Origin of the sequence: Cryobacterium shii (genome assembly GCF_004402595.1) — a bacterium.
In the GTDB taxonomy this organism is placed as follows: Bacteria; Actinomycetota; Actinomycetes; order Actinomycetales; family Microbacteriaceae; genus Cryobacterium; species Cryobacterium shii.
The window spans coordinates 1-55,623 of sequence record NZ_SOFY01000089.1 but is presented as its reverse complement, the minus strand read 5'-3'; the positions used below and the strand labels follow the sequence as shown (position 1 = coordinate 55,623).

General features: G+C 69.6%; 44 protein-coding genes, 1 tRNA gene and 1 pseudogene. 14 read left to right on the top strand and 32 right to left on the bottom strand.

Annotated features, from left to right (window positions below; genetic code table 11):
- The 5 genes from E3O49_RS16310 to E3O49_RS16290 form a co-directional block, all read right to left on the bottom strand.
- On the bottom strand, nt 1-2,202 hold a 2,202-nt coding region (locus E3O49_RS16310; RefSeq protein WP_134451903.1), incomplete at its 3' end, for a transglutaminase TgpA family protein.
- Nucleotides 2,189-3,667 (bottom strand): DUF58 domain-containing protein, encoded by a 1,479-nt coding sequence (locus E3O49_RS16305; RefSeq protein WP_134451902.1) that lies wholly within the window; start codon nt 3,665-3,667, stop codon nt 2,189-2,191. The genes E3O49_RS16310 and E3O49_RS16305, both read right to left, overlap by 14 nt.
- Before the next feature lie 5 nt (nt 3,668-3,672).
- Nucleotides 3,673-4,644, bottom strand: coding sequence for an AAA family ATPase (locus E3O49_RS16300; protein WP_134410819.1), 972 nt, complete (start codon nt 4,642-4,644; stop codon nt 3,673-3,675).
- A gap of 86 nt (nt 4,645-4,730) precedes the next feature.
- Nucleotides 4,731-5,219 (bottom strand): pantetheine-phosphate adenylyltransferase, encoded by a 489-nt coding sequence (coaD, locus tag E3O49_RS16295; protein WP_134368228.1) that lies wholly within the window; start codon nt 5,217-5,219, stop codon nt 4,731-4,733.
- 150 nt (nt 5,220-5,369) lie between these two features.
- On the bottom strand, nt 5,370-7,586 hold the full coding sequence (locus tag E3O49_RS16290) for an ATP-dependent DNA helicase RecG (protein ID WP_134451901.1): 2,217 nt from the start codon (nt 7,584-7,586) through the stop codon (nt 5,370-5,372).
- Nucleotides 7,587-7,670: 84 nt separating this feature from the next.
- Between E3O49_RS16290 and rsmD the strand changes: the two genes are divergently transcribed.
- Nucleotides 7,671-8,252, top strand: a complete 582-nt coding sequence (gene rsmD / locus E3O49_RS16285) for a 16S rRNA (guanine(966)-N(2))-methyltransferase RsmD (protein WP_134368226.1) — start codon at nt 7,671-7,673, stop codon at nt 8,250-8,252.
- Nucleotides 8,253-8,382: 130 nt separating this feature from the next.
- On the opposite strand, the gene thiL is transcribed toward rsmD, so the two are convergent.
- Nucleotides 8,383-9,405 (bottom strand): thiamine-phosphate kinase, encoded by a 1,023-nt coding sequence (thiL, locus tag E3O49_RS16280; RefSeq protein ID WP_244285317.1) that lies wholly within the window; start codon nt 9,403-9,405, stop codon nt 8,383-8,385.
- Between the two features lie 24 nt (nt 9,406-9,429).
- Here thiL and E3O49_RS16275 point away from each other — a divergent pair, with 24 nt between their 5' ends.
- From E3O49_RS16275 to E3O49_RS16265, 3 genes are all read left to right on the top strand, one after another.
- Nucleotides 9,430-9,945, top strand: coding sequence for a DUF3515 domain-containing protein (locus E3O49_RS16275; protein WP_134402447.1), 516 nt, complete (start codon nt 9,430-9,432; stop codon nt 9,943-9,945).
- 325 nt (nt 9,946-10,270) lie between these two features.
- Complete coding sequence (locus tag E3O49_RS16270; protein ID WP_134368224.1) at nt 10,271-11,329, top strand: YeeE/YedE family protein; 1,059 nt, start codon at nt 10,271-10,273, stop codon at nt 11,327-11,329.
- Nucleotides 11,330-11,382: 53 nt separating this feature from the next.
- The gene (locus E3O49_RS16265; protein WP_134368223.1) at nt 11,383-11,610 is read left to right on the top strand and encodes a sulfurtransferase TusA family protein; all 228 of its coding nucleotides are present in this window, start codon (nt 11,383-11,385) and stop codon (nt 11,608-11,610) included.
- A gap of 179 nt (nt 11,611-11,789) precedes the next feature.
- On the opposite strand, the gene E3O49_RS16260 is transcribed toward E3O49_RS16265, so the two are convergent.
- The 13 genes from E3O49_RS16260 to E3O49_RS19105 all read right to left on the bottom strand — a co-directional run bounded on the left by E3O49_RS16260 (nt 11,790) and on the right by E3O49_RS19105 (nt 31,244).
- Entirely contained in the window at nt 11,790-12,908 is a 1,119-nt protein-coding gene (locus E3O49_RS16260) for a D-alanine--D-alanine ligase family protein (RefSeq protein WP_134368222.1), read from the bottom strand.
- Nucleotides 12,811-13,935, bottom strand: a complete 1,125-nt coding sequence (locus tag E3O49_RS16255) for an NAD(P)H-dependent glycerol-3-phosphate dehydrogenase (protein WP_241975801.1) — start codon at nt 13,933-13,935, stop codon at nt 12,811-12,813. The genes E3O49_RS16260 and E3O49_RS16255 overlap by 98 nt, the downstream gene beginning before the upstream one ends.
- Nucleotides 13,925-14,722, bottom strand: coding sequence for a lysophospholipid acyltransferase family protein (locus tag E3O49_RS16250; protein WP_370263882.1), 798 nt, complete (start codon nt 14,720-14,722; stop codon nt 13,925-13,927). Before E3O49_RS16250 ends, E3O49_RS16255 begins: the two co-directional genes overlap by 11 nt.
- Before the next feature lie 49 nt (nt 14,723-14,771).
- Nucleotides 14,772-16,094 (bottom strand): UDP-N-acetylglucosamine 1-carboxyvinyltransferase, encoded by a 1,323-nt coding sequence (murA, locus tag E3O49_RS16245; RefSeq protein WP_241975804.1) that lies wholly within the window; start codon nt 16,092-16,094, stop codon nt 14,772-14,774.
- Nucleotides 16,095-16,192: 98 nt separating this feature from the next.
- Nucleotides 16,193-16,801 (bottom strand): 3-isopropylmalate dehydratase small subunit, encoded by a 609-nt coding sequence (gene leuD, locus E3O49_RS16240; protein WP_134368221.1) that lies wholly within the window; start codon nt 16,799-16,801, stop codon nt 16,193-16,195.
- Nucleotides 16,801-18,294 carry a 3-isopropylmalate dehydratase large subunit gene (leuC, locus tag E3O49_RS16235; RefSeq protein WP_134368220.1) on the bottom strand — a complete coding sequence of 498 codons (1,494 nt, stop codon included), beginning with the start codon at nt 18,292-18,294 and terminating at the stop codon, nt 16,801-16,803. The genes leuD and leuC overlap by 1 nt, the downstream gene beginning before the upstream one ends.
- A gap of 159 nt (nt 18,295-18,453) precedes the next feature.
- Nucleotides 18,454-18,939, bottom strand: coding sequence for an FHA domain-containing protein (locus tag E3O49_RS16230; RefSeq protein ID WP_134368219.1), 486 nt, complete (start codon nt 18,937-18,939; stop codon nt 18,454-18,456).
- 40 nt (nt 18,940-18,979) lie between these two features.
- On the bottom strand, nt 18,980-21,331 hold the full coding sequence (locus E3O49_RS16225) for a transglutaminase TgpA family protein (protein WP_134368218.1): 2,352 nt from the start codon (nt 21,329-21,331) through the stop codon (nt 18,980-18,982).
- Complete coding sequence (locus tag E3O49_RS16220) at nt 21,328-22,629, bottom strand: DUF58 domain-containing protein (RefSeq protein WP_134451900.1); 1,302 nt, start codon at nt 22,627-22,629, stop codon at nt 21,328-21,330. Before E3O49_RS16220 ends, E3O49_RS16225 begins: the two co-directional genes overlap by 4 nt.
- The gene (locus E3O49_RS16215) at nt 22,626-23,594 is read right to left on the bottom strand and encodes an AAA family ATPase (RefSeq protein WP_134410813.1); all 969 of its coding nucleotides are present in this window, start codon (nt 23,592-23,594) and stop codon (nt 22,626-22,628) included. Before E3O49_RS16215 ends, E3O49_RS16220 begins: the two co-directional genes overlap by 4 nt.
- Before the next feature lie 46 nt (nt 23,595-23,640).
- On the bottom strand, nt 23,641-28,968 hold the full coding sequence (locus tag E3O49_RS16210; RefSeq protein WP_134451899.1) for an Ig-like domain-containing protein: 5,328 nt from the start codon (nt 28,966-28,968) through the stop codon (nt 23,641-23,643).
- 105 nt (nt 28,969-29,073) lie between these two features.
- Nucleotides 29,074-30,798, bottom strand: a complete 1,725-nt coding sequence (locus E3O49_RS16205) for a serine/threonine protein kinase (protein ID WP_244285316.1) — start codon at nt 30,796-30,798, stop codon at nt 29,074-29,076.
- Nucleotides 30,795-31,244 carry an FHA domain-containing protein gene (locus E3O49_RS19105; protein WP_420898210.1) on the bottom strand — a complete coding sequence of 150 codons (450 nt, stop codon included), beginning with the start codon at nt 31,242-31,244 and terminating at the stop codon, nt 30,795-30,797. Before E3O49_RS19105 ends, E3O49_RS16205 begins: the two co-directional genes overlap by 4 nt.
- A gap of 15 nt (nt 31,245-31,259) precedes the next feature.
- Between E3O49_RS19105 and E3O49_RS19100 the strand changes: the two are divergent.
- Nucleotides 31,260-31,451 (top strand): annotated as a pseudogene (locus E3O49_RS19100) (hypothetical protein); the annotation flags it as partial.
- 661 nt (nt 31,452-32,112) lie between these two features.
- Here the strand turns inward: E3O49_RS19100 and E3O49_RS16195 are convergent.
- From E3O49_RS16195 to E3O49_RS16180, 4 genes are all read right to left on the bottom strand, one after another.
- Complete coding sequence (locus E3O49_RS16195; RefSeq protein WP_134368231.1) at nt 32,113-32,991, bottom strand: PP2C family protein-serine/threonine phosphatase; 879 nt, start codon at nt 32,989-32,991, stop codon at nt 32,113-32,115.
- 49 nt (nt 32,992-33,040) lie between these two features.
- Entirely contained in the window at nt 33,041-34,066 is a 1,026-nt protein-coding gene (locus E3O49_RS16190) for a TerC/Alx family metal homeostasis membrane protein (RefSeq protein WP_134368211.1), read from the bottom strand.
- A gap of 329 nt (nt 34,067-34,395) precedes the next feature.
- Nucleotides 34,396-34,468: transfer RNA gene (locus E3O49_RS16185), tRNA-Glu, on the bottom strand.
- A 55-nt stretch (nt 34,469-34,523) separates the two neighbouring features.
- A complete protein-coding gene (locus E3O49_RS16180; protein ID WP_134451896.1) occupies nt 34,524-35,459 on the bottom strand; it encodes a diacylglycerol kinase family protein in 936 nt (311 codons plus the stop codon).
- 60 nt (nt 35,460-35,519) lie between these two features.
- Between E3O49_RS16180 and E3O49_RS16175 the strand changes: the two genes are divergently transcribed.
- The 5 genes from E3O49_RS16175 (at nt 35,520) to E3O49_RS16155 (ending at nt 40,926) form a co-directional block, all read left to right on the top strand.
- Entirely contained in the window at nt 35,520-36,158 is a 639-nt protein-coding gene (locus E3O49_RS16175) for an MBL fold metallo-hydrolase (RefSeq protein WP_134368209.1), read from the top strand.
- Between the two features lie 268 nt (nt 36,159-36,426).
- Nucleotides 36,427-38,112 carry a YhgE/Pip domain-containing protein gene (locus E3O49_RS16170; RefSeq protein ID WP_134368208.1) on the top strand — a complete coding sequence of 562 codons (1,686 nt, stop codon included), beginning with the start codon at nt 36,427-36,429 and terminating at the stop codon, nt 38,110-38,112.
- A 144-nt stretch (nt 38,113-38,256) separates the two neighbouring features.
- Nucleotides 38,257-38,976, top strand: coding sequence for an ABC transporter ATP-binding protein (locus E3O49_RS16165; RefSeq protein WP_134368207.1), 720 nt, complete (start codon nt 38,257-38,259; stop codon nt 38,974-38,976).
- The gene (locus tag E3O49_RS16160; protein ID WP_134451895.1) at nt 38,973-40,271 is read left to right on the top strand and encodes an ABC transporter permease; all 1,299 of its coding nucleotides are present in this window, start codon (nt 38,973-38,975) and stop codon (nt 40,269-40,271) included. Before E3O49_RS16165 ends, E3O49_RS16160 begins: the two co-directional genes overlap by 4 nt.
- Entirely contained in the window at nt 40,264-40,926 is a 663-nt protein-coding gene (locus E3O49_RS16155; RefSeq protein ID WP_134368205.1) for a TetR/AcrR family transcriptional regulator, read from the top strand. The genes E3O49_RS16160 and E3O49_RS16155 overlap by 8 nt, the downstream gene beginning before the upstream one ends.
- Nucleotides 40,927-41,068: 142 nt before the next feature.
- Here the strand turns inward: E3O49_RS16155 and ald are convergent, their stop codons facing one another.
- Nucleotides 41,069-42,187 (bottom strand): alanine dehydrogenase, encoded by a 1,119-nt coding sequence (gene ald / locus E3O49_RS16150; RefSeq protein ID WP_134368204.1) that lies wholly within the window; start codon nt 42,185-42,187, stop codon nt 41,069-41,071.
- Between the two features lie 348 nt (nt 42,188-42,535).
- On the opposite strand from ald, the gene E3O49_RS16145 reads away from it, so the two are divergent.
- Nucleotides 42,536-43,765 (top strand): PucR family transcriptional regulator, encoded by a 1,230-nt coding sequence (locus E3O49_RS16145; RefSeq protein ID WP_134368203.1) that lies wholly within the window; start codon nt 42,536-42,538, stop codon nt 43,763-43,765.
- Here the strand turns inward: E3O49_RS16145 and E3O49_RS16140 are convergent.
- From E3O49_RS16140 to E3O49_RS16110, 7 genes are all read right to left on the bottom strand, one after another.
- Nucleotides 43,762-45,246 (bottom strand): amino acid permease, encoded by a 1,485-nt coding sequence (locus E3O49_RS16140; protein ID WP_134368202.1) that lies wholly within the window; start codon nt 45,244-45,246, stop codon nt 43,762-43,764. The genes E3O49_RS16145 and E3O49_RS16140 overlap by 4 nt on opposite strands.
- 61 nt (nt 45,247-45,307) lie before the next feature.
- Entirely contained in the window at nt 45,308-46,150 is an 843-nt protein-coding gene (locus tag E3O49_RS16135; RefSeq protein ID WP_134368201.1) for an ABC transporter permease, read from the bottom strand.
- Nucleotides 46,137-47,120, bottom strand: a complete 984-nt coding sequence (locus tag E3O49_RS16130; protein ID WP_134368200.1) for an ABC transporter ATP-binding protein — start codon at nt 47,118-47,120, stop codon at nt 46,137-46,139. Before E3O49_RS16130 ends, E3O49_RS16135 begins: the two co-directional genes overlap by 14 nt.
- 24 nt (nt 47,121-47,144) lie before the next feature.
- Nucleotides 47,145-48,347, bottom strand: coding sequence for a LolA family protein (locus tag E3O49_RS16125; RefSeq protein WP_134451894.1), 1,203 nt, complete (start codon nt 48,345-48,347; stop codon nt 47,145-47,147).
- Nucleotides 48,348-48,468: 121 nt separating this feature from the next.
- Nucleotides 48,469-48,912 (bottom strand): SRPBCC family protein, encoded by a 444-nt coding sequence (locus E3O49_RS16120; RefSeq protein WP_134368198.1) that lies wholly within the window; start codon nt 48,910-48,912, stop codon nt 48,469-48,471.
- A 4-nt stretch (nt 48,913-48,916) separates the two neighbouring features.
- A complete protein-coding gene (locus E3O49_RS16115) occupies nt 48,917-50,380 on the bottom strand; it encodes a phytoene desaturase family protein (RefSeq protein WP_134368230.1) in 1,464 nt (487 codons plus the stop codon).
- Nucleotides 50,381-50,553: 173 nt separating this feature from the next.
- Nucleotides 50,554-51,744, bottom strand: coding sequence for an acetyl-CoA C-acyltransferase (locus E3O49_RS16110; RefSeq protein ID WP_134368197.1), 1,191 nt, complete (start codon nt 51,742-51,744; stop codon nt 50,554-50,556).
- A 400-nt stretch (nt 51,745-52,144) separates the two neighbouring features.
- Between E3O49_RS16110 and E3O49_RS16105 the strand changes: the two genes are divergently transcribed.
- The 3 genes from E3O49_RS16105 to E3O49_RS16095 all read left to right on the top strand — a co-directional run bounded on the left by E3O49_RS16105 (nt 52,145) and on the right by E3O49_RS16095 (nt 55,114).
- Nucleotides 52,145-53,719: a long-chain-fatty-acid--CoA ligase gene (locus tag E3O49_RS16105; protein ID WP_134368196.1), complete on the top strand. Its 1,575-nt coding sequence runs from the start codon at nt 52,145-52,147 to the stop codon at nt 53,717-53,719.
- 28 nt (nt 53,720-53,747) lie between these two features.
- Nucleotides 53,748-54,434 carry a TetR/AcrR family transcriptional regulator gene (locus tag E3O49_RS16100; protein WP_160141139.1) on the top strand — a complete coding sequence of 229 codons (687 nt, stop codon included), beginning with the start codon at nt 53,748-53,750 and terminating at the stop codon, nt 54,432-54,434.
- 443 nt (nt 54,435-54,877) lie between these two features.
- Entirely contained in the window at nt 54,878-55,114 is a 237-nt protein-coding gene (locus E3O49_RS16095; protein WP_134451893.1) for a hypothetical protein, read from the top strand.
- Between the two features lie 83 nt (nt 55,115-55,197).
- Here E3O49_RS16095 and E3O49_RS16640 read toward each other — a convergent pair whose 3' ends face one another.
- Nucleotides 55,198-55,362, bottom strand: coding sequence for a hypothetical protein (locus tag E3O49_RS16640; RefSeq protein ID WP_160141138.1), 165 nt, complete (start codon nt 55,360-55,362; stop codon nt 55,198-55,200).
- Nucleotides 55,363-55,623: the final 261 nt, after the last annotated feature.

The window sequence follows — 55,623 nt, the reverse complement described above, 5'->3', positions numbered from 1 at the left end:
GGGCGGCGCGCGCTGCGGCTCCCCCGACGGCTCCCCCGGTCGCTCCCCCGGCGGCGCGAGCCCCGGCAGCGACCGCAGGCGCGCCGCGAACTCCCGCGGCGTCTCGGTCGCGCGCACGGGGATGCCGTGGTCGACGGCGAGGTCGGTGAGCTCCTGCCAGGCCTCCGCGGCCCCCGCGCGGCCGGCCAGGATCCGACGCCGTCGCTGTCGCCGCCGCTCGACCCGGCCGATCGCCGGCAGCAGCAGCAACGCGATCACCCCGACGAGGACCAGGATGAGGCGCAGCACGGTGACGGGTTCCTGGCGGGTGTCCGCGGAGCCGCCGCGGGCGCCGGGATCGGTCGCCGCGGGATCGTCGGTGATGCCAGGCCGTGCGGACCCGGCGGTCCCGCCCTGGCCGCCCGGAGTCTGGGCGGCATCCATTGTGCGGGTGTATTCGGGCAGCGCCCCGCGCCCCGGCGTCGGTTCGAACGGCACCCAGCCGACCCCGGCGAAGTACAGTTCCGGCCAGGCGTGCAGGTCATGGGAGTCCACGCTGTACCGTCCCGTCCCGGCGATCGAGCTGGAGGCGGAGAGCGTGCCGGGCTGGTAGCCGACCGCGATCCGGGCGGGAATGCCGATGGAGCGGGCCATCACGGCCATGGCCGAGGAGAAGTGCACGCAGTACCCGGTCTTCACCTCGAGGAAGGTGCTGACGACATCCACGCCGCCGCCGTCGAAGCCGGCCTTGGCCGGAGCCTCGGTGTCGTAGCTGAATTCCTCGCCGCGGAGGTACGTCTGCAGCGCCAGGGCCGCGTCATAGGCCGTGTCGGTGCCGGCCGTGACCTGCCGCGCGGTCTCCGCGATCCGGGGCGGGCTGTCCGCGGGCAGCCGGAGACTCCGCTGTACGCTTGACGGGTAGTCGCTGCCCGAGCCCCTCAGCTGGTCCCTGGTCGGCGCCAGGTTCAGCGCGATGACGGTGTACTCCTGGCCGCGGGTCGTGTCGTTCGGGCTGGTGATCGACCCGTTCGACCCGTTCCAGTACCAGGCCCCGGCCAGCCCCGTGATCGAGCGGGCCGGCGCCGGGATCGGCAGCCAGCGCGCCGACAGGCCGTCCACGACGATGTTCGTGCGGGTCTCGGTGACGGCCACTGAGTTCAACAGGCCCGGCGGCAGGGCGATCTTGTCCACGGTGTTCGCGGAATTGGACGGAAAGAGGCGGGAACTCCAGTCGCGGCCGGAGAACTCGTCCAGGGTGAGCAGCCGGAGGTAGGGCGCCCTCGTCGCCGTCGTGCGATAGTGCAGGACCGGCCGCGCCGTCGGGCGGCGCAGGTCCTCGCCCAGGTTGATCATCGGGCTGACGCCGTTGCCGAACAGCAGGGCACTGCTCGGGCGCCCGGCGACGCCATTGCCCGGGAACGCCGGGATGGCCACGCTCAGCACCATCGCGGCGGCGAGGGCCACACCGCCCACACCCAGCGCACCCCAGAGCGGGCCGGGGCCGCGGCGCCGCACGGGCGAGAAAACCCGGGGCGCGCCCGGCCCGGCCGACGGCCGGGCCGCATGCCGGGTGCCGCTCATCCGCACGTCGACCCGGAGCAGCACCAGGTAGGCGGCGCCCGCGAGCGCCAGGGCGGCCGGCTCGGCTCCGCCCGAACGGATGAGACCGGGAACGAGGAGGGGAACAAGCGCCGGCAGCCCGGCGAGCGCCGGCACCCGCGCGATGACGGCCAGCGCGTATGCCAGGATCGCGAGCGCTCCCGCCCCCACGCAGAGCAGGAACAGGATGCCCGGCACCGCGTCAGCCGGCGTGCCCTGCCGCTCGACGGAGATCGCCCCATCGACCGTCAGCTCCCGGAACCGGTCCAGTGTGTCCAGGCTGGGGATCAGCCAGAGCAGCCCCGTTCCGGCCCCGAACACCAGGGTCAGGGCGGCCAGCAGCATCCCGAAGCCGGCGAGGGGCATCAGCGCGGCGCTCAGCCCGAGGCGGCGCAGCCCGGCCGACCCCAAGAGCACGACGCTCGACACGATCGCCATCAGCCACCACCAGCCGGTGCCGAGCAGCAGGGGGCCGAGAGCCCCCTGGGCGATCAACAGCAGCACCAGCACCGCGATCACGAGCGGCCAGTCGGCGGAGGCGCGGCGCCGGGACGGGCGCGCCGGCAGGGGGGCAGGAGCGGGGCCAGGCGCGCGGGCCGGCAGCCGGGCCTCAGGCGCCGTCATCAGCGGCCTGCCTTTCCCCGACGGCGGCCACCCAGGCGCCCGGGATGTCCCGCGCCGTTTGCAGGCGCACGCAGCGCCAGCCGGCGTCCCGCAGCCGCGCCACGGACTCCGGGTTCATGGGGTCCAGCACGAAGGCGACGGAGGACCGGCTCCGGGAGGCCAGGTGAGCGAGTTCGTCCGTGTCCTGCGCGTCGATGTCGACCAGCACCGCGAAGGTCGGCAGCATACGGCCGAGCGGGGACAGGGGCATCCGTGGCCTCCCCGTCGCCCCGGCCGCATCCGCCGGGCGCGTCGCCCCGGCCGCACTCGCCGGTCCGGGGGTGGCCGCCGGCTCGTGGGTGTCCGCCGGCTCATCCGGGTCCGGCGGCTCATCCGGGTCCGCCGGCTCATCCGGGTCCGGCGGTTCGATGCCGGCCAGCAGGACGAGCAGGGACCGAACCTCCCCCGGTTCGCGGAACACCAGTTCCCGCACGTCGCCGGGGTCGCCGCGCAGGCCGCCACCCGCGCGGGCGCTGGCCGGGGCAAGCCGGCCGGGGCCCAGCTCGATCAGGTCCAGCTGGTAGCCGGCCTCGAGCAGGTGGGCGCCGACGGATGCGACGAGCTCGACGGCCACATCGAAGGCCGGGTCGTGGCGGAGGCCCTGGTGCCCGCCCGGGTCGGGCATCCGTTTCCGTCGTCCGTGCAGGGCCGTGTCGAACACGAGACGGGCCCGCGGCTTGCTCTGTTCCTCCTCCTGCCGCACCATGATCTCGCCGTGGCGCGCGGTGGCCGGCCAGTTCACCCGGCGCAGCTGGTCGCCCGGCCGGTACTCGCGGGCGATCAGCTGATCCGAGTTGTGGTGCACGTGGCGCAGCCGCTCCGGCACCTCGCCGTCGCCACGGACGCTCTCCAGGCCCCGACCGGCCAGGTCGGTGACGCGGGGCGTGACGACCAGGTCCTGCGGCTCCCCCACCGTCCACTCGCCGACGGTCAGGCCGAAGGGATCGGGCTGCCCGATCAGGGCCGGCCCACAGGGGTAGACGCCCCGGCGCCGGGGCGTCACGCGGTAATCGAGGTGCACGGTGTCGGCCCCGTCGGCCGCGCCGCCCTCGAATCGGTCGAGCACCGGCAGCGTCGCTCCGGGCGGCACGGCCAGGGCTTCCGGGGCCGCATCCCGCCACCGCAGGCCGGTCACGGCCCGGGACGAGAGATTGCAGAGGGTGAGCGCCACGGTGGTTTCCCCCCCGGCGGCCACGACGGGCGGGTGGAACGTGCGGGTGACCTGGAGCCGCACGGGTCGCACGGAAACGTAAGCGACGGCGACGACCGGGACCACCAGAAGCAGACAGGCGACGAACAGGAGATCGCGTTGATTGCTGACCAGCGAGTAGAGGAGCAGCGGGGCCCCGGTGACGAGGAACATCCCCCCGCGGACGGTGAGCCGGGGGAACCAGACCGGTCGGCCGCGCCGCTGCTGGGCTGGCATCGGAATCAGTGGAGTCCGGCGGGACCGAGCGGCACGGGGGTCTCGGCGATGATCCGCCGCACGATCTCCTCGATCAGAGGCCCACTGTCCTGGTGGTGACCGAGCACGCGACCGCTGGCCATCAGCCGGTGGCTGAGCACGGCCAGAGCCAGCGAGTCGATGTCGTCCGGAAGCACGTACTCACGTCCCTGCAGGGCCGCCTGGGCCTTGGCCACGCGAATGAGTTGCAGGGTGGCCCGGGGGCTCGCCCCCAGACGCAGGTCGCGGTCGTCGCGGGTGGCCCGAACCAGGCTGACCGCGTATTCCTTGACCGCGGCGGACGCGAACACGGCGCGGGCCGCCGTCATCATGCCCCGCAGCTGCGCGCCGGACACGACGGCCTCGATGCCGTCCAGCGGGCTCGTGGCGTCCCGGGAATCGAGCATCATCAGCTCCGACTCCGTGTCGGGATACCCCATCGAGATGCGGGCCATGAACCGGTCCCGCTGGGCCTCCGGCAGGGCGTAGGTGCCTTCCATCTCGATCGGGTTCTGCGTCGCGACGACCGTGAACGGCACCGGCAGCAGATAGGTGAAGCCGTCCACGGTGACCTGGCGTTCCTCCATGCACTCCAGCAGCGCCGACTGGGTCTTCGGACTCGCCCGGTTGATCTCGTCACCGATCACGATGTTCGCGAAGATGGCGCCGGGCTTGAACTCGAACCGGCGGTCCACCTGGTTGAACACCGACACGCCGGTCACGTCGGACGGCAGCAGGTCGGGGGTGAACTGGATCCGGCTCACGGTGCAGTCCAGCGATTTGGCGAGGGCCTTGGCCAGCATGGTCTTCCCCACGCCGGGGACATCCTCGATCAGGAGATGGCCCTGGGCCAGGAGAACCGTCAGCGCCGTGGTCACGGCCTCGTGCTTGCCGTCGATGACCGTCTCGACATTACGGATGATGGCGCGAGCCGCGACCTCGACCATCGGAAGGTCCATCGGGGTCTCCTCGTCCGGAACGGCGGCGGCGCCGACCGCGATCCCCGCGACCGCCGGGACCGTCCCTATCCGAACGGGATGTAAGTTCACACGGGTGCCTTTTGCAGGAACTCCGCAACCGCTTCGGGGACGTACGGGGCGATGTCGCCACCGAGGGCGGCGACCTGGCGCACCAGTGAACTGGACACGTGGGCGTGGGCCGGGTCCGGCAGCAGGAAAACGGTTTCGACAGCGGCCAGGTTGCGGTTGACGATCGCCATCGGGGTCTCGTACGCCACGTCCACCTGGGAACGGATGCCCTTGATCAGCACGCTCGCTCCCACCTCGAGGCAGTAGTCGACCAGGAGTCCCATGCTCCAGGAGGCGACCACGATGTTGCCGGCGATCCCGGCGTCGCGGATCGACTTCTGCAGGAGCTCGACCCGGCGGCTGATCGGCAATAACGCCGTCTTGCCCGGGTTGTGCACGACGAGGACATGCAACTCGTCGAAGAGACCGGCCGCCCGCTCGATCACGTCGAGGTGACCCAGTGTGACGGGGTCGAATGATCCGGGGACGACGGCGATCCTGCGCATGGATTCACCCTAGCCCGAGACCGGGAACCTCGCCCCGCCACGCACCAAGTCGGCGGCAGGCCCCCGCAGATACTCAGCCCGTGCACAGGGAGCGCCGGCCGACACGGCTCGTCAGGCACGGCTCGGTGCACACGGCTCGGTGCACACAGGTCAGCTCTTGGTGAGTGATGCCCGTTCGGAATCGTCGAGGCGCCGACGCACCGCCTCCCGCAGCGCCGGGACGCTCTCGAGGAGCGGGTCCTGGTCGCTCAGTCGCTGGGCGTAGCCGCGGGCCTCGCCGATCAGGACCCCGTCGGTGGCCACCCGGAGCAGGCGCAGTGAGGAGCGGCCGCCGGACTGGTTCAGGCCGAGCACGTCGCCTTCCCGGCGCAGCTCGAGGTCGACCTGCGCCAGTTCGAAGCCGTCCAGGGTGGCCGCGACCGCCTCGACCCGCTCCCGGGCCAGCGACTCGGCCTCCGCGGACGTGACGAGCAGGCAGAGCCCGGGCACGCCCCCGCGGCCCACCCGGCCGCGCAACTGGTGCAGCTGGGACACGCCGAACCGGTCGGCATCCATCACCACCATCGCGGAGGCGTTGGGCACGTCGACGCCGACCTCGATCACCGTCGTGGCGACGAGCACGTCGATCTCCCCGGCGGCGAAGGACCGCATGGTCTGGTCTTTCTGTTCGCTGGTCATGCGGCCATGCAGGGGCTCGATGCGGGCGGACGCGAGCACCGGGTTGCGGCGGAGTTCGGCGAGCACGGTCTCGACGTCGGCCGGTGCCGACGCCGATGCCGATGCCGACGCCTCGGGGTCGGCGATCTCGCCCTCCTCGAGCTGCTTCGGGGAGATCGCCGCGCAGACCACGAACGCCTGGCGTTTCTGGGCGAGCTCTTCCGCCAGCCGGCTCCACACCCGGGTGACCCAGGCGGGTTTCTCGAAGAGCGGCACCACGAACGTCTCGATGCCCTGCCGGCCCTCGGGCAGCTCCGCGATCGTGCTCACGTCGAGGTCGCCGAACACGGTCATGGCCACGGTGCGCGGAATGGGCGTGGCCGTGAGCACCAGCACATGGGGCGGGAGGGCGCCCTTCTGCCGAAGCGCCTCACGCTGATCGACACCGAATCGGTGTTGCTCATCGACGACGACCAGGCCGAGGTCGAAGAAGGTGACCTTCTCGCCCAGTAGCGCGTGAGTGCCGATCACGATCTGAGCTTGCCCGGACACCGTGCGCAGCAACGCCTTGCGGCGCTCCGCGACGGGCAGCTGCCCCGTGATCAGGGTGGGCATCAGCTCGACCGACAGTTCGGGGCCGAGCGCGCGCGCGATCGAGCGCAGGTGCTGGGCCGCCAGGACCTCGGTGGGGGCGAGCAACGCGGCCTGGCCGCCGGAGTCCGCCACTGCGAGCATGGCCCGCAAGGCCACGACCGTCTTGCCGGAACCGACCTCCCCCTGCACGAGCCGGTTCATCGGGGACGTCTGGGCGATATCGTCGGCGATCTCCGCCGCTACGTTCTGCTGGTCGTCGGTGAGGGTGAACGGCAGCGCGGCGTCGAACCGGTCGAGGAACCCGCCGGGCGCGGGAACGCGCGCGACGGTCTTCTGCGCCCGCGCCTCGTTTCGCTGCTGCACCAGGGCGCTCTGCAGCACGAAGGCCTCCGTGAACCGCAGGGTGTCCCGGGCGCGGCGCCAGTCCGAGTCGGTCTCCGGCTGGTGGATGAGCTCGAGCGCCCGGCCGTGCGGGAGCAGCCCACGCTCGGAGCGCACCTCGGTCGGGATCGGGTCCGGAACGGGGCCGAGGCTGTCGAGCACAAGCTCGATCGTCTGGGCGATCTGCCAGCTGGCCACCGTGTTCGTGGCCGGGTAGATGGCGATGGGCTGCTCGATCCAGAGTTTGGCGGCCGCGGCATCCGTGGGCATCTCGGGCTCGTCTTCGGCACCTGGGCCGAACAGCCGGTAGGTCGGGTGGGTGAGCTGCAGGTGCCCCCGGTAGTCGGTGACCTTGCCGGCGAACATGCCGCGCATGCCGGGCCGGAGCTGTTTAGCCCGCCAGGACTGGTTGAACCAGGTGAGGCTGAGGATTCCGCGACCGTCGGAGATCTTCACCTCGACGATCGACCCCTTGCGGGCCTTCATCGGGCGCTCCTCGACCGTGCGGATCTCGGCGACGATCGTCACGTTCTCATCGAGTGGCAACAGGCTGATCGAGGACAGCTCGCCGCGGCGGGCGTAGCGGCGCGGGTAGTGGCTGAGCAGGTCGCCGACGGTTTCGACGCCGAAGGCCTTGACCAGGGCGACGGCCGTCTTGCCGCCGACCACGTTCTGCAGCTTCGTGTCGAGGGTCACCGGGGGCAGGGCGTTCTCCGCGGCCTCCGAATCGGTCATGCTTCGATCGTAGACAACACTGCCGACACCGGTCACCGGTCACCGGGCCGGCCGGGGGACGGGGACGATAAACTCGATCCCGTTATGACGCGAATCGTTGCCGGTTTTGCCGGTTCCCTGCCCCTGGCGGTCCCCCGGACCGGCACCCGACCCACCAGCGACCGCGTGCGCGAGGCGATCTTCTCCGCGCTCGACGCGCGCGACATCATCCGTGGCACCCGGGTTCTCGACCTCTACGCGGGGTCGGGCGCGCTGGGCCTGGAGGCGGCCAGCCGGGGAGCGCGGATCGTGACGCTGGTCGAGAACGGCTTCGGCGCCGCCGCGCTGTGCCGCAAGAACGCGGAGGCCGTGCTGCGGGCCGCCCCGAAGAAGGACGCCCCGAAGATCAAGGTGACGGCGCAGGCCGTGCAGTCGTTTCTGGCCAGCACCGGCGACGGCTTCGACCTCGTCTTCCTCGACCCGCCGTACGACCTCCCCGAGGCCGAACTCGGCCACAACCTCGCTGCGCTGACGCCCCTGCTGGACCCGGATGCCCTCGTGGTCGTGGAGCGGAGCTCGCGCTCGCCCGAGCCGGAGTGGGGCCCCGGCCTCGAGGCCGACCGGCGCAAGGACTACGGCGACACCACCGTCTGGTACGCGTCACTGGCGCGGCCCGCGACCGACTGAGCGGGTCGCCGGCGTCCGTCACGGGCCTCGCGGCGCAGGTTGTGGCCGGCGGCGCAGGTTCCAGCGTGCGCCCGCGGGCACAGGGTGCGCCGCGACGCGCTCGGGGTCGCGGATGCCCGGGGTCGCCGGCTCAGCGGACGGAGCCGTCCCAGCCTCGGTAGGGGTCCCAGCCGCCCTGGCCGTGCGGGCGACCATCGAGCAGGATCGTGCCGGCGGCATCCGTGACCGTGCCCAGCGCCCGGAAACCGTCCGGAAGGTCGGTGCCGGCCGGGAATGTCGCGAGGAGGCCGTGGTCCTCGCCTCCGCCGAGGGCACGCTCGATGTTCTCGCCGAGGGCGGCGCGGTCGAAGTCGATGCCCACGCCGCTGGCCCGGGCAAGGCGGCCGGCGTCGATCGCGAGACCGTCCGACACGTCCAGCATGGCCGTCGCGCCGGCGAGGGCGGCAGCCGGGCCCCGGTCGATGGGCGGCACCGGGGCGAGCTGGGCGGCGACTTCCTCGGGATGCTGCGCCCGCAGCGCCGCCGCGAGCTCGGCATCCGGGACCCCGTCGGCGTCCACGGCGAGCCGGAACAGCAGCTCGAGGCCCTGTGCAGCCTCACCGAGACGCCCCGCCAGCGCAACGACGTCGCCTGGCCGCGCCCCGGAGCGGAGGACGGGCCCGCGCCCCTCCAGGTCGCCGAAGGCCGTCACGGCGAGCGTCAGGGCGTCCGAGGCGGACAGGTCGCCGCCGACGACCCCGCAGCCGGGCGCCAACGCCTCGCAGCAGTCCCGCAGGCCGTCCGCGATGCCCTCGATCACGCCGATCGGCGTCGACGGGGGTGCGGCGATCGCCACCACCAGCGCGGTGGGGCGTGCGCCCATCGCAGCGACATCGGACAGGTTCGTGGCCGCGGCCTTCCAGCCGAGGTCGTGCGGGCTCGACCAGGCGAGACGGAAGTCCGGCCCCTGGATCATCATGTCCGTGGTGACGACGTAGCGGCCGTCCGGGGCCGACAGCACGGCGGCGTCGTCCCCCGGGCCCAGGAGCTGGGCGGCCGCGCCCGGCAGCCGGGGGAAGATGCGGGCGAGCACCTCCCCTTCGCTCAGATCGGCCAGGGTTTCTCTCGCCGGCGTCTCACTCGTGGGGAGCATCGCGCCCGCAGCATTCGTCATGCATCAAACGGTAGCCTGAATGCAATGACCTCCCGCATCCGCCTCCTCCGTGCCGGCCTCACGATCACCCTCGTGACGGGCAGCGTGCTGCTCACCGGCTGCACCGCCATCGTGCCGATGGAACCGGCGACGGATGCCGTCAACCCCACCTGCGCCGACCTGATCGTGCGCCTGCCGACCACGGTCGCATCCCTGCCGGAGCGGGAGACCAACGCCCAGTCAACCGGCGCCTGGGGCACCCCGTCGGCCGTGCTACTGCACTGCGGCGTGGACGTGCCCGCCCCGACCACCCTGCCCTGCCTCACCGTCAACGGCATCGACTGGATCGAAGACGACACCGACGCCCCCCTGTATCGGTACACCACCTACGGCCGCGACCCGGCCACGGAGCTGGTGATCGACTCGGACAAGGTCAGCGGTTCGACGGTGCTGGTGGACCTGGCCAACGCGGTGGAGAACATCCCCGCGACCGGCAAGTGCCTCGGCGCCGAAGACCTGCTGCTGCCGACCGACGGCGAGACCGCGGCCCCGGCCCAGTAACCGCACGCCCGGCCCGCAGAGCCCCGGCAGCCCCGCCGGCTCGCCGGCTCGCCAAGCCCGCCGAACCGTGAGTTCGGCCCCACTTTCGTGCCGGCGGAGGGGCGGAACTCACGGCTCGACGAGGTTTCGCGACGAGGTTTCGCGGAGCGGCAACGGCACCTTGGCCGCCGCGCCTGCCTCCTGCCTCGGCAACGGGGGCATTGTCAAGTGTTACGTCTCATGCCGTCACGCCGCGACGTCCGGGAGCGCGGCCACCGGTGGGCACGTAACGTCTCCGGGGAGTCGCCGCCGGTTGGCTGCGGCCACTGATGGACGGGGACACGACATGCTTCTGACCGGACTCGGCCTGGGCGTCGCCCTGGGCTTCACCATGCAGCGGGGCAGGTTCTGCGTGACCGGAGCATTCCGGGACCTCTGGATCACGGGCAGCACCCGCTGGCTGACCGCCTTCCTGATCGTCATCGCCGTGCAGAGTGTGGGCGTATTCGCCCTCGACGCGGCAGGTGTCATCACCCTCGACCCCCAGCCGTTCGCCTGGCTGGCCACGATCCTCGGCGCGTTCATCTTCGGTTTCGCCATCGTGCTGGCCGGCGGATGCGCCACGGGCACCTACTACCGCGCCGGCGAGGGTCTGGTGGGCAGCTGGTTCGCCCTGATCTTCTACGCCCTCTTCGCCGCCATCTCGAAAACCGGCGCGCTGTCCGCCCCGGTCGCGGCGCTCCGCGGCATCACCGTGGAGGGTTCCACCATCCACGGTGTCCTCGGCATCTCACCGTGGGTGCTGGTCGCGCTGCTCGTCACCGGCGTCGGACTGCTGGCCCGGTATCACCTGCGTCGGCGGTCGCCCCTGACGCTCGCGTCCCTCCCGGCCCGCACCAGCGGCATCCGTCACCTCCTTTTCGAGAAGAAGTGGGGCGCGTTCACCACGGCACTGATCATCGCACCGCTCGCCATCCTCGCCTGGCCGCTCAGCTGGGCAACCGGCCGCGAGTCCGGGCTCGGCGTCACCGGGCCGTCCTCGAACATCGTCAACTACCTCGTGCGCGGCGATCCCCAGGCGATCGACTGGGGCGTCTACCTGGTGATCGGCATCCTGCTCGGCTCCTTCATCGCCGCCAGAGGCAGCGGCGAGTTCCGCGTGCGGCTGCCCGATGCCACCACGACCATCCGCAGCATCATCGGCGGGGCGCTGATGGGCGTCGGAGCTAGCCTGGCCGGCGGCTGCACCATCGGCAACGGCATGGTCGACACCGCCACCTTCGGCCTCCAGGGCTGGGTATCGCTGGTCTTCATGATCATCGGCACCGGCGCCGCGACGCGCCTCTTCATCACCGGGTCCGCGCGGGTCGGGGTCTCCCCCGTCCGCATCCCGGTCCCCCGGTAGCTACCCGCATCAACCAGCATCACCCCGCATCACCCAAGAAAAGGAAGCCCGACATGGCACAGTACGTACTCGAAACCGACGGTCAGGTCTGCCCATTCCCGCTCGTGGAGGCCGGTGACGCCATCCTGAAGCTCGACCTCGGCGACGAACTCACCATCAACTTCGACTGCACCCAGGCGACGGATGCCCTACCGCGCTGGGCCGCCGAGAACGGCTACCCGGTCACCCATTTCGATCGCGTCGGGGACGCCCACTGGACCATCACGGTGCAGAAGGCGTAGCCCCGGCAAGAGCCCCAAGACCCCGCCGAGCCGTGAGAAGCGCCCCTGAAAAATCAAAAAACGGGGGCGAAACTCACGGCTCGGCGGGACCGAGCCCGGGCCTTTTGGGGGTGGGGGTGGCGCGACGGGTGGGGACAGCGGGACGGGCGGGGACAGCGGGACGGGCGGGGTGCGGCTGGTTAGACCGACAGGCGCAGTGCGGCGGGAAGGGCGCGGCGGGCCAGCGCCACCGCGATCAGCTCGTCGATCAGCTGCGGGTAGGTGTACCCGGTGGCGAGCCAGCAGGTCGGGAACATCGAGATCGGGGTGAACCCGGGCATGGTGTTGATCTCGTTGATGACCCAACCGTCCCCGGTCAGGAAGAAGTCCACCCGGGCCAGGCCGGCGCCGTCGATCGCGTCGAACGCGCGGATGGCGAGGTCCTGCATCTCGGCCACTTCCCCGGCGCCGAGAGCCGCGGGGCAGACGAGTTCGATCCCGTCCGCGCCGAGGTACTTGGCGGCGAAGTCGTAGAAGTCACGTCCGGTGACGCGCACCTCTCCCGGCACGGATGCCCGGGTCGGCTCCCCCGGACGGCCCTGCAGCACGCCGATCTCGAGTTCGCGTCCCGACAGGCCGGCCTCGATCAGTACCTTGCTGTCTTCGGCGAGGCCCACCCGCATCGCCTCGGCCAGCTGGTCCAGGTGCGCCACGCGGCTGACGCCGACGCTCGACCCGGCCCGGGCGGGCTTCACGAACACGGGCAGCCCGAGCTGCTCGGCGGCGGCGAACGCCATGCCGGGCGCCTCGGCCCACTCGGCCGCCGTGATGGTGCGCCACGGGGCCACCGGCAGGGCGGCCTGCTGGAAGACGGTTTTGGTGAAGTGCTTGTCCATGCCCAGCGCCGACGCCAGCACGCCCGAGCCGACGTACGGCAGGCCGACCAGTTCGAGCAGCCCCTGCACGGTCCCGTCCTCGCCGAACGGACCGTGCAGGATCGGGAAGACCACGTCCACGTTGCCGAGCGAACGGTACCCGGCGCCGTCGCTGACGGTCAGCTGGCGGCTGAGGCTGCTCTCCGGCCACCGCACCCGGGTGCCGTTGTCGAACACCTCCGGCAGTTCCGCGGCGTCCAGGGCGAACCGGACCGGGTCATCCGCTTCGAGCACGAAGGCTCCGTCGCGGGTGATCCCGATCGGGATGACGTTGTAGCGGTCGCGGTCAATCGCCGCGAGGACGCCCCCCGCTGTGGCGCAGCTGATCGAATGTTCGCTTGAACGACCCCCAAAGAGCAGCGCTACCGTGAGCTTGTCCATCATTCGTCCTTTCGCCCTGCGGCTCAGCCGAGTCCGTGGTGAGGTGCGGGGCGAGGTCCCGCGGTTTTAGAGTACCGGCCAGCACCTGGCGGACCTGCTCGACGATGGGCATGTCCACCCCCTTGGCACGGGCGAGATCGAGAATAGGGCCGACGGATGCGAGGCCTTCGGTGGTCTGCTGCATCTGCTTGACGACGTCGGCGATGCCGTAACCCTGGCCGAGGAGGCGTCCGGCGGTGTTGTTCCGCGAGAGCGGCGACTGGCAGGTGGCGATCAGGTCGCCCAGGCCGGCGAGGCCGGCCAGCGTCTCCGGATGCGCGCCGTACGCCACCGCGAAGTCGGTCATCTCGACCAGGCCCCGGGTGATGATCGACGCCTTGGTGTTCTCGCCGTAGCCGACGCCGTCGACGATGCCGATGGCCACGGCGATGAGGTTCTTGAGCACGCCGCCGAATTCAGTGCCGATGACATCCGTGTTCACATACGACCGGAAGTAGCGGTTGCGGGCCAGCATGGCGACGGCCTGGGCGGTCTCGAGGCTGTTGGAGGAGACGACGGCGGCCGTCGGCTGCTCCTTCGCGATCTCGAGGGCCAGGTTGGGGCCGGAGATGGCCGCGATCAGGTCAGGGTCGATCGGGAGGAGCTCGGCGATGATCTGGCTCATCCGAAGCCCGGAGCCGCGCTCGACGCCCTTCATCAGCGACACCACGATCGCGCCGGGGGCCAGGAACGGTTCGGCCAGGATCAGGTTCTCGCGCAGCGACTGGCTCGGCACGGACACGAACACCTGCTCGGCGCCGGCCAGGGCCAGGTCGAGCCTGGACGTGGCGCGGAGGCCGACCGGCAGGTTGATGCCGGGGAGGTAGTCACTGTTGCGCCGGGCCTCGGTGATCTCCCGGGCGAGTTCGGGGCGCCGGGCCCAGAGCACGACATCCGCCCCGCCGTCGGTGAGGATCTTCGCGAACGTCGTTCCCCAGCTTCCGGCTCCGAGAACGGCGACGCGTTTGCCTGGCAGGATCTTAGGCTTCAAAACGGCCGGTCTCTTTCTGGTCGTGCTCGGCCGGGTTCCAGCGCTTGGTCGGCGCCGTTTCACCCCGAAGGTCTTCGAGCAGCTGGGTGATGGCGTCCATGACGACCTTGGTCGCCTCGTTCAGGGTGGCCGAATCGAGGTTGCGGCCGCGGAACTCGGCGAGGTCGAGCGGATCGCCGATCTTGACGAGCACGGTCCTGCGCGGGAACAGGCTCAGCTTCTTCGAGTAGCGCGGCATGATCTGCTGGGCACCCCAGTGGGCGACGGGGACGACCGGGATGCCCCGTTCCAGGGCTATCCGCACGGCGCCGGACTTGCCGCGCATCGGCCACAGGTCAGGGTCGCGGGTCAGCGACCCCTCCGGGTAGACCACGACCATCTGCCCGCGTTCGACGAGACGCTCGGCGGCCTTGACCGGCTCACTGCCGCGCACGCTGCCGCCGCGCTGCACCGGGATCTGCCCGGATTTGCGCAGCAGCCAGCCGAGCCCCGGGAGCGTGAAGACGGATGCCTTCGCCAGGAACCGCGGCGCCCGCCCCAGCTTCCAGCTGAGCACGCCCATCAGGACCGGGTCGATCTCACTGAAGTGGTTGGGCGCCATCACGAATGCTCCGGTGCGCGGGAACTTGCCGACATCGGTGACCTTGAACCGCACGGCCAGGTTGATCACCGGGAGGATGATCAGCGCCAGCGCCCAGAACACGGATGGGCGCCGGGTCTCCGAACGCTCCCGGCCCGGGTTCACGGCTGGGGTGGAGCTGTTGTTCCGGGGCGCTGGATCTGACACGCGCCCTGGACCTGACACTGGCGCTGGATCTGATGCTGGCACGGCCCCATTATCCTTCGAGATCGAAGTCAGCTCCCAACAGTTGAAGCTTGGTGATGAAGTTCTCGTAGCCGCGGCTGATGATGCCGACGTTGCTCACGGTGGACGTTCCGGACGCGGTGAGGGCCGCGATCAGGTGGCTGAAGCCGCCGCGCAGGTCAGGAACCTCGATGTCGGCGCCGTGCAGCTTCGTCGGCCCGGTGATGACGGCCGAGTGGTTGAAGTTGCGCTGGCCGAAGCGGCAGGGGTGCCCGCCCAGGCATTCGCGGTGGATCTGGATGGTCGCGCCCATCTCGACCAGCGCGTCGACGAAGCCGAACCGCTGCTCGTAGACGGTCTCGTGCACGATCGAAACGCCGTGCGCGTGGGTGAGGGCGATCACGAGCGGCTGCTGCCAGTCCGTCATGAAGCCCGGGTGGACATCCGTCTCGATGATGACGGGCTTGAGGTCGCCGCCCGGGTGGTAGAAACGGATGCCGTCGTCTTCGATGTCGAACGCCCCGCCGACCTTGCGGAACACGTTCAGGAAGGTGAGCATCTCGGGCTGGCGGGCGCCGCCGACGAAGATGTCGCCGTCGGTGGCCAGGGCCGCGGCCGCCCAGCTGGCGGCCTCGTTGCGGTCGAACAGGGCGCGGTGGTTGTAGCCTTCGAGCCGTTCGACGCCCTCGATCCGAATCACCCGATCGGTGTCGACCGTGATGACAGCGCCCATCTTCTGCAGGATGTTGATCAGGTCCATGATCTCGGGCTCGATCGCCGCGCCCTTGAGCTCGGTGATGCCCTCCGCGCGCACGGCGGTGAGGAGCACCTGTTCCGTGGCGCCGACGCTCGGGTAGGGCAGGGACACCTTGGTGCCCTTGAGCCCGTTGGGCGCGGACATCCGGATGCCGTTGGGCTGCTTCTCGACGACGGCGCCGAACTTGCGCAGCACGTCCAGGTGGTAGTCGATCGGGCGGTCGCCGATGCGGCAGCCGCCGAGGTCGGGGATGAATGCCTCGCCGAGGCGGTGCAGCAGCGGGCCGCAGAACAGGATCGGGATGCGCGAGGAGCCGGCGTGAGCGTCGATCGCGGCGAAGTGCGCGCTCTCGACGTCCACCGGGTCGAGCTGCAGCTCGCCCGGTTCGGCGCCGTCGGTGACCTTGACGCCGTGCACCTCGAGGAGCTGGCGCACGATGCGCACGTCGCTGATGTTGGGCACGTTCTTGAGCACGCTGGGCGTCTCGCCGAGGAGCGCCGCGACCATGGCCTTGGTGACCAGGTTCTTGGCACCCTTCAGCTCGATCCGGCCGACCAGCGGGATGCCGCCGCGGATGGTGATCCGGTCGCCCTGCAGGCCGACGGCGGCGCCCCAGTTCTGGGCGTTCTCCCGGTTCTGGGCGTCGTCCCTGCTCTGGTCGTCGTCGCGGTTCTTGGCGATTTCGCTGATGGTGTTCACTGTGTTACCTGCTTTGCGGGGAGAGTGCGGGGCCGCCAGGGCTCCCGATAGGATTCGAATTCTTCGATCCGCGCCTCGTCGCGCAGGGTCAGGCCGATGTCGTCGAGGCCTTCGAGCAGGCGCCAACGGGTGTAGTCGTCGATCTCGAACGCAACGCTGAGGTCGCCGACGCGGGCCGTGCGGGAGACCAGGTCGACCGTCAGCTCGATGCCCGGGGCTGCCTCGATGATGTCCCACAGACGCTGCGCGTCGGCCTCGGAGATCTGGCCGGCCAGGAGACCCTGTTTGCCGGCGTTGCCGCGGAAGATGTCACCGAACCGGGGGCTGAGCACCACGTCGAAGCCGTAGTCGCGCAGCGCCCACACGGCGTGCTCGCGCGAGGAACCGGTGCCGAAGTCCGCGCCGGCCACGAGCACGCGGGCGCCCTGGTATTCCGGCCGGTTCAGCACGAAGTCCGGATCGGTGCGCCAGCCGGCGAACAGGGCGTCCTCGAAGCCGGTCCGTGTCACGCGCTTGAGGTACACGGCGGGGATGATCTGGTCGGTGTCGACGTTGGAGCGGCGCAGCGGCAGCGCGATGCCGGTGACTTTGGTGAATTTTTCCATTACTGGTTGTCTCCGTCCTGGACCAGGTCCCACGGGCTGGACAGCGTGCCGCGAATTGCGGTCGCCGCGGCGACGAGCGGCGAAACGAGGTGCGTGCGACCGCCCTTGCCCTGCCTGCCCTCGAAGTTTCGGTTGCTGGTCGAGGCGCACCGCTCGCCCGGGGCCAGCTGGTCGGGGTTCATGCCCAGGCACATCGAGCAGCCCGCGAAGCGCCACTCGGCGCCGAAATCGGTGAAGATCTTGTCGAGGCCCTCGGCCTCGGCCTCGATCCTGACGCGGGCGGAGCCGGGCACGACGAGCATGCGCAACCCGGCGGCCAGGGTGCGGCCCTTGACGATCTCTGCCGCGGCGCGCAGGTCCTCGACCCGGCTGTTGGTGCAGGAGCCGAGGAAGACGGTGTCCACCCGGATCTCCTTCATCGGGGTGCCGGCTGCCAGATCCATGTACTCGAGGGCCCGTTCGGCCGCGGACCGTTCGTTGGCGTCGGGGATGACGGACGGGTCCGGCACGGTCTCGCTCAGCGAGACGCCCTGGCCGGGGTTGGTGCCCCAGGTGACGAAGGGCTCCAGTGCGTAGGCGTCCAGGATCACCTCGGCGTCGAAGGTGGCTCCCTCGTCGGTGGCGAGGGTCTCCCAGTAGGCGACCGCGTCGTCCCAGTCCGCACCGGCCGGCGCGTGGGCGCGGCCGTGCAGGTAGTCGTAGGTGGTCGCATCCGGGGCCACCATGCCGGCGCGGGCACCGGCCTCGATCGACATGTTGCAGATCGTCATGCGCCCCTCCATTGAGAGGGCACGGATGGCGCTGCCGCGGTATTCGAGTACGTAGCCCTGGCCGCCGCCGGTGCCGATCTTCGCGATCACGGCGAGGATGATGTCCTTGGCCGTGACGCCGGGGCGCAGGGTGCCGTCCACGGTGATGGCCATGGTCTTGAACGGCTTCAGCGGCAGGGTCTGGGTGGCCATGACGTGCTCCACCTCGCTGGTGCCGATGCCCAGCGCCATGGCCCCGAAGGCGCCGTGGGTGGAGGTGTGCGAGTCGCCGCAGACGACGGTGATGCCCGGCTGGGTCAGGCCCAGCTGCGGTCCGACGACGTGCACGATGCCCTGTTCGATGTCGCCGAGGGAGTGCAGCCGCACGCCGAATTCCTCGCAGTTGCGGCGGAGGGTCTCGATCTGGGTGCGGCTGGTGAGGTCGGCGATGGGCTTGTCGATCGCGAGCGTCGGAGTGTTGTGGTCTTCCGTGGCGATGGTGAGGTCGGGTCGGCGCAGTCGGCGCCCGGCCAGGCGCAGCCCGTCGAAGGCCTGCGGGCTGGTGACCTCGTGCACGAGGTGCAGGTCGATGTAGATCAGGTCGGGGGTGCCGTCTTCGCCTTTGGCGACGAGGTGCTTGTCCCAGACCTTCTCGGCCAGGGTGCGCGGTCGAACGGCGCCCGGGCCGGCCGTGAATGGTGCGACGGTGTTCGATGCGGCCGCGGGCAGTGTTGCTTCAGTCATGGGTGTGCGTCTTCCTCAACAGTGGGTAATCAGCCGACAACAAACCCCACGACGAGAGAGGCCTCAGAACTGGCACTCGTCGCGGCAGAGAAGGAGGATTCGACCGGGCAGCACCCGAACAGGCTAACACTTCGCGTCTGCACGGTTGCAGTGCGGCGCTCATTCGAGGGCGACCTGGACCGTGAATTGGCCCAGCATCAGCACAGAACCCGGCAGAAGATTCTGCGTCGCCCCCGGCTCGAGATCGGTCCAGGCGCCGTCGGGAACCGTCGCCGACACGCCGTTGGTCGAGTCCAGGTCGGTCACCGAGAGGCCGTGGTCCGCGATGAAGACGACGGCGTGGGTCTTCGACACCGACCGGGCCGGGTCCTGCACGGAGACGAGCCGGGCATCCGGGTGCCCGGGGACCGGGGCCGGGCTGCGCCCCAGCACGACGGCCCCGGCCACGTCGACCGCCTGGCCGTCTTCGAAGGTCAGCAGCCAGCGACGTGGCCGCCTCGGTTCCGCCTGGATCGGCCGGAACGCCGGGAAGGAGGCGCGCATCGTGGTGCTGTCGGTCGCGACCTCGTCGTCCGGGTCCGACTCGTCGGCGGCCGGTGCCGGGCTCAGCCACGGCGGCGGGAGGATGAATCCGGGTTTGTCCACCTCGCCACTCTATCTGCGGTGCGCTGCTTCCTGCGGTGGGCTACTTCGACAGGTCGACCCGGCTCCAGTCCCGTCGGGAGCGGATCCGGAACCGGCTGAACAGGCGGCGCAGCCGGCCGACGGACGTTTCCGCGCGGTGCAGCGAGTCCAGCGCCTCGTTCCAGCTGCGCTCCACCAGCTCGTCGTCGATCTGCTCCCCGTTGAAGACGGCGTGGTCGCAGAGCTCAGCGAGCGGCATCAGACGGATGTCCCCCGTGGCCGGTCCGGCCTGGCCGACCAGCTGGGACTCGACCTCGGTGGCGATCAGCCGCCGGGTGGTGCCCCGCGGCACTTGGAAGCCCAGTTCGGCGTAGCCGTCGGTGACCTCGTCCCAGGCCCCGGCGACCCGGGTGTCCCCGCTGCCGCGGGTGCGGCGCCGGCGACGCCGACGGCCCTTGAGTGCGCCGATGACGAGCACCGGACCCAGGATCAGCAGCATCGGGATCCCGACGATCCCGCCGAGCGCCCAGGCCCAGCCGGGCAGGGTGAAGGCCTTGTCCTTGTCGTCCTTCTTCGTGTCGTCGATCTCGACGGCGGTCAGCAGGTCGTCCGACTGGTTGTCGGACCGCGGGGGCTGGCGCACCTGGGGCTGCGGCACGGACTTCGGTTTCGGAGTCTGGTCCTGCGGCACATCCGTCTGGTCGGGGGTCGGGAAGAACGGGACCCAGCCCACGCCCTCGAACGCGACCTCCACCCAGGCCGTGACGTCGGAACCGGTCACCTCGACGCTCGTGGCCCCGTCGGGCACGGCCGGGGCGAACCCCATCACCACGCGCGCCGGGTAGTTCAGGCTGCGGGCCATCAGCGCCATGGCGGCGGCGTACTGCTCCTGGTCGCCGACCATCTGGCTGCGGGTGAACAGCTCGTCGATGCGGTCCGCGCCGTGCCCGGCCCGGGACGGGATGCCGTCGGAGGCGAGGCCGTGGCTGAGGAATCCCTGCGTTTTCAGGGCCTTCTGGATGGCGCGCAGCTTGTCGATCGGGGTGTCGGCACCGCCGGTGTACTCGGTGGCCTTGGCCACCACGACGTCCGGGATGTTCTCCGCCGCCGGCAGGGACACGGTGGCGACCGGGACCTTCTCCAGGTCTTCGTCCTTGTAGGACTGCTGCACGGCGGCGCGGGTGGTGTACGTGTAGCCGTTCTTCACGCCGCTGGTGAGCACGGCGGTGCCGGTTCCCGCGTTGTAGCGCAGGTTCTCGGCCTCTGCGCTGCTCTTCGAGTCGTCGAAGTCGACCGTGGTGGGATAGCCGACGCCGGGGAGCCAGACATCCGCGTAGCCGGAACCGGTGACGGTGACCGTGCTGAACGCGACGCTGGTGACCAGCGGCGGGTCGGGGATGGTGCGGCCGACCAGGCGGAAGCCGGCCTGCCCGCCCTCGGAGCCGGCGACGCCGGCGACGCCGGCCACGTTCCACAGTTTGCCGTCGTAGGAGTCCATGCTGGCCAGGCGCAGGAGCTGCCCGGTCTGCAGGCCCTCGACCGTGAACAGCGGGGTGTCGGCGAGGGTCTTCGTGTACTGGCGGAACCCGGCCAGCGGGCTCGGGAACTGCAGCGGGTCGAACGGGGGCTGGATCTCCTCGCGCAGCACGAAGCGCTGCGCCTGCACGGGGGCGAGCGCAGCGCCGGCGAGGGCGCCGATCAGCACGGTGCCGAGGATGAGCGTGCCGGTGCCGACCAGCTTGCGCCGGAGCAGCCGGGAGGAGCCCACCCGGTCGGCGGTCGCCAGCTGCGACCGACGCCAGCCGAGCCAGATCAGGGCGATCACGGCGAAGGCGACCCCCCGGATGCCGGCGTAGTAGGCCTCATCCGTTCCCATCAGGATGCCGGCCAGGTAGAGGAGCACCGGCCCGGCCAGGAGCGCGCTCGAGCGCCAGACCGTGCGGGGGCGCAGCGGCAGCCAGCGGGAGGCGAGCATGGTGCCGACGAGGGCGATCAGCCAGGCCGCGAAATAGGGCAGCACCGGCATGTAGTACGGCGCTTCGACCGGGGTGCCGAGGGTGACGATGTCGGCCCAGCCGAACACCGCGCCGAGGGCGAGGCCGGCCGAGGAGGCCAGGCTCGGGAACAGGAGGAGCAGCCCCTGCTGCGGCATGGTGAAGGGCGTGCCGAGCAGGAAGTAGGCGAGGACCGCGGCGAGGACGCTGACCAGGGTGCCGAGGCGGAGCAGGTAGGCCAGGACGGCGATCCCGGTTCCGACGAGGAGTCCGCCCAGGCCGGCGAGGAGGAAGTTGTAGTCCCCGAACGAGGTTTCGAAGCCGAGCACACCGAGCAGGGACAGGGCGCTGAGCACAGCGATGTCGGACCAGGCGCGGGCGGGCAGTCTCTGGGCGGGCACCGAGCGGAGGCGGCTCATCCGTTCACCCGCCGGAGCAGTGCGGGCAGGTCGGTGAGCTGGCCGAGGGTGATCACGGTGAGCCCGGACACGCTGGTGAGCCGGGGGGTCGAGCCGAGTTCCATCCGGAAGGCGAGCGTCTTGGTTTCGGGCCCGAAGAGCGTCTGCACCGCGCGGAACTCGCGCAGTTCGAGCAGCGACCCGGCCACGATCATCACGACGCTGGGGACCGGCAGCCGGCGGGTGGCGTCGCGGGCGAAGTCGCGCAGCGTCGGGTACAGGTCCGTCACCGGGGCGATCCGGCAGGAATCGTCGAGGAGGGCCACCGCGGTCTTGGTGGTGAGCAGCCGGTCCTCGGTCACCACGCTGACCCGGGTGCCGTCACGGATCACCTGCAGCGCCAGCGAGGCCGTCGCCGACACACCGAGCTCGAATTCCTCGTCCGAGGCGTAGTGGGCGGTTTCTGAGGTGTGCACGATGGTCAGCTGGGACCGGCGGGTCTCCTCGAACTGCCGCACCATCAGCTGGCCGGTGCGCGCCGAGGTGCGCCAGTGCACGTTCCGGAGCGCGTCGCCGGGCACGTAGGCGCGCAGCGCGTGGAAGGAGATGTCGTTGTTGGTGATCTTGCGGGTGATCTCCCCCTCAAGGTCGCGCACCAGGCCCGCCGCGGAGGACTGCAGCCGGGTGGTGACCGGGTGCACGAACAGTTCCACCGGGTCGGTCCACCGCACCGTGCGGCGCAGCAGCCCCAGCTGGTCGCCGCGTACCGACACGGCGGGGCCGGCCACGATGACGGCGCGATGGTGGGTCGGCACGGCGAACAGTTCCTCGTGCCGGACCGCGGGTGCCAGCCCGGGGATCACGAATTCGGCGACCCCGGTGCCGACCGACAGCTCCATCCGCACCGGGAGCAGACTCTTCTCCCCCGAGTTGGCCACGGTCATCTGGCCGAGGGCACGCTCCCCCGCGACGACCCGGTGCGGGTTCAGCGCCACGTCGACGGCGTAGGTCGCGCGTCCGAAGATGAAGACGACCGCGACCAGGAGGGCCGCCAGCAGGGTGGTGGCGAGGTAGGTGAACTCGGCCCACCCGGACAGGCCGCTGATCAGGAAGGCGGCCACGGATGCGGCGAGCGTCAGCCAGCCGACCGGGCCGACGACATCCGTGACCGGTTTCGCGGCCTGCCAGGCGCGCCGGGCCAGCTGGCCGAGCAGCCGGAAGACCGTGCGCCGGGAGTCGCCGAGGGCTCGCCGGAGCGACACCACGGCGTGTTCCGCCGGGGACACGGGGCGGGGAACCTTCTCGGCGACGCGGGTCATGCGGCGCGGTAGGCGGGTGGTGCGACCTCGACCAGGATCCGGCTGACGATGTCCTCCGCGGTGACGCCGGCGAAGTCGGCCTCCGGGTCGACCATGATGCGGTGCGCGAGCACGGGCACGGCCAGGTCGCGGATGTCGTCGGGGGTGACGTAGGTGCGGGCCTGGGACAGCGCCCACGTCTTCGCGGCGCGGGCCAGCGAGAGCGCGCCGCGCATGCTGACCCCGAGCGTCGAGGACGGATCGGTGCGGGTGGCCGTGACGATCTCGTTCAGGTATCCGAGCACCGATTCGTCGACGAAGACCTCCGAGGCCAGCTGCACCATCGAGTTCACCGAGCTGGAGGCGATGATGGCCGAGATCTTCGAGTCCCTGGCCCGGTTGGACGAGTCGAGGAGCAGGGCGACGGCCGTGTCGTGGTCGGGATAGCCGAGCGAGGTCTTGATCAGGAACCGGTCGAGCTGGGCTTCCGGCAGCGTGTAGGTGCCGGCCTGTTCGACCGGGTTCTGGGTGGCGATGACCATGAAGGGGCTGCCGACCTCGTGGCTCACGCCGTCGACCGTGACTCGTCCCTCCTCCATCACCTCGAGCAGGGCGGACTGGGTCTTCGGGCTGGCCCGGTTGATCTCGTCCGCCAGCACGATCGATGCGAAGATCGGGCCCCTGTGGAACTCGAAGAGTCCCTTGCCCTGGTCGTAGATGGTCACTCCGGTCACGTCGGAGGGCAGCAGGTCCGGCGTGAACTGGATGCGCGAGTTGGTGCCGTCCAGCGTCTTGGCCAGGGCCTTGGCCAGCACGGTCTTGCCGGTTCCGGGGAAGTCCTCCAGCAGCACGTGCCCGCTGGTGAGCATCGCCGCCACGACGAGGCGCACCACCTGGTCCTTGCCGAGGATCGCCTCGTTGACGTTGCCGACGAGGCGTCCGAAGGCCTCGGCGAACCAGTCGGCCTGCTCCTGTGTTACTGCCATTGTGTCTCCTAAGTGCGTACGTGATGAGCTCGTGTCGGCGAGGCGCCTAGGGAGCCGTGGCCCACCGTTGCCAGGGGCTGTTCAGACTGATCGGACCGGATATCTCGACTCGGACGTCCTGGTTGCCGTACTGTCCGGCGACGGCCGTCGACCGGTCCATGTAGCTGCCGGTGCGTTGGGTGCCCGCTCCGAAGAGGGTGAAATTCTGGGCCGTGAAGCGGTAACCGCTTCCCGTGACGATCTGCACCGTGTACGTGCCGTTCGGAATCCGGGCGTAGTCGAACGCGATCCAGTTCCCGACCGGCGCTCCGCCGCCGCCGTCACGAATGGCGAGCGTCGGCGGCGCCGGCGGCGGGGGCGGCGGCGCGGGCTGGGGCGTGGCCACGTTCGACTGGGTCCACCCGCTGCACCCGCGCGCGTTGCAGGCCTGCACCTGGTACTGGTAGGGGGTGTTCACCGTGCCGGTGGCCGAGGCCGTGCGAGCCCCGCCGGTGGACCCGGTGCCGTTGCTGCCCTGGATCCACTGGTAGTTGTAGCTCGTGACACCGCGGCCGCCATCGCTGGACGGGGCGGACCAGGCCAGGCTCAGGGCCCCGGTGCCCTGTCCCGGCGCGTCCAGGTTCGCGCTCGCCGGTGCGCCCGGCACCCCGAAGGGCGTGACCGTGTTGCTCGCCCCTGAGGCGCTGCCCTGGCCGATCGCGTTCCAGGCGGAGACGGTGAATAAGTAGTTCGTCCCGTTCCGGAGGCCGCCGATGGCATGGGTGCCTGCCGACATCACGTCGAGGCTCCCGCCGCCGCCGGCGGTCCAGCTGATGGTGTACCTGGTGATCGGCGAGTTGTTCGACGGCGGAGCGGCGAACTTCACGGTGGCGCTGCCGTCGCCCTCGACCGCGGTCGGGGTGTTGGGGGCATCCGGAACGTTACGGATGACGAGCGTGACGCGTCCCTGCGTTTCGCGGCCCGGGTCCCGCGTGGCGTCCTGGATCCGGTAGACCACGGTCAGGGTTCCGGTGGCGCCCGAGCCGGTCTTCACCGTGACCCCGGAGGCGGTGTGGCTGACCGTCGCAGTGCCGACCTGCTGCTCGATGGCGGCCGAGATCACCGTGAGGGGCTTCCCGTCCTGCGCGTAGGGGTTGTAGTCGTTGTCCAGCACGGGGATGGCGACGGACTGGCTCGGCCGGGTCTCGATGCCGGTGCCGTTCGGCCCGGAATCGTCGACGGCCTGCGGCTTGGCCCGCGTGGAGGACACGACCGTGACGTTCACCGACCCCGGAATCGTGAACTCCTTGTAGGTGACCGTGAACGAGAGGGTGACCTTCTTGCCCGGCTGCACGCCGAGCGGCGCCGAGATCGAGAGGTCGGCGCCGCTCAGGGTCGCCGCGACATCCGCCGAGGTGCCCCCGGGCGGACCGTAGCTGAGCTGCTGCACGATCTGGGGGTTGGGGTGCCCGCTGGAGGTGCGCAGGTTGACGACGAGCGCCGGCTCCCCGGCCTGGATCGTCACGTTCGGGGGTGTGAAGGTGGGCGGCACATCTTCGGAGTTCGGGTCGCCCACGGTGACCGGGATGGTCAGGGTCGCCTGGTTTCCCTTCGGGTCGCCGGCGGAGGTGCCGTCGGTCACCACGAAGGTGACGGAGGCCGGTCCGCGGTAGTCCTGAGCCGCGGAGAAGGTCAGGGTGCTCGGGTCGACCAGGGGCGAGGACCCGGACGCGTTGGTCGCCGTCGCGGAGAGGATCAGGGCGGGCCGCCCGGAGGGGACCTCCACGATGTCGGCCAGGTTCCAGGTCTTCGAACCGTTCATCCGCACGAGCTGCTCCGGCAGCGCCTTCAGGAAGGGCGGCGGGAAGGCCTGCTCGGCGGCCGGCTTCTCTTTCTCGTCCGGATCCGGTTTGGCGGGAACGATGATGAAGGCCGTGGCCCTGAGCTTGTCGACGTCGTTGGTGAGGCGGTAGGCGATGGCCTGCCGCACGTTCTTCGGGGTGACGGTGACGGTGCCATTGGGCAGGATCGTGCCGGATGCCGCGTTCGGGCCCTCGAGGCTGATCACGAGGTCTTCGATCAGGCCGCTGGGGTTCTCGGCCTTGTCGAGCACCTTGACGTCGACGCTCTTCTCGGTGAGCACGTCCTTGGGCTCGATGACGTGGTCGATGGCGCTCGGGTACTGGGCCTTGGCGTCGGCGGTCACCTTGACCTGCACGAACGCGGTCGCCGCGCCGCCGTGGCCATTGGTGATCTCGTAGCGCAGGGTGTAGCTGCCCTCGACCGCGGGGGCATCGATGATGATCCGGCTGCCGTTCACCTTCGCGGTGATGCCCTCCTGGACCTCCGGCAGCTTCTTCGAGAGGGTCAGCTTGTACCCGTTCGGGTCGGAGTCGTTGAGCACGACCGGGATCGATCCCGCGCGGCCCGGTTTGATCTCGATCGCGTCGTCGACGGCGTTAGGCGGGAGGAGGGCCACCGGCCGGGGGATCACGCCGATCCGAACGGTCCCGGTCGCCGTGGCGCCGTAGGTGTCCGCCACCTCGTAGGTGAAGGAGTCGGTGCCGGCCGTGCCGGGGTAGGCCTCGTAGACGAAGAAATCACTGCCCCGCTTGGTGATGCGCCCGAGGGCCGGCGGCGTCGTCACGTCGGTCAGGTAGACGGAGTCGCCGTCGGGGTCGATGCCGTCCAGGGGCACCTGCACCTTGATGATCGAGTCTGCGAACGTGCGCATGGTCAGCGGCAGCGGCGTCGGCGCCCGGTTATTCGCCTTGTCCGGCCCGATCACGGTGAAGCGCACGACCGCGGTCGCGGTCTCCAGGTACGGGTCGGTGATGGCGTAGGCGATGCTGTACGCGCCGGGTTCCTTCGGGGCCTGGTAGCGCACCTGCTTACCGGTGACGAACGCGAGCCCCCCGGCGTTGGCGGTGTCCACGAGGTCGGGCGAGAGCGTCATCGTTCCCGAGTCCGGGTGGTAGTCGTTGTCCAGCACGGGCACGCTCACGATGTCGCCCGCGCGCACGCTGACCGAGTCGTCGACGGCCACCGGGGGCTGGTGCTTCACAAGCGGCGGCACCGGGACGATGGTGATGCCGGCCGTCGAGGTGCCCTGTCCGTCGCTGATCGTGTAGGTGAACTGCACCTGCTGGGTCAGCGCCGCCGAGGCGGTCACCCGGAGCACGGTGTTGGTGAGGATTTCGACCGAGACCAGGTCCTGGGCGCCCGAGGTGTCCACGGATTGCACCGCCAGCACCCGGCCGCTCGGGGACACGTCGTTGCCCAGCACCGGCACCGTGAGCGGTTCGCCGGCGCGCAGGTAGGCGGTGTCCTTGACCGCGATCGGCGGTAACACCTCGGTTGGATTCTCGGTCACGTCCACCCGGATCAGGCCGACGCTCGACGCGGCCCCGGCGCCGAGGCTGTAGGTGAAGACGTAGCTGCCCGCCTCGGGAGCGGAGACGGCGACGGTGCCGCGGTCCAGGTTCGGCACGGCGGTCACGTTTTCGGGCACATCGTTGACCCCGATCAGGGCCAGGGGCTCGCCGGACGGGGACACGTCGTTGGCGAGCGGTTCGACCAGCACGGTCTCGCCCACGAAGGTGGTGGCGAAGTCGGGGGTGCCGACCGGGTTCAGGCTGCCGGGGGCCTTGACCTCGACGGTGAGCACGCCGGTCGAGGTGAGCGTGCCGTCCGACACGACGAACTGCACCTCCTTGACCCCCAGCTCTGAGGTCTTGCTCTCGAAGGTGATGAAGCCCTCCGGTCCGAACCGCACCCCGTCTCCGGTGGTCGGCGAGGCGGATACGAGGTAGATGTCGTCGCCGTCGGGGTCGATCCAGTCGCTGAGCACGTTGTAGCTGACGATCTGCCCCTGCTCGACGGAGATCGCGCCGGCCCGGTTCGACACCGGGGCCTCGTTGAGTTCGAACGGGCGCACGGTCAGGTTCACGCTCGCCTCGGCGACGGCCCCGCGGCCGTCGGCGACCGTGTAGCGGAAGCTGACGGTTCCGGCCAGGTCGGCGGCCGGGGAGAACTGCAGCGCCCGGCCACCGTCGATGTAGTCGAGCCGCCCCTGCGCCTCGTTGAACCCGTTCGTGTTGACCACGGTGAGCACGTCGCCGTCGGGGTCGGTGTCGTTCTCGAGCACGGGCAGCACGGTGGTCTTGCCGGGTCGGATCCCGTAGTTGTCGTCGTGGGCGAGCGGGGCCCGGTTCTGCGGGGTGCGCTCGGCCAGGGTGTCTTCGAAGGACTGCTGGGACGCCTTCTCGTCGCCCTCCTCCGAGTCCTCCTCCTGGGGCGGCGTCACCTCATCCCAGTTCTCCACCAGTCGCATGTTGGCGTCGACGAGCCACACGTTCCCGTTGGACAGGTTGTTGAGTGCGATGACGTTCCGGTTCACCCGGAATTCCAGCGTCGAGCCCTGCGTCGCCTGGGCGATGGTCTGCCGATTCGGTTTCTTGTCGGTGCAGGCGGCCAGGTACTGCTGGGCTCCGGCCCAGGCGCCGTGCGCGCATCCGTTCAGCCAGACCGGTGTCGACACGTCCTTCGGGTCGGTCAGGGGGGTCTTGATCCCGGCCGGCACCGTGGTGATGTCACCGCCGCCGAGGGGGACCTCGAGCAGGGAATCGCCGGTTGCGACCACGGCGAAGGCGTTCTCGGCTCCGCTCTGCTGCAGCTTCAGCGCCTGCCCCGGGAGGTCGATCGGGGCTCCGCCGTCGACGATCAGCCGGTCCTTCTCGGTGTCGAGCACGACCGGCGTCTCCCCCACCGCGGCCAGTTGGTGCGCGCCGAGGCGGGGCAGGTCGCTGCGCTGTGGCTCACTGCCGGGCTCGGCGATGGTGACCAGCTTCTTCTTCGCCGGCGAGGTGCCGAACACGGCGCCCGCCCGGGAGACGGCGATGTGAGCGCCCTTGCCGAGTTTGAGAACCGGATCGGTTTTCTTGGGGTCGAAGCTCAGTTCCTGCGCTGCGTTGATCACCCAGACCTGGCCGGTCCCGGGCGCCAGGACCGCGATCGTGTCGCCGCCGTAGGCGATCTCCGAGCCGACCGGCACGTCGACGCGCTGGCCGAGGGTGGTGAAGGAGGGGTCCACCCGCTCGAGGGAACCCACGCTCTCGTCGTAGAGGAAGACGTCGTCGCCGTCCTGCAGCACGGTGAAGGCGTTGGATGCCGCGTTCACGGAGCCGTTCAGCTCTTCGATCTGCCGGTTGAGCCGACCCGCGAGCAGCTGTTTGCCGTTGGTCACCCAGACGTCCCGGGCGGTGAGGTCGACGTCGGTGACCGGGAAACCCTGGTGCAGCACCGCGAACGTCAGCGGGATGCCCGCCATGACGGCGATGGCGACGACGGATGCCGCGGCCTTGCGGGCACGAAGCCACCGGCTGAAGGACCCCACCCTGTTGCCCCTCGCCCAGTTCGTTTCGCCTCGCAGAAGTCCTCGACGGACCTCTCCCCGGGGAATACGCTAACACGCCGGAGGCGCATTCTCACCCCACACGGGTCAGCGGTTGCAGACCCGGTTGGCCTCGGAAAGTTTGCCGTCGCCGCGTTGCAGATACAGGTCGACGCACACCCGTTCGCCCGGGGTCACCTCGTCGACGGCGATGTCCGCGGTGGAGCTCAGTTTCGGCTGGTTCGGCGTTTCTGCTCGCGCCCACCGGTACACGTCGCCTTCCTCGGGGTCGGGGTTGGCCACGGTGAACGTCACGACGGTGCCGTCGACGGAGGTGGCCGTGCCGGTGAGCGTGAGAACGGGAACGCCCGACTCCATCGCGGCGTCTCCGCTGTCGCTGGACGGCGTCTTGACCGGGGCCATTCCGGGGGTGGTCTGGCTTCCCGTGACGACGACCGCGGCAACGACAGCGCCGATCAGTGCCACGCCGGCTGCTGCCGAAATCAGCAGGACCAGGCCGCGCCGGCGGCGAGCGGCGGGCTCGGCCGGGTCCGCGTTCGACGCGTCCGCGTTCGGCGGGTCCGTCTGGTGCGGCAGGCTCTCCCCCGTCGGCACGACCGGTTTCCGCGGCCGCAGGACGGTGTCGGACGCCCGCCCGCGCATCACGGTGGCGTCGCCGGACTCGGGCGTTGCCGGGTTGCGCGGGGACTGGGGGCGGATGACGACGGCCCCCCTGACCCGCGTTTCCCCGCCGTCCGGGGAGGGAGCAGAGGGGACGGGTGCTGCGCCGGCCGGCTGGGCGGCGATGCTGACGACGGAGCGCGCCCGGGTCTCATCGGCACCGGCCGGTGAATCCGCCGACGCGCGCGCCGGACGGCCGGAGGGGTCCGTCCCGGACGGGGCCAGGCGCGGGACCTCGATCGCGGTCGCCGAGTAGCCCAGCTCGAGCTCGATTCGCTGCAGGGCCCTGGCGAAGTCCACGGCGCTCGCGTAGCGGGCCGCCGGGTTCTGCGCCATCCCCTTCGCCAGCACGGCTTCCAGCGACCGGGGCACGTCCCCCCGCCCGATCGGCGTGATCGCGCCGCGTTCGATCCGGCCGATCAGGTCGAGCGTGCCGTTGGACCGGCCGCGGATTTCGAAGGGCGTGCGGCCGGCGAGAAGCGTGTGGATGGTGGCGGCCAGTGAGAACACGTCGCTGCGGACATCCGGCACCGGGTCGTCTTCGAACATCTCGGGCGGCGACCACGGCACGCTCATCCCCACCGACTGGGTTTCGGCGGCGGCGCCGGCAGCGAGCACGGCTGCCGGGCCGCCGGCCTGCGCCTGCACGGGGAGGTCGCTCTCGAGCGTGGAGGAGATGCCGAAGTCGGTCAGCGCGGGCCCGCCGAAGTCGTTCGTCAGGACGTTGCCCGGTTTGATGTCGCGGTGCAGGATGCCGGCGGCGTGTGCCGTGGCGACCGCGCCGGCCAGGCGCACTCCGATGTGCAGGGAGTCCTCGACCGTGAACGGGTCGCGCTTGTACCGCTCCGACAGGCTCGGGCCCGAGCAGTACTCCATCACGAAGTAGGGGCGCCCGTCCCCCGCGACGCCGGCGTGGTAGATCGTGACGATCGACGGATGCGTGGACAGCCGGGCCATCAGGTTCGCCTCGTCGACGAACCGGGCCCGGGTGGACTCGTTCAACTGCTCGGTCAGCAGCACCTTGACGGCCACGCGGCGGCGCGGCAGCTGCTGGTCGTAGAGGAAGACGTCAGAGAAGCCGCCGGAGCCCAGGGTCTGCACGTAGTCGTAGCCGGGCAGTTCGGGTGGGAGGGATACGGCGCGGCCCATCATTCCTCGCTCACGGTGAGGGTCAGGCCACTGCCCAGATCGATGACGGTCCCCACCAGGACCGACGCCGATTCGCCCCTGCGCAGTTTCTGCGGCGGCCGGCCGGGAAGCACGATCACGGTGCCGTTGCGGGACTGGAGGTCGGTGACGACGACGGTGTCACCCTCCACCGTGACCCGCACGTGGTTGCGGGAGATGTCCTGGTCGCGTCCGCCGAGGCTGACCAGGCGCGGCAGCCGGCCGCCGGGCACCTGGCTCACGCTGGGGGCGCGTCCGATCAGGACCGGCTGCGGTCCGAGCGGTTCGCGGCCTCCGCCGGGCAGAAGCAGGAACAGTGCGGGAAGGGCCGGCGCGGGCACGACCGGCGCTGACAGGACCGGCGCGGGCGGCCCCGGCTCGGGCCGGGCCACGCCCGAGGCGCTCCTCAGCTTGTGGAGGTCGCCGCTCATCACCGTCAGCCCGTCATGGTGGTCGGTGTCCACGGAGGATTCGGGCGCCCCGCCCGGCGGCCGACCCACGGATCGACGGAGATTCACGACCGTCTCATCGCTGATGGCCTCGTCCGGGACGGGGATCACCGGAGCACTGACCGGCGGGACGATGATCTGCGGATCGCTGATCTGCGGAACGCTGATCTGCGGAACGCTGATCTGCGGAACGCTGACCGGCGGAACGCTGATCTGCGGAACGCTGACCGGCGGGGCCGCGACCGTTGCCGCCACGGGCACGACCGGCACGACCGGTGCGACCGGTGCGACCGGGACGACCGGAGCGGTGGGCGCGATGGGCGCTACCGGCGCAACCGGGACAACCGCCACGACCGGTGCGCCGGGCCGCGATGCGGCTCCGCGCGGGTTCAGGACGATCCAGCGGGACCTCACCATCCCGCAGGAAAGGGGAAGCGCGGCGCGCTCGAGACGCCCGTTGAACTCGTCTGTGGCGGGTCCGCACTCGAGCAGGAAGGCCGTCACCGAGGCGACGGACTGTTCCCGCCAGGTGGCCACGCCGGCGCCCGACAGCAGCACCTCGCCGGCACCGGTCGACAGCCGCAGTGCCACGTCGCCGCGCACGATGGCGTGCACGGTCGCCCCGTCGCCGAGGTCACCCTCCCACGTCAGCAGCACGAACGGAGGCGCCGTGAACACCCCTTCGGACGTCAGGGCATCGAGAACGCCCTGCACGCCGCCGTCGAGGCCGGACCACAGCCGGTCCACCGTCCGCTCGGAATCCTCCGTGCGCACCACAACCAGCCGCCCGGCCTGCGTCGCCGCCAGCCAGTCCCCCGACTCATCGTGTTGATACGAGAGCATGTGTCATCTACCCCTGGCTTCTCGGCCTCGTGTCCTCGAGGTGCTCGTGCATCCCCGTCGCACGGTCCCGTGTGCTGTCGTCGTCCGCATCCTGCCCCGGATCATCCAGGACCGACTCGATGTATACGACCGTAACGTTATCGTGTCCGCCCCGTGCCAGCGCCGCGTCGACGAGCACGTCCGCCAGGGACCTCTCGGTCTCGGCGGTCCCGTCGTAGGCGGCCAGCAACCGGGCGATCTCGGAGGTGCCCAGTTCCTTGGTCAGCCCGTCGGAGCAGATCAGGAAGGAGTGCCGGCCCCGGGCCGGCAGCAGCCAGACGTCCGCGTCGACTGACTCGTCGGCGCCGATCGCCCGGGTGATCACGTTGCGTTCCGGGTGGTGTTCGGCTTCCACTGCGGAAATGAGTCCGGCATCCACCATTTCCTGCACCGCCGAGTGGTCGACGCTCAGCTGGGTGAGCGTGCGCCCGTCCCAGGTGTAGACGCGGGAGTCGCCGATGTTGAATGCCATCCAGTGGAAGCCCACATCGTCGCCCGCGTCCACGAACGCGACGCCCGCGAGGGTGGTCCCGGAGACGGCTGTGCCGTAGTCGTCCACGGCGCTGAGATCCCGCACCGCGTCGTTCGAGGAATGGATGGCGTCCAGGATGCGTTCCGGCGTCGACGGCGTGTCACGGGCGATGTGCTCGTCGAATACCCGGACGACCGTTTGGCTGGCCACGTCACCGTGGGCGTGGCCGCCCATGCCGTCGGCCACCAGGAAAATCGGCGACTGCGCCAGAAAGCTGTCCTCGTTGATCTTGCGCTCACGGCCGACGTCGGTTCGGGCGCTGAACACGAAGCGCGCGCGACTTGCCGGGAGCACGATCTCGATCTCACTCTGCATGGCCACGTCTGCTCCAGTGTTCAGTTCCGATTGCCGCACGTCGACGGGGTCACTCCTCGGCGAGGTGGGGGATCTCTTCGGCGAGGGTGTGTCCGCGCCGGCGGGCGTCCCGTGACGCCTTGATCACGCTGGCAATAGTAGCGACAGCCATGGAGACCACGATCACGCCGAGGGAGGTCCAGGTGTCGATTTCCGGCGCCCACTCCACGCCCTGGCCGCCGTTGATGAATGGCACCTCGTTGGTGTGCAGGGCGTGCAGGACGAGCTTCACGCCGATGAAGAAGAGGATGAACGCGATCCCGTACTTGAGGTATTCGAGGCGTTCGAGCAGGCCGCCGAGCAGGAAGTAGAGCTGGCGCAGCCCCATCAGGGCGAAGACGTTGGCGGTGAAGACGATGAACGGGCTCTGGGTGATGCCGAAGATCGCCGGAATCGAGTCGAGGGCGAAGACCAGGTCGGTCGTGCCGATCGCGAGGAGCACGATCAGCATCGGGGTGAAGACCTTCTTGCCATCGATCAGGGTGCGCAGCTTCGAGCCGTCGAAGGTCGAGGAGACGTTCAGGTGGGTGCGCAGGAAACGGATGAAGGCGTTGTCCGCCTCGTCCTCTTCCGGTTCCTTGGCCAGCGCCTGATGCACGGCGGTGTAGAGCAGGAACGCACCGAAGATGTAGAAGATCCAGCTGAAGTTCTCGATCAGCTGGGCGCCCAGCAGGATGAAGATGCCGCGCAGCACGAGCGCGATGATGATGCCGACGATCAGTACTTCCTGCTGGTATTTACGGGGCACCGAGAACCTCGCCATGATGATGACGAAGACGAACAGGTTGTCGATGCTCAGGCTGTATTCGGTCAGCCAGCCGGCCAGGAACTGGCCCGCGTGCTCGGCGTCGGCCAGGAGGAGCATGAGCAGGGCAAAGACCAGGGCCAGGGCGACGTAGAACACCACCCACAGGGTGGCTTCCTTCATGGATGGCACGTGAGGGCGTTTGAAGACGATCAAGAGGTCGGCGAGCAGGATCACCGTCAGGATGACGAGGGATCCGACTTCGAACCAGAGCGGGAGAGCAAGTTCCATGGGGGCGGGGGGCCTTTCACTAGCGGGATGCTGACGGAGTGCAGCACGAAACCCGAAAGTCTCTCCCGCATCGATCACTCGATGCTGCCGCGCCGGGGCCCCGGCACCGCGGCCCGTGTTGACGTTCACGGCACAGGACCCGAATCGGGCCCACAGGGATACTCCCCTTCACTTGAGAGGAGTCTACCGGGCCGCGGCGGCTTTCTCGTCCCGTTGCACGCCGTCTGCCACCGGTCACCGGCCGACGGGTGCCGGGGCCGGGGCCGGGGCCGGGGCCGGGGCCGTTAAAGCAAAAACTCCCCCGGGGTTGCCGGGAGAGTTTCAGGTTGTGACCCCAGCGGGATTCGAACCCGCGTTACCGCCGTGAGAGGGCGATGTCCTAGGCCGCTAAACGATGGGGCCGTTTGCAACTCGTCGAGTATGCCACACGGATGAGCGGGAAACCAAACTGAGCGCCTCAGGCGCAGACGAAGAGGGCTCCGGGCACCACGTCGACCTGCACGGGAAGGGCCCCGATCCGCTCCCCGTCGGCATACGCGAACACGCCCTCGGCGTCCATGCGCACGCTGCGGCAGCGGGTGATCTCGACCTGCGGCAGGCCTGTATGCGTTCCGGAGAATACCTTCGGGAACACGCGCAGGAAACCGATCCGGGACAGCGGGGTGACGACGAACAGGTCGAGCAGACCGTCGTCGATGACCGCGTCCGGGGCGATCCGCATGCCGCCGCCGATCGAGACGTTGTTGGCGACGGAGATCAGCATCGCGCGTTGGGTGCGCTCCACGCCGTCGACCGTGAGGCGGTAGGTGAGGGGCTTGAACGTGGCGAGCACCAGCAGCATGGCCAGGGTGTACCGGCTCTTGCCGCGGGGGCGGCGCATCCGGTTGGCCCGTTCGTTGACGACGGCGTCGAACCCGGCCGAGAGCACTCCGGCGAACCAGGTCGTGACGTCCCCGCACGTTGCCCGGCCGCAGTCGATGGCGCGCGGCGCCCGGGCGAGGGCGAGGGCGGCGAGGAGGTGACGGATGGCGGCATCCGTGTCGTCGACGGGGATGCCCAGCCCGCGGGCGAGGTCGTTTCCCGTGCCGCAGGGCACGATGGCCAGCGGTATCGTCCGTCCGGCCAGGAGGTTCGTGCCCAGGCTCACCATCCCGTCTCCGCCCACGACGACGAGCACGTCGACCCCGGGGACCAGCAGCGCCAGGACCTCGAGGCGCAGCAGCTCGAAGCTGACCTCGCTCCGGACGGTCACGTCGTGGCCTGCCGCTCGAAGGGCGACGACGACCCGCGGACCGACGTCGCTCCGGCGGCCGAAAGAGGCGTAGGCGTTGATCGCGACGACGAGGCGGAGAGTCGGGCTGGGGGGTGCGGCCCGGGGAGGAACAGAATTCACCGCTCCAGTATCGCGCCTCGCCAAGTTGCAGCGCGCCGTAATTGGGTATTAGCTCGACCCATGAAACTGACGAAGCTGGAGCATGCGGCACTCATCGTGGACAAAGCCGGTCACAAGTTGTTCATCGATCCCGGCTCGTACACGAGCCCGCTGACCGAGACGGCGGGCGCCGTGGCCGTCGTGATCACCCACGAGCACCCGGATCACTGGACTCCCGAGCAGCTCGACCGCATCCTGGCGCTGAACCCGGAGGTTCCGATCTTCGCTCCGGCCGGGGTGGCCCACGCTGCAGCCGGGTATCAGGTGACCGTCGTGTCGGCCGGTGACACGGTCGAGGTCGGGCCGTTCACCCTGAGGTTCTTCGGCGAGAAGCACGCGGTCATCCACGAATCGATCCCGGTGGTCGACAACATCGGGGTGCTCGTCGACGATGAGCTCTACTACGCCGGAGACTCGTTCACGGTCCCCGACGGAGTGGCCGTGGACACCCTCGCCGTTCCGGCCGGGGCCCCCTGGCTGAAGATCAGCGAGGTGATGGACTACGTGCTCGAGGTCAAGCCGCGACGCGCCTTCCCGACGCACGAGATGCTGCTCTCCCGAGCCGGCAAGGAGCTGTCGAACGCGCGCATCCGCTGGGCCACCGAGCAGAACGGCGGCGAGTACTTCCCGCTCGAGCCCAACGAGTCCCTCGACCTGTAATACATCGCACTCCTTTCGGGGGTAGCTCTGTAGGAATCCCACAATGTTCACGGGGCCAGCCCGGAATGTGTTGGCCTCAGTCCTGAACTTTTTCGCGCCTTCGATTCTGCGTCCGGCCCACTGCTACGTTCGTGACACTCCGGCGCGCCACCGTGCCGTGCGGCCTTCGACCAGCGGCCGCCACGCCGGAGTCAGTCCGCGCACCGCACACACACCACGCGAGTTCCGGTATGCCCGCATGCCCGCTCACGTCTTTCGAGGAGCCTCAATGATGAGATCTGACCGTGCCCTGTCCCGCCGAAGCACTCTGGGCATCCGTTCCACCCTGACCGGGCTCACCCTGCTGCTGGTCTTGCTGCTGACCTTCTTCTTCCTCACCACGGGGCGGCTCGCCAGCGGCGCCGGAGAGCTCTCCGCCGGTGCTGTCCAGGTGCAGAACGGCTCCGTGAAGGTCGCCGGTGGCGCGGCGAAGCTCGCCGAGGGCGCCGAGGCCCTGTCGGTGGGCGCGGCCTCCGCGGCATCCGGAGCGACCGACCTCCAGGCCGGGGTGAGCCGGGCCAACACGGGTGCCGGCAGCCTGGCGACGGGCGCGGAGAGCGCCTCGGCCGGGGCAGGCACGCTCCTGGAGGGAGCGCTCACGAGCGTCAGCGGCAGCACCAGGCTCATGCTCGGCGCCGAGTCCGCCGCACGGGGCGCGGAGAGCCTGTCCACCGGCGCCGCCAGCGTCGCCACCGGAGCGAGCACTCTCGCCACCGGTGCCGGGGCGGCTGCGACCGGTGCGGCGACTCTCGCCGCCGGCGTCACCGCGGCCGGTACCGGCGCCACGAAGGTCTCCGCCGGCGCGACGACAGTCTCCGCGGGTGCGGCAAGCCTGGCCGGCGGCGCCGGCCAGGCTGCCGCCGGCGCAACGACGGCTCGTGACGGTTCGATCCTGCTCGCCGCCGGCACGGCATCCGCTGCCCAGGGCGCGGACCAGGCCCGGCGCGGGGCCGAGGCACTCGCACAGGGAGCAACCGGGCTCTCTACCGGGGCCGGCAGCGTGGCCGCGGGCGCCACGAAGCTGGATGCCGCCCTCGCCACCCTCGCCGGCCAGGTTGAGGCGGACACGATCAGCCGGGACGCCCTGCTGGCCACCCTCAAGGGACTGAGCTCTGCTGCCTCCACCCTGCGCACGGGCACCACGGGACTCGAGTCCGGGGCCGTGGCCCTTCGGGACGGTTCCGCCGCCCTCCGCGACGGATTGACGCCGCTGAGCGCGGGCACAGCGGTTCTGCAGACGAAATCCGCGGAACTGCGGGACGGACTCACCGCCCTCGCCAGCGGCATGGCCCAGGTGTCCGGCGGAGCCGCCCGACTGGCCACGGGCGCCGGCGCCCTCGCCACGGGAGCCTCCGAACTCCAGGTCGGCACGCAGGCGCTCACCGTCGGATCCGAACGGGTCGCGGCAGGCACCAGCGCGGTTTCCACCGGTGCGAGTTCCCTTCAGGGCGGCGTCGGCCGAGTGGCCGCCGGCGCCTCATCGTTGTCCGAGGGAGCGACGACCCTGGCAACGGGCGCCGTGAGCCTCGCCGACGGCGCAACCCGCATCTCGGTCGGCGCCGGATCACTGGCCGAGGGCACGCAGACCCTCGCGGCGGGGGCATCCACGCTGGTCCTCGGAACCACCGCACTCGAAACCGGGTCCACCGCCCTGGCCACGGGCACCGAGAAGGTATCGGCCGGATCCGGGACGCTCCTCGAGGGCGCGAACACGCTCGCTGCGGGCACCGCCGAGCTGAGTGACGGCAATGAGAAGGTGGCCGCGGGTTCCGGCCGGCTGGCCGATGGTGCCGAGACGGTGAGCTTCAATCGTGCGGCACCCTGGATCATCATCGTGGTCGGACTGGCCCTGGCGGGAGCAGCCGTCTGGCTGCTCCGCCGCCTGAGAATGGCTCGCCTCGGAATGGCGCGCTGACCGACGACAGGCAGGCGGCGGGGCCCGGATCAGTCGATCCGGGCCCCGCTCTGTTCGTTCCGCCACGATTTCGATGCAGTTACTGTATTTTTGTCTGTGTACCCACGGAATGCCCACCTCTCCCCCAAAAGGATCCCGACTCCCATGACAGTTCCCGTTCTCTCCGCCCAGAACATAGGCAAGTCCTATGGGAGCGGGTCCAACCGGTTCGACGCGCTCAAGGGCGTCTCCCTGGACATCCACGCGGGCGAATCGATCGCCATCGTGGGTAAGAGCGGGTCGGGCAAGTCCACGTTGATGCACCTCCTCGCACTGCTGGACAACCCCGACAGCGGCGCACTCCTGGTCGAGGGCACCGACGCCAGAAAGCTCAAGGGCAAGGAGGTGAACCGGCTGCGCAATCAGGACTTCGGCTTCGTGTTCCAGCAGTTCTTCCTCACCGCCAATGCCACCGTGCTCGAGAACGTGGTGCTGCCGCTCAAGATCGCCGGCGTCAGCCCCCGGGAACGCAAGGCTCGCGGAATGGCCGCGCTCGAGCAGCTGGAGCTGGCCGACAAGGCGAAGAACAAGGCGATGAACCTGTCCGGCGGACAGAAGCAGCGTGCCGTCATCGCCCGCGCCCTGGTCAACAACCCGAAAGTGATCTTCGCAGACGAACCGACCGGCAACCTGGACACGGCCACCGGAGCGGTCGTCGAGGACATCCTCTTCTCGCTGAACCAGGACAAGGGCATCACCCTCGTCATCGTCACCCACGACATCGAACTCGCGGCGCGCTGCGACCGCCGAATCTTCATCCGCGACGGACTCGAAGACACCGCCGCCCGACCGACCGGCCGCAGATCAGCAGGAGCACACGCATGAAGTTCATCGACATCGTCAAGACCGCGATCGCCAACAGCTTCCGCAGCAAGCTCCGCACCGGCCTGACCGTGATCGCGATCTTCATCGGCGCGTTCACCCTCACCATCACCAGCGGGATCGGAACCGGGGTCACGAGCTACATCAACACCCAGGTCTCCTCGATCGGGGCCGCGGACGTGCTGACCGTCTCGAAGACCAACGACGCCGCGGCGTCGGGCACGGGTCCCGCCCCCTACGACCCGGAGAAGGCCACCACGGTCAGCCTGGGCAACGGATCACGCCCGGGCAGCACCATCCAGGCCCTCACCACCAAGGACCTCGAGGCCATCAAAGACACCAAGGGAATCCTCGGCGTCGACCCGTCCGTGCAGGTGACGCCCGACTACATCCAGCACGACGGCGGCGGCAAGTTCGAGTTGACCGTCAATCCGACCGCCACGCTCACCACGGCCGATCTCGCCGCCGGCGCGCAGCTGGACAACGACAGCAGCACTGACCAGATCCTGGTGCCCACGACCTACCTCGACACGCTCGACTTCTCTTCCGCGAAGGCCGCCATCGGCCAGACCGTGACCATCGGCATCCGGGACTTCGCGGGGACCGTGCAGGAAGTCCCGGCGACCGTCGTCGGCGTGCAGAACGAAACCCTTCTCGGCGCCGGCGCCGGCCTCAACCAGCCGCTGACCGACCGGCTGCACGACATCGAGGTCGACGGCGCACCGGAGGCTTCCTCCCAGAGCTACGCGACCGCGACCGCCCGGTTCGACCCGAAGGCGTCCGAGGCGAAGATCACCGCGATCAAGGCGGACCTCGCCGACCAAGGCTATGCGTCGCAGACCGTGGCCGACCAGATCGGGTCATTCGAGACCGTGATCAACGTCATCATCGGCGTGCTCAACGCCTTCGCCGTGATCGCCCTGATCGCGGCCGGCTTCGGCATCATCAACACGCTGCTGATGAGCGTTCAGGAGCGCACCCGCGAGATCGGCCTGATGAAAGCCATGGGCATGAACGGCGGCCGCGTCTACACCCTCTTCAGCACCGAAGCGGTGTTCATCGGGTTCCTCGGCAGCGCACTGGGCGCACTCGTGGCGGTGGGCGTCGGTTCGCTGGTCAGCAACATCCTCGCGGACACCGTCTTCTCGAATCTCCCGGGCCTACAGGTCGTGCAGTTCGCGCCCAGTTCGATCGCGATCATCATCGGCGTGGTCATGCTGATCGCCTTCCTCGCCGGCACGCTGCCGGCCAGGGCCGCGGCCCGGCAGAACCCGATCGACGCTCTGCGGTATGAGTAGTCCCGTGCCCGATGGCCCGGCCGGGGCCGACGAGGGGCTGCGCGCCCGCAAGCGCGCAGCCACCCAGTCGGCCCTGGAACGGGCGGCGGTCTCGCTCGCTCTGGAGCACGGCTACGACAACGTCACCGTCGACATGATCTGCGAGGCCGCCATGGTCTCGCCGCGCACGTTCTTCAACTATTTCGGCACCAAGGAAGGCGCGTTCCTCGGCGGCACTCCGCCCGCGCCGACGGATGCCGAACACCAGGCGTTCGTGCACGGCACCAGCCGTGATGTGCTGGGAGACCTCGTCGGAATGATCGCCGACGCGATGGCCGACCACTCCCCCGACACGGACCTGCTCCGCCGGCGGAGGATGCTGATCGAGCGCACCCCGGAACTCCTCACCGGCGAGACGTCCCGCATCGCGGAGCTGGAGGAGCACCTGGTGAAGCTGGTGTTGGAACGCTTCGCGGTGCAGGGGCGCACCGAGGCCCGCACCCCCGACCTGGCCGACGAGGCGCGGATGGTCGTCTCCCTCGCCGGCAGCGTGATGCGCTACTCGATGCAGAAGTGGTTCTCCGGCGGTTTCACCGGCACCCCCGTCGAGCTGCTGCACCACTCCCTCGCCCTGGTGCGGCGCGTCGCCGGATCGATCGCTCCCGCCGCCCGTTGACGCCACCTCCCCACCGGACTCCCGGCGTGGAAGGTTCGTGGCGCACCCTGTGGACGCGGGCGCAGGGTAGAACCTGCGCCCGCGTCACCAGGGTGCGCCGCGACGGATGCCGGCACCACGGCCGAGCCCCGGGGTGGCGAGGCTACGCGGTGACCAGCTCGCGCCAGTCGGCCAGGGGCAGGCCGTGCGCTTCGGAGACGGAACGGTTCGTGACCCGCCCGGCGGCGATGTTGAGGCCGAGGGCCAGGGCCGGATCGCGCTCGAGGGCCGCCTTGACGCCCAGGTTGGCCAGCGCCAGCGCGTAGCGCAGGGTGACGTTGGTCAGCGCGTAGGTCGAGGTGTTCGGCACCGCGCCGGGCATGTTGGCCACGCAGTAGAAGATCGAGTTGTGCACGCGGTAGGTCGGGTCCTCGTGGGTGGTCGCGTGGGTGTCCTCGAAACAGCCACCCTGATCGACGGCGATGTCCACCAGCACGGAGCCGGACTTCATCCGCGCCACGAGCGCGTTGGTGACCAGTTTCGGGGCCTTGGCGCCGGGGATCAGCACGGAACCGATGACCAGATCGGCATCCGTCACCGCGATCTCGATCTCGTAGCTGTTGGACGCGACGGTCTTCAGCCGGCCCTGGTACTGCGCGTCGAGCTGGCGCAGGCGGTCGATGTTGATGTCGAGGATGGTGACGTCGGCGCCGAGGCCCATGGCCATCGCTGCGGCGTTCGTGCCGGCCACGCCGGCGCCGAGCACGACGACCTTGGCGGGACGCACCCCGGGAACGCCGCCCAGCAGCACCCCCTTGCCGCCGGCGGGTGCCATCAGGGACTGCGCGCCGACCTGCACGGCCAGCCGGCCGGCGACCTCGCTCATCGGTGCGAGCAGCGGCAGGGCCCGGTTGGCGGTCTGTACGGTTTCGTAGGCGATGGCGGTGACGCCGGCCTCGGTCAGGGCGCGGGTCAGTTCCGGCTCAGCGGCCAGGTGCAGGTACGTGAAGAGGATCAGGCCCTCGCGGAAGCGGTGGTACTCGGCCTCGACGGGCTCCTTGACCTTCATCACCATGTCGGCGCGGGCCCAGACCTCGTCGGCGGACGCGACCAGCTCGGCGCCGGCGACGTGGTACTCGTCGTCGTTGATACGCGAGCCGAGACCGGCACCCATCTCGATCAGCACGGTGTGGCCGTTTGCCAGGAACTCCTGCACGCCGGAGGCGGTGATGGCTACGCGGAATTCGTTGTTCTTGATTTCCTTGGGTACACCGATGATCATGATCGACTCCGTTGCTCGGGGAACGCTGTGGCTGAGGCCGCCGGGCCCGGTTTCGACGTCGGACCAGCGGCGGGGTCAAGACTAGAACCACGTTCACTCCCCCGGCCGGCCGGCGTCCGGCCCGGACCGAGTGCGGAGCCCGTCCCAACCGGCCCGATCCGCGCGGAAAACAGCGAACTTGCCTTTTTGTTCAGGGGTTTTTCTGTCATCTCCGCTGGAAGGGAACGGCCGTTCCGGCGCAAACCGAACGACCGCCCGGATTGTCACTCGACAAATGTCGAACGTCGGGACGGCAAACGTCGCCTGATGTCCGTTCCACGCCCCGTCGGGCATCTAGCATTGACCCACATGAACAGCGCGGAGATCGAAGACCTGGTGGAGGCCCTCGCGGCCGCGCTCGACCGCGCCCTCTCGCTGGAAGACCTCGACGGCGGCCTGCTGGCCTACAGCCGGGACCAGCCGCTCGCCGACAGTGTGCGCGTCAACTTCCTGCTCAGCAAGAAGGTCCCGGCGGACGTCAGCGCCTGGCAGCTGCACCACGGCATCGCGACCGCGGTGCGCCCGGTCGTGGTCCCGGCCAACGTCTCATTGGGCATGCTGGGGCGGGTCTGCGTGCCCCTGATGGTGCGCGGGTTCCGCGTCGGCTACCTGTGGGCGATGCAGGGCTCGCACGACGAGTCCCCGGCCGAGATCCTCGGGGCGTTGCCTGCCGTGCGCGGCCAGCTCGACCGGCTGGCCGAGACGCTGCTGGACACGAAGACCGCCGAATCCGAGCACCGCCGGCAGCGCGAGGCGCTGTTCCTGGCGGCCTGCGACGCCGACACGGCCGCCATCGAGGAGCTCGCCGGCTGGCCGCAGGTGCATGCCGCCGGGCCCTGGCACCTCGCCACCCTGTTGCCGCGACCCGACGAGCCGGCGACAGCACGGGACGGCACGGCGGTCGACCCCGCCGCCGCGGTCCTGCTGCAGCGCATCTCGGCCCTCCAGGCCACCGTGGGCATCGACGCGGCCCGGTTCAGCGCCGGCACCGAGACGCATACCGTGGTGCTGCTGCGGGATTCCCCGGGAAGGGTGGTGCACACCGAGATCCTGCACCGGTACCGGGCCGAACTGGCCCGGCGCGGCGGCCGGGCCCAGCGCCCCGACCTGCTGGGGTTCAGCGAAGCGTTCCACGACCTCCGACGCTTTCCGGATGCCTACGTCCAGTCCCGCAAGGCGGTGCAGGCCGCCGCCGTTGACGCCCGACTGGGCACGATCGCCGACTTCCGGCAGATCGGCGTGTACCAGTTCCTCGCGGCCAGCAGCCGCAACCTCTCCCCGGTGGAATCGGTCTACTTCGCGGAGCTGCGGGACTTCGACGCCAACCATGAACTCCTGCCGATGCTTGAGCTGCTCTACGACACCGACGGTTCCGTGCAGGATGTCGCGGCAACGCTGCACCTGCACCGCAGCAGCATCTACAACCGGCTTGCGAAGATCCGCACCCTGATCGGGGTCGACCCGCTGGGCGGCCAGGTGCGGCTCGAACTGCACCTGGCCATGAAGGCCGCCCGCTGGTCGCGCCGGCCCCGGATCTAGCCGACGAGCGCCGCCTTCTCGGCGCGGGCCTCCGCCCGCCACTCCTCGATCCGGGCCTGCTGCAGCGGAGCCTTGCGGTTCACGTACCAGGCGCCGCCGAGCCCGAGGAACCAGAGCGGGGCCACGACCAGGGCGAGGCGCGTGTCATCCGCCTGACCGAGCGCCCAGAGCATGAAGGCGAAGAACGCCAGCACGACCCAGGGCATGAACCGGGCGCCGGGCATCCGGTACGTCGAGGCGGCGTGCAACTGGGGACGGCGGCGGAGGAAGGCGAGGTAGCTGACCATGATGATGGACCAGACGAACATGGTCAGCACCGAGGCCACCGAGGTGACGAGAGTGAAGGCGCCCATGAACGAATCACCGGTGTAGAGCAGCACCAGCCCGGCGAGCAGGAAGATGCACGAGAACAGCAGCGCGTTCCGGGGAACCTGGCGGCTGCTCAGCGTGCCGAACGCCTTCGGGGCGTTGCCGTCCTGCGCGAGGCCGTAGACCATCCGGGAGGTCGAGTAGATGCCCGAGTTGGCGCTGGAGGCGGCAGAGGTGAGCACGACCAGGTTGACGACGATGGCCGCGACTCCCAGCCCGGCCAGGGCGAACATCCCGATGAAGGGACTGCTGCCGGGGTCGATCGTGCGCCACGGGTTGACCGCCATGATGATGACCAGGGCGCCCACGTAGAACAGCAGCAGGCGCACGGGGATGGTATTGATGGCCCGGGGCAGGTTCTGCTCCGGGTCCTTCGTCTCCGCCGCCGCCGTGCCCACGAGCTCGATGCCGGCGAACGCGAAGATGGCGATCTGGAAGCCGAGCACGAAGCCGGCCACGCCGTGCGGGAACATGCCGCCGTCGTTCCAGATGTTGTCGAGGCCGGCGACCGCGCCGGAGGGCGAGGTGAAGTGGGTCGCGATCATGACCACCCCGGTGCCGATCAGGGCCAGGATGGCGAGCACCTTGACCAGGGCGAACCAGAACTCGGCCTCGCCGAAGGCCTTGACGCTCGGGAGGTTGAGCAGGATCAGCACGACCGGTGTGAGCAGCGCCGGGATCCACAGCGGAGTGCCCGGCGCGAGCACGTCGACGTACCCGGAGATGGCCACGATGTCGGCGACGCCGGTGACGACCCAGAACGCCCAGTACGACCAGCCGGTGAAGAAGCTCGCCCACGGCCCGAGCAGGTCGCCGGCGAAGTCGCTGAAGGACTTGTAGTCGAGGTTGGACAACAGGATCTCGCCCATCGCCCGCATCACGAAGAACAGCATGAAACCGATGGTCATGTAGACGAAGATCACGGATGGCCCGGCGAGGGAGATCGTCTTGCCCGCCCCCATGAACAGGCCCGTGCCGATCGTGCCGCCGATGGCGAGCATCTGGATGTGCCGCCGGCTCAGGGAGCGGGCGAGGTGGGGAACGCCGTGGGAGTCAGGGGCTTCGTTGTCGGTACGTGTGGTTGCGCCTGGCGCGGCGGTGCGTTCGGTCATGTGGAGCAACACTAGGGCCTTTCGGGGCACCTCCGGTGCACTTCGTGTGCCGGACGAGTCCCTACGAGAGGATGTCCTTGGTGGCGAATCGGCTGTAGGCGAGCGCCCCGAACACGGCGATGTACCCGGCCTGGAGCAGCGCGTTGTCGCCGAACGATGACAGGTCCATCGGCTGCCGCAACAGGTCGGCGAAGCCCAGCCAGTAGTGACTGAAAAGCCACGGATGCAGCCACGCCAGCTGCGGCAGCACGTCCAAGATCTGGGCGAGAACCGACACCACGACGGTGGCGGCCATGGCGCCCACGGGCACGTCGGTCAGGGTCGAGATGAACAGCCCGATCGCGGCGAACCCGAGCAGCGACACGGTCACGTACAGGGCGATCAGCGCCGAGCGCAGCAGCGAATCGGCCACACCGATGGTGTCTCCCGACAGGAGGGTCACGGGGCCCACGGGGAACAGGGCGGCACCGATGAGCGTGCCGGCCACCGCCAGGGTCAGGGTCGCGACCAGGCAGAACATCGCGACACCGGCGTATTTAACGAGCAGCAGCCGCACCCGGCCGGCCGGGGCGACGAGCAGGTACCGCAGGGTGCCCAACCCGGCTTCGCCCGCGATGGTGTCCCCGGCGACGACCCCGATGGTCAGCGGCAGGAACAGCGGGATCGCCACGATCATGGCGGTGAACGCGACGAACAGGCCGTTCTGGGTGACCCGGTCCAGGAACGGCGGCCCCTCCCCCGGCGCCAGCGTCTCCGACGACAGCCGGACTGCCACGGCGAGCAGGATCGGGATGAGGGCGATGGCGACCAGCATGGCCCAGGTTCGGCGGCGCCGGAACAGCACCGTCAGCTCGGAGCCGAGCAGGTCCCAGCCGGCGGAACGCGGCGCACTACTGGACGACATCGAAACCCTCCCCGGTCAGTGCGACGAATCGTTCTTCCAGGCTCGGTTCCTCGATCGAGAAGGCACGGATGCGCACCCCCGCGGCCACGAGGGCCGAGACCAGGGATTCCGGCTCGTTGATCAGGTTCTCCACCGTGTCACGCTCGAGCGGGGCCATAACCCAGGGGTCCTCGTCCGGCACGTCCGTGCGCCGGGGTACGAGTCCGAGGCGCGACAGCACGCCCTGCGCCGCCGCGGCATCCGGGGTGCGCAGCCGCACCAGGGTCTCGCCGACGTGGCGGAGGTCGGCCAGCGTGCCCTGGGCGACGAGGGTGCCGGCGCTCATCACGGCGGCGTGGGTGCACATCTGCTCGACCTCCGCCAGCAGGTGGCTGGACACGAACACCGTGGTGCCCTCGGCCGCGAGCGACCGCACGAGACTGCGCACCTCACGGGTGCCCTGCGGGTCGAGTCCGTTGGTCGGCTCGTCGAGCATGAGCAGCTCCCGCGGCTGCAGCAGGGCGTTGGCGATGCCGAGGCGCTGCTTCATGCCCAGCGAATAGGCGTGCACCTTTTTGCCCGCCGCGTGGGTCAGCCCCACCCGGTGCAGGGCCTCGTCCACCCGGACTCGCCGGGTGCGCGAGGGGGCGTGGCGGTCCGCGGTGTCGAACCGGCGCAGGTTGGCCGCCCCGGACAGGAACGGGTAGAACGCGGGGCCCTCGACGAGCGCGCCCACCCGGGGCAGCACCTCGTGCAGCCGGGACGGCATGTCCTGGCCCAGCACGCTGATCTGCCCGCTGGTGGCCTGGGTCAGGCCCAGCAGCATCCGGATGCTGGTGGTCTTCCCTGACCCATTGGGACCGAGGAATCCGAAGACGGACCCCCGCGGCACCGCCAGGTCGATGGCGTTGACGGCGATCTGCTCGCCGAAGCGCTTGGTGAGGCCCCGGCTCTCGATGGCAAGGTCGAGGGCCGGGGTGACGGGCGTCACTGTGCGCTGGTCACTGTGCGCTGTTCACTGGGCGCTTGCGGCGGCCTGGAGCTGGTCCACGGGGACCGATCCGGCGAAGAACCGGCCGTCGTCGGCCAGGAACACGTTGACCAGCGAGGTGGACAACAGCCGCCCGCCGTCAACCTTGGTGGCGACTTCGGACATCAGCGGGTTGTCGCCGAGTTCGGGGGGAACGGATGCCGCGGGAATCTCGACGATGGCGTCCCAGCCGGTGCCGGTCACGACGGGCAGTCCCTCGGTCGGGACCTCGGGCCTGGCCGTGTCGGGCGCGGCAACATCGGGCGCGGCGTGGTTGGCGGGCGTCTGCGGCAGCGCCAGTTCCTTGACGGTGGCGCCAGCCGGCGGGGTGAAGTCGAACAGGTCCGCGGAGGGAGCGCCGTAGTCCACGCTGCTGAAACCGACCTGGAAGGCCGGGTCCTTCTGGCCGGCGGCCCGCACGCTGACCTGAAGCGGCATTCCGGTCTCGGAGTCGACCGAGATCGAGACGGACTCCACCAGGGTGTCCGTGGCCTTGGGCGTGAGTACGAGTTCGTAGACGGTGCGACCGGTGACCCGGCCGTCGGTTCCGACCGTGACCACGGTGCTCGGGTCGATCTCACTCAAAAAGCGGTCCGCCAGCTGCGACGGCGTCGACACGTCGGCCGGGGCCTCTGCGTCGAGGGCGGCCATTTTGTCTTTCATGCTCGCTGCGGCGCCGGCGGGAATGGCCAGGTGAGCGGCGGTGTCGGTCTCGGAGTCGTAGAGCCAGGCGTCGCTGCCGTTGCTGACGATATTGCGCTCCGCCATGCGGTCCTGGATCTGGACGCGAACCTTGGCGGGCCCGTCAGTGCTTCCGTCAGTAACGCTTCCGTCAGCGGCGCTTCCGTCCACGTAGACCCGGGCCGTGTGCAAGCCGCTGAGCAGCTCCAGCACGGAGGAGAGGGCGCCGCTCGCCGCGTCTCCGGAACCGGACGCGCCCTGCTTTCCCGCCTGTCCGGACATCTCGGCCCCGAGGTCGATCGCGGGCAGACTGAGGTTCGCCGTCTTCTCCACGGTTCCGGAGAACGCCGTAACGGTGCTGTCGCTGACCATCAGGAGCACCTGCTGGGCCGTCTTGTCGGGCAGGTCTACGGCGGCGCCGGCCTGGAGCGGCACAGCGATCACGCCCACGGCGATCACGGCCGGAACGACGACGGCGGGAAGCCACTTGATAGATTTGTGCGACATGATCAACGACCTGTTCCGAGACGAATCATGCCTCGATGCTACGCCGCTGCGCTACCGATCCGGCCGGTTCCGCGCTGAGAGGTTGCCCACAAAGCGCGGCGAGCGCGTCGAATTCGTCGGGCTAGGAGAGCCCGGCGCCGCCCTCTGCGAGGAACGAGAGTCGGCGCAGCGTCTCCACGTTTCGCACCCCGATGACCGAGTCGCGCAGGAACAGGGGCACAAACCGGCCGGGGCCGGCGGTGGCATCCTCGGTGAGGCGCACGACGCATCCGTCGCCTCGGGCCTTCACGTCCAGAGCCACGTGGGCCTCGCCGATCGGCCAGCCCCGGGCCTTGAAGAGCGCGTGCCGGGGCGGGTCCCACTCCAGAGCAGATGTGGTGTCGTCAATCAGGGCGGGCCAGACTCCGACGGAGTGATGGATGGCGCTTCCCTCTTTGGGCCACGTGGCGTCGACGTCCCGCATGCGGGAGGCTCCGACGACCCAGCTCGGGTACAGCCATCCGTCTGCCAGAACGGCGAAGACGTTCTCGGGCGGGCAGCTCATGGTGCGGTAGTTCACGGCCACGGTGTCACCTTTTTCGGTTGGATGGGGAGAGATCGGGGGCGGTGCGCACCCCGAGGTCATGTCGCAGGGCGCTCAGGGCCGCGTGCCAGCCGGCCAGGCCGTGCACGCCGGGGCCAGGCGGCGTGGACGACGAGCAGAGGTACACGCCGTTCAGGGGCGTGCGCCACGGGTCCGGGGAGAGGACCGGGCGGCGCACGAGTTGGGTCAGACTCACCTCGCCGGCCGAGATATCACCGCCGATGTAGTTGGGATTGTGCTGTTCCATCTGCGTGGCGGTGCGGCCGGCGCTGGCCAGGATGGTGTCCCGGAAACCCGGGGCGTATCGCTCGATCTGGCGCACGGTCGCTTCGGTTTGGTCGATGGTGGAGCCGCGCGGAACATGGGTGTACGCCCACAGGGTGTGCCGACCGGCCGGTGCGCGGCTGGGGTCGATGACGCTGGGCTGGGACACGAGCACATACGGATCCTCGGCGTGCCGACCGCGGGCGACGGTGTTCTCGGCTCGCCGGATCTGCGCCCGAGTGCCGCCCACGTGTACGGTGGCCGCCGCCCGCAATCCGGCCGCCTGCCAGGGCACCGGATCCGACAGGGCGAAGTCGACCTTGGCGACGCCGTTGCCGTACCGGAAGGCGCGCAGCCGTCGCGCGTAAGCGTCCGGCAGCTCGCCCTCGGCGAGCCGCAGTAGCGCCCGAGGTGTGAGGTCGAGCATCACCAAGCGGGCTGGCGGCAGGTCGCTCAGCCGACGCACCTCGGTGGACGTGACGATCTCGCCACCGTGAGCGAGCAGGTCGTCGACCAGCGCGGTCACGATCGCCCCACTGCCGCCGACCGGGATCGGCCAGCCGCCGGCGTGCGCATACGTGGCGAGAGTGAGGCCGGCACCGGCGGTGGCGATACTGGGCAGTGCCCTCATCGTGTGTGCACTGACGCCGGTCAGGAGGGCGGGCGCGGTTTCGCCCGAGAAGCGCAGGTCCCAGAGCGGGCTGCCCTGCTCGAGGGAGCGCACGCCGAAGCGCAGTGCGGTGGCCGGATGCTTCGGCAGACGCAGAAGCTGCCCCCCGGTGAACTCCGCCACCTGCCCGGAATGCGCTACGAGAGGCGCGAAGAGCCGGTTCCAGGCCGCGCCGTCCCGGCCCAGCTCGGCGACGGTACGGGACAGGCTGCGGTAGGCGAGGCCGGCGCTGCCGCCCGGCAGAGGATGCCCGTAGGAGACCTCCGGGACGGCCAGTTCGATCCGGTCCGCGAGCCCGAACCGCTGAAAGAACTCCGAAGCCAGCGCAAGCGGGTGCACGGCCGAACAGACGTCATGGTGGAAGCCCGGCAGGGTCAGCTCCGCGGTGGCGGCGCCCCCACCGACGCTGTCGGACTTCTCGTAGACGCGCACCGAGAGTCCGGCCCGGGCAAGGGTAACCGCGGCGGCGAGGCCGTTGGGACCGGAGCCGACCACGATCGCGTCGACCTCCGGCATTCCCCGCTGCACGGTCCCCATGTCACTCTCCACTCGTCATGGCCACAGTCTCCCCCATTACGGCGAGAATCGCGTGTACGGCCTTCCAGAGCTCTGGCGTGCGCTTCTCCAGATGTTGTTCGGGGTGTTCGTGACACGCAAAAGAAGGTGTTCACACGGACGGCTCTGGCGGCTCAGCAGAACAGGATCAGCGCCTCGCCCTGCCCGCCGCCACCGCAGAGCGCGGCAACGCTGCGTCCTCCGCCGCGGCGCCGCAGCGCGAGTGCGGTGTGCAGCGCGAGGCGCGCGCCTGATGCGCCGACGGGGTGGCCGAGAGCGATCGCCCCGCCCTCCGTGTTGATCGCCTCCGGGGACACCCCGAGGTCGTCGGCCGATTGAAGCACAACGGAGGCGAACGCCTCGTTGATCTCGATGACGTCGAGGTCACCGACGGCCAGGGATTGGCGCCGAAGGGCCTGGGCGATGGCTCGGGAGGGCTGGGAATGCAGCGAGCCGTCCGGCCCCGCCACCTGACCGGCGGCGCCGATCTCGGCGAGCCAGGGAATCCCCGCGGCCAGGGCCCACGCCTTGCTCGCGACCACGACCATCGCGGCGCCGTCGGTGAGCTGCGACGAACTGCCCGCTGTGACGTTGCCGCCCTCCGCGAACGCGGGCCGCAGGCGTGCGAGCGTCTCGATCGTCGTGTCGCGGCGGATCCCATCATCCGCCGCGACGAGGACAGGGCCACCACGACGCTGCGGGACCGAGAGGGGAACTATCTCCTCGGCGAGGATCTCCGCGTCCTGCGCCGCGGCAGCGCGCGAGTGCGAAAGCGCCGCGAAAGCATCCTGGCGCTCCCTCGGGATCCCCCGCGTCACGTTGCCCCGGTCCGTCGCCGTCCCCATGAGCAACCGATCGAACGGGTCGACCAGGCCGTCGTGATTGAGGGAGTCGACGAGGGCGCGGTCGCCGAGCGGAGCCGCCCGGCGGGAGCCGAGAAGCAGGTGCGGCGCGTTGCTCATGGATTCCTGGCCACCGGCGACGACGACCTGGGCCTCACCGGTGCGGATGAGTCTGGCCGCGTCGATGATCGCGGTTAGGCCCGACAGACACAGCTTGTTGACTGTCACGGTCGGGACGTCCCAGCCGAGGCCCGCCCCGATACTCGCCTGGCGTGCGGGCCCCTGGCCCGCCCCGGCCTGGATCACCTGGCCCACGATGACGGCGTCGATCGCCGCAGCGGGGACGCCCGTTCGATCGAGCGCGGCCCGGATGGCATGTGCGCCGAGCTCGGCGGATTGAAGGGAAGCGAAGGCGCCATTGAAACGCGCGAACGGGGTTCGGGCGCCTCCGATCAGGACGGGCGTGGTTGCGGGGTCGCTCATGGTTGTTCCTTTGCGAAGAAGGGGTGAGAAGGTGGCGGGAGACGCTGGCTAGGCGAAGGCGGAAAACCCGGTGATGTCGCGACCGATGATGAGAGCCTGGACCGTCTCGGTGCCTTCGTAGGTGTGCAGTGCCTCGATGTCGGAGAAGTGCCGCGCTACGTGCTCCAGTGCTCGATCGGCACGCCCCGCGCAGAGTCACGAGGAATTGTGCAAGCCTGCTATGAAATGGCGTGCCATGTCAAGACACTCCGTCCCAAACGGACGCGCCGACGTGAGCAATGGTCCAGTGACCGGCTTGACACGGGGCACAAAGACTCCGAAACTTAGTGCTCGGAGTTGACACTCCGTGTCACACAGCGCCCAGTTCAACCCCATGACACACAACAAAGGAGTTGCAGCCATGTCCTCGACCGCATCACGTCCCACGACAATGTCCGTCGCCACGATCGTCTCGGAGTCCGCACGCCGCCAGGGCGGCAAGACGGCGCTGATCGTCGGCGACGAGACGGTGAGCTACGCCCAACTGTGGGATCAGGTTCGCGCCTATGCGGGAGGACTCCGGGATCACGGTGTCGGCAGGGGCGACCGGGTCGCCATCCTGATTCCTAACGTCGCCGACTTCCCCCGCGCCTATTACGCCATTCTCGCCCTCGGGGCGACGGTCATCCCGATCCACGCGCTCCTCGGCGCCGACGAGATCGAATATGTGCTGAGGGACAGTGGTACTCACACCGTCGTCGTCCATGCCGGGCTCCTCGCTGCGGGCTCTCGCGGCGCGGTCCAGGCGGGTGTCCACGTGCTGTCCGTCGGAGAGGCTCAGGGCAACGGGACGCAGACGCGGCTCGAAGACCTCGCGGCGAAGGCGACGCCCATCGACGACATCACCCCGACCGACCCCGGTGACACCGCGACGATCCTCTACACGAGCGGGACGACCGGCACCCCCAAGGGAGCGGAGGGCAGCCACTTCTCGCTGATCGAACAGGTCAACGCTCTTCTGATCTCAACCTTCGATTTGCGATCCAGCGACACCATTCTCGGCACCCTCCCCCTCTTCCACACTTTCGGGCAGACCTGCGTCCTGAATGCGGGTCTGAGAATCGGCGCAACCATCGTCCTCGTCCCGAAATTCGACGGAGACACGGCACTCACCCTCCTCAATCAGCACGAGGTCGACGTCTTCTTCGGCGTCCCGACCATGTACATCGCCCTTCTCGACGCGGCGACTCGCAACCACGAGCGCCCACGACGGCTGCGCTATGCGGTCTCAGGGGGTGCCTCTATCCCGCTGGCCGTCATGGAGCGCTTCAACGACGTCTACGGCGTCGAGATCCACGAAGGATACGGACTCACCGAGACGTCCCCCGTCGCGACCTTCAACCACGTTGGCGTCGCGCCGCGGCCCGGCTCGATCGGAACGCCGATCTGGGGCGTCGACGTCGAGATCGCCCGCGCGGATGTGGAAGACACGATCGAGCTGCTTCCGCGCGGCGAATTCGGGGAACTCGTCATCCGCGGCCACAACCTCATGAAGGGATACCTCAACCGTCCGGAGGCGACGGAAGCGGCAATCGTCGACGGTTGGTTCCGGACCGGCGATCTCGGGGTCAAGGACCAGGACGACTACATCCGGATCCTCGATCGAAAGAAGGACCTGATCATCCGCAACGGATACAACGTCTACCCGCGGGAGGTCGAAGAGATGCTGTCCCGGCACCATGAGGTCGCGGCAGTCGCCGTCTTCGGAGTCCCCGACGAGGTTCGCGGCCAAGAGATCGCGGCGGTCGTCGTCCGCGTCCACGGTGGCACCGTGACCCCCGAAGGAATCATCGAGTACGCCAAGGAACGAATCGCGCCCTTCAAGTTCCCGAGGTTCGTCGAGTTCGTCGACGCGTTCCCCCTGAACTCCAGCGGCAAGGTCCTGAAGGGAGAACTCGTCGCGCGGTACGCGGACAGGCTCCGCCTGGACGCGTGATAGCTTCAACGTCATGGTCGATGACCCGATGAGACGACAGAGGCCGTCCGATGCGACCACAGTCGCGATCGCCCTTCTCTCGACGAGGGGATACGAGGCGACGACCGTCGAAGAGCTCGCCGACGCCGCCCAGATCAGCCGGAGCACGTTCTTCCGCCGTTTCGGTTCGAAGGAAGACGTGGTCTTCGCCGATCACGACTACCTGCTCGAGCGCCTCTCCGCCTATCTGGACGCCGCCTCGGGCGACCCACTCGAGGCGCTGAGGCATGGTGCACGAATCGTCCTGGACCATCACCTCTCCCGCCGGGAGGCGTCGCTCACCAGACATGAGCTCCTGCAGCGCAATCCCACTCTACGTGACCGGGAGCTTGTGAGTTCCCATCGGTATGAGCGGGCTTTCGCGAGCTACCTCCGCGAGGTCGTCCCGGGCGCATCCGAACGCGGCTGGGCGATCACGGCGCTCGCGGCGGGAATCGTTTCCGTGCACAACGACATGCTGCGGGCGTGGCTCAAACGCGCCGAGATCCCCGCGACCGAAATACTCGACACGCAGCTGCGCAGCCTGTGCGGCCTGTTCAGCCCTGTGCTCTTCCCGGATCCGAATGAGCGCGCCGCGTCGTCGCGTGTCGTTGTCGCTGTCTTCGATCGCGACATCGGCCCGGGCCGGGTCCTCGCCAGAATCCAGTCGGCGATCGACGGAGCGGTTGCGTTCTGACGGGCTGTTTGCGGGCCTCGGTCCAGGCCGCCCCATCCGCGGAAACATGCGCGATCAGGGCGGATCGTTCCTAGCCGAGGGCATCGAAGAACGTGCCCAGAGTCGCCTTGTCCGTTAGGGGCGGGCGTATCGAGCCTTCGATCGGGAGGGGAAGGCGGAACACGTGGCGCGGACTCGCGGTTATACCCTGCAACTGACGAACAAAATACCCCAGGGGGTATGTTATTCTCGATTCCGTCGAGCAAGATCAAACGAAAAGGAAATTGCCATGTGCTACCAGATCACGTGTTCAAACTGCAAAAAGGCGACGTGGGACGGCTGCGGCCAGCACATCGAGGACGCGCTCTACGGAGTTGCGCAGTCCGATCGCTGCACGTGCGCAGATGGCTCCTGACGGACCTGATTCATCAGGCCGTTCCACAACCCTGTCCCGGGCGGCCATCGTGCGCGTCCGGATCCGGGCGGCCTACGAGTGGTCGGCGCTGCTCGGCGACACGTCTTCGTGTGCCCTTGCGAAGGACGGCCGCTCGCACCCCGCAGCAAAATTCGCTGAGGGAAAGGCGGCAGCTCTGGGCGAACTGTTGCGACGGGTTGCCGACGACACCGATCCCGGCGGGATCGTTGCCTCAGCCACTGCCGTGAAAATCCGCTGGTCAAACCAGCCGATACCCGTCACCTGACCGGACCGTGACTGGGAAGCCTACCGCGCGGGCGGAATCCAGGCCCTGACGGAGCTCAGTTCTCAGAAGGAGCTTACCGAACATCAGGGAACAGCCTCATGACCAGCGAGGAACGGCCGGTCATCGGCGAACTGGTCGATGGAATCGACATTCCCGTCGTCAACGAACGCGCAGCTCGGGCATCCGCCGGTCTGCTTTTTCTCGGCGGCATCGTTGCCCTGCGAAAGAGCATCGGGAACTGGGATCACACCATGAATCCTCACTCGAACAGAGGTCAGAACATGCGTCGTTTCGCGAAGCCAGGCTCGTGTTCGGTCTCGGCTTGGCCGTCGTGCTGGGGTGCACGTTCAACGCTCCCAACACGGAGAGGACAGTCGCGCAGATCCGAGTGGTTCCCATTCTCAACGATCTGAGCTGCCGCGGAGATTTCGGACAGCGGAATTAGTGTTTTCTTCTACGCTGCCAGGGCTGGCTGTTGATAACCATAGTGGACTTCGTTGGGTCTGCGG

Bases quoted from the DNA above. Each gene is read 5' to 3' on its own strand.
- E3O49_RS16305 (WP_134451902.1), bottom strand. From the start codon at position 3,667: ATGCCAGCCCAGCAGCGGCGCGGCCGACCGGTCTGGTTCCCCCGGCTC.
- E3O49_RS16300 (WP_134410819.1), bottom strand. From the start codon at position 4,644: ATGGACCTTCCGATGGTCGAGGTCGCGGCTCGCGCCATCATCCGTAAT.
- coaD (WP_134368228.1), bottom strand. From the start codon at position 5,219: ATGCGCAGGATCGCCGTCGTCCCCGGATCATTCGACCCCGTCACACTG.
- E3O49_RS16290 (WP_134451901.1), bottom strand. From the start codon at position 7,586: ATGACCGATTCGGAGGCCGCGGAGAACGCCCTGCCCCCGGTGACCCTC.
- rsmD (WP_134368226.1), top strand. From the start codon at position 7,671: ATGACGCGAATCGTTGCCGGTTTTGCCGGTTCCCTGCCCCTGGCGGTC.
- thiL (WP_244285317.1), bottom strand. From the start codon at position 9,405: ATGACGAATGCTGCGGGCGCGATGCTCCCCACGAGTGAGACGCCGGCG.
- E3O49_RS16275 (WP_134402447.1), top strand. From the start codon at position 9,430: ATGACCTCCCGCATCCGCCTCCTCCGTGCCGGCCTCACGATCACCCTC.
- E3O49_RS16270 (WP_134368224.1), top strand. From the start codon at position 10,271: ATGCTTCTGACCGGACTCGGCCTGGGCGTCGCCCTGGGCTTCACCATG.
- E3O49_RS16265 (WP_134368223.1), top strand. From the start codon at position 11,383: ATGGCACAGTACGTACTCGAAACCGACGGTCAGGTCTGCCCATTCCCG.
- E3O49_RS16260 (WP_134368222.1), bottom strand. From the start codon at position 12,908: ATGATGGACAAGCTCACGGTAGCGCTGCTCTTTGGGGGTCGTTCAAGC.
- leuD (WP_134368221.1), bottom strand. From the start codon at position 16,801: ATGGAAAAATTCACCAAAGTCACCGGCATCGCGCTGCCGCTGCGCCGC.
- leuC (WP_134368220.1), bottom strand. From the start codon at position 18,294: ATGACTGAAGCAACACTGCCCGCGGCCGCATCGAACACCGTCGCACCA.
- E3O49_RS16225 (WP_134368218.1), bottom strand. From the start codon at position 21,331: ATGAGCCGCCTCCGCTCGGTGCCCGCCCAGAGACTGCCCGCCCGCGCC.
- E3O49_RS16220 (WP_134451900.1), bottom strand. From the start codon at position 22,629: ATGACCCGCGTCGCCGAGAAGGTTCCCCGCCCCGTGTCCCCGGCGGAA.
- E3O49_RS16215 (WP_134410813.1), bottom strand. From the start codon at position 23,594: ATGGCAGTAACACAGGAGCAGGCCGACTGGTTCGCCGAGGCCTTCGGA.
- E3O49_RS16205 (WP_244285316.1), bottom strand. From the start codon at position 30,798: ATGATGGGCCGCGCCGTATCCCTCCCACCCGAACTGCCCGGCTACGAC.
- E3O49_RS19105 (WP_420898210.1), bottom strand. From the start codon at position 31,244: ATGAGCGGCGACCTCCACAAGCTGAGGAGCGCCTCGGGCGTGGCCCGG.
- E3O49_RS16195 (WP_134368231.1), bottom strand. From the start codon at position 32,991: ATGCAGAGTGAGATCGAGATCGTGCTCCCGGCAAGTCGCGCGCGCTTC.
- E3O49_RS16190 (WP_134368211.1), bottom strand. From the start codon at position 34,066: ATGGAACTTGCTCTCCCGCTCTGGTTCGAAGTCGGATCCCTCGTCATC.
- E3O49_RS16175 (WP_134368209.1), top strand. From the start codon at position 35,520: ATGAAACTGACGAAGCTGGAGCATGCGGCACTCATCGTGGACAAAGCC.
- E3O49_RS16170 (WP_134368208.1), top strand. From the start codon at position 36,427: ATGATGAGATCTGACCGTGCCCTGTCCCGCCGAAGCACTCTGGGCATC.
- E3O49_RS16165 (WP_134368207.1), top strand. From the start codon at position 38,257: ATGACAGTTCCCGTTCTCTCCGCCCAGAACATAGGCAAGTCCTATGGG.
- E3O49_RS16160 (WP_134451895.1), top strand. From the start codon at position 38,973: ATGAAGTTCATCGACATCGTCAAGACCGCGATCGCCAACAGCTTCCGC.
- E3O49_RS16155 (WP_134368205.1), top strand. From the start codon at position 40,264: ATGAGTAGTCCCGTGCCCGATGGCCCGGCCGGGGCCGACGAGGGGCTG.
- ald (WP_134368204.1), bottom strand. From the start codon at position 42,187: ATGATCATCGGTGTACCCAAGGAAATCAAGAACAACGAATTCCGCGTA.
- E3O49_RS16145 (WP_134368203.1), top strand. From the start codon at position 42,536: ATGAACAGCGCGGAGATCGAAGACCTGGTGGAGGCCCTCGCGGCCGCG.
- E3O49_RS16140 (WP_134368202.1), bottom strand. From the start codon at position 45,246: ATGACCGAACGCACCGCCGCGCCAGGCGCAACCACACGTACCGACAAC.
- E3O49_RS16135 (WP_134368201.1), bottom strand. From the start codon at position 46,150: ATGTCGTCCAGTAGTGCGCCGCGTTCCGCCGGCTGGGACCTGCTCGGC.
- E3O49_RS16125 (WP_134451894.1), bottom strand. From the start codon at position 48,347: ATGTCGCACAAATCTATCAAGTGGCTTCCCGCCGTCGTCGTTCCGGCC.
- E3O49_RS16115 (WP_134368230.1), bottom strand. From the start codon at position 50,380: ATGCCGGAGGTCGACGCGATCGTGGTCGGCTCCGGTCCCAACGGCCTC.
- E3O49_RS16110 (WP_134368197.1), bottom strand. From the start codon at position 51,744: ATGAGCGACCCCGCAACCACGCCCGTCCTGATCGGAGGCGCCCGAACC.
- E3O49_RS16105 (WP_134368196.1), top strand. From the start codon at position 52,145: ATGTCCTCGACCGCATCACGTCCCACGACAATGTCCGTCGCCACGATC.
- E3O49_RS16100 (WP_160141139.1), top strand. From the start codon at position 53,748: ATGAGACGACAGAGGCCGTCCGATGCGACCACAGTCGCGATCGCCCTT.